General features: G+C 59.3%; 49 protein-coding genes and 5 pseudogenes (1 of these 54 cut by a window edge). 19 read left to right on the top strand and 35 right to left on the bottom strand.

Features of this window, described 5'->3' with window-relative positions; all coding sequences use genetic code 11:
* Together GTP46_RS27390 and GTP46_RS27395 are read right to left on the bottom strand one after the other, a co-directional pair.
* Positions 1–373 (bottom strand): TolC family protein (locus GTP46_RS27390; protein WP_161009806.1); only part of this gene is annotated, 373 nt, incomplete at its 3' end.
* Between the two features lie 70 nt (positions 374–443).
* A complete protein-coding gene (locus GTP46_RS27395) occupies positions 444–788 on the bottom strand; it encodes a DUF2946 family protein (RefSeq protein WP_161009807.1) in 345 nt (114 codons plus the stop codon).
* 143 nt (positions 789–931) lie between these two features.
* Between GTP46_RS27395 and GTP46_RS27400 the strand changes: the two genes are divergently transcribed.
* Together GTP46_RS27400 and GTP46_RS27405 are read left to right on the top strand one after the other, a co-directional pair.
* On the top strand, positions 932–2,875 hold the full coding sequence (locus tag GTP46_RS27400) for a phosphatase PAP2 family protein (RefSeq protein ID WP_161009808.1): 1,944 nt from the start codon (positions 932–934) through the stop codon (positions 2,873–2,875).
* A gap of 64 nt (positions 2,876–2,939) precedes the next feature.
* On the top strand, positions 2,940–3,527 hold the full coding sequence (locus tag GTP46_RS27405; RefSeq protein ID WP_161009809.1) for a hypothetical protein: 588 nt from the start codon (positions 2,940–2,942) through the stop codon (positions 3,525–3,527).
* Positions 3,528–3,584: 57 nt separating this feature from the next.
* On the opposite strand, the gene GTP46_RS27410 is transcribed toward GTP46_RS27405, so the two are convergent.
* The 7 genes from GTP46_RS27410 to GTP46_RS27440 form a co-directional block, all read right to left on the bottom strand.
* The gene (locus GTP46_RS27410) at positions 3,585–5,483 is read right to left on the bottom strand and encodes a family 2A encapsulin nanocompartment cargo protein cysteine desulfurase (protein WP_229259132.1); all 1,899 of its coding nucleotides are present in this window, start codon (positions 5,481–5,483) and stop codon (positions 3,585–3,587) included.
* A gap of 72 nt (positions 5,484–5,555) precedes the next feature.
* A complete protein-coding gene (locus GTP46_RS27415) occupies positions 5,556–6,488 on the bottom strand; it encodes a family 2A encapsulin nanocompartment shell protein (protein WP_161009810.1) in 933 nt (310 codons plus the stop codon).
* An 86-nt stretch (positions 6,489–6,574) separates the two neighbouring features.
* Positions 6,575–6,844, bottom strand: coding sequence for a helix-turn-helix domain-containing protein (locus tag GTP46_RS27420; RefSeq protein ID WP_371869778.1), 270 nt, complete (start codon positions 6,842–6,844; stop codon positions 6,575–6,577).
* A 14-nt stretch (positions 6,845–6,858) separates the two neighbouring features.
* Positions 6,859–7,788: a serine O-acetyltransferase EpsC gene (gene epsC / locus GTP46_RS27425; RefSeq protein ID WP_161009811.1), complete on the bottom strand. Its 930-nt coding sequence runs from the start codon at positions 7,786–7,788 to the stop codon at positions 6,859–6,861.
* 4 nt (positions 7,789–7,792) lie between these two features.
* The gene (locus GTP46_RS27430; RefSeq protein ID WP_161009812.1) at positions 7,793–8,227 is read right to left on the bottom strand and encodes a rhodanese-like domain-containing protein; all 435 of its coding nucleotides are present in this window, start codon (positions 8,225–8,227) and stop codon (positions 7,793–7,795) included.
* A gap of 206 nt (positions 8,228–8,433) precedes the next feature.
* Positions 8,434–10,569 (bottom strand): S53 family peptidase, encoded by a 2,136-nt coding sequence (locus tag GTP46_RS27435; RefSeq protein ID WP_202414461.1) that lies wholly within the window; start codon positions 10,567–10,569, stop codon positions 8,434–8,436.
* A 135-nt stretch (positions 10,570–10,704) separates the two neighbouring features.
* On the bottom strand, positions 10,705–11,640 hold the full coding sequence (locus GTP46_RS27440; protein ID WP_161009813.1) for a LysR family transcriptional regulator: 936 nt from the start codon (positions 11,638–11,640) through the stop codon (positions 10,705–10,707).
* A gap of 121 nt (positions 11,641–11,761) precedes the next feature.
* Here GTP46_RS27440 and GTP46_RS27445 point away from each other — a divergent pair, with 121 nt between their 5' ends.
* The 5 genes from GTP46_RS27445 (at position 11,762) to GTP46_RS27465 (ending at position 15,011) form a co-directional block, all read left to right on the top strand.
* A complete protein-coding gene (locus GTP46_RS27445) occupies positions 11,762–12,442 on the top strand; it encodes a type 1 glutamine amidotransferase domain-containing protein (RefSeq protein ID WP_161009814.1) in 681 nt (226 codons plus the stop codon).
* Positions 12,439–12,741 (top strand): putative quinol monooxygenase, encoded by a 303-nt coding sequence (locus GTP46_RS27450; protein ID WP_161009815.1) that lies wholly within the window; start codon positions 12,439–12,441, stop codon positions 12,739–12,741. Before GTP46_RS27445 ends, GTP46_RS27450 begins: the two co-directional genes overlap by 4 nt.
* A gap of 42 nt (positions 12,742–12,783) precedes the next feature.
* A complete protein-coding gene (locus GTP46_RS27455; protein ID WP_161009816.1) occupies positions 12,784–13,743 on the top strand; it encodes a GlxA family transcriptional regulator in 960 nt (319 codons plus the stop codon).
* Between the two features lie 75 nt (positions 13,744–13,818).
* On the top strand, positions 13,819–14,778 hold the full coding sequence (locus GTP46_RS27460; protein ID WP_161009817.1) for an SLAC1 anion channel family protein: 960 nt from the start codon (positions 13,819–13,821) through the stop codon (positions 14,776–14,778).
* A gap of 8 nt (positions 14,779–14,786) precedes the next feature.
* The gene (locus GTP46_RS27465; protein WP_161009818.1) at positions 14,787–15,011 is read left to right on the top strand and encodes a DUF2783 domain-containing protein; all 225 of its coding nucleotides are present in this window, start codon (positions 14,787–14,789) and stop codon (positions 15,009–15,011) included.
* Here the strand turns inward: GTP46_RS27465 and GTP46_RS27470 are convergent.
* The 3 genes from GTP46_RS27470 to GTP46_RS27480 all read right to left on the bottom strand — a co-directional run bounded on the left by GTP46_RS27470 (position 15,008) and on the right by GTP46_RS27480 (position 16,515).
* Positions 15,008–15,382, bottom strand: coding sequence for an SdpI family protein (locus tag GTP46_RS27470; protein WP_161009819.1), 375 nt, complete (start codon positions 15,380–15,382; stop codon positions 15,008–15,010). The genes GTP46_RS27465 and GTP46_RS27470 overlap by 4 nt on opposite strands.
* Positions 15,383–15,387: 5 nt before the next feature.
* The gene (locus tag GTP46_RS27475) at positions 15,388–15,651 is read right to left on the bottom strand and encodes an autorepressor SdpR family transcription factor (RefSeq protein WP_161009820.1); all 264 of its coding nucleotides are present in this window, start codon (positions 15,649–15,651) and stop codon (positions 15,388–15,390) included.
* Positions 15,652–15,759: 108 nt separating this feature from the next.
* The gene (locus GTP46_RS27480) at positions 15,760–16,515 is read right to left on the bottom strand and encodes an SDR family NAD(P)-dependent oxidoreductase (protein WP_161009821.1); all 756 of its coding nucleotides are present in this window, start codon (positions 16,513–16,515) and stop codon (positions 15,760–15,762) included.
* A 159-nt stretch (positions 16,516–16,674) separates the two neighbouring features.
* Between GTP46_RS27480 and GTP46_RS27485 the strand changes: the two genes are divergently transcribed.
* The gene (locus GTP46_RS27485; protein ID WP_161009822.1) at positions 16,675–17,631 is read left to right on the top strand and encodes a LysR family transcriptional regulator; all 957 of its coding nucleotides are present in this window, start codon (positions 16,675–16,677) and stop codon (positions 17,629–17,631) included.
* Positions 17,632–17,670: 39 nt separating this feature from the next.
* On the opposite strand, the gene ssb is transcribed toward GTP46_RS27485, so the two are convergent.
* Positions 17,671–18,192 carry a single-stranded DNA-binding protein gene (ssb, locus tag GTP46_RS27490; RefSeq protein WP_161009823.1) on the bottom strand — a complete coding sequence of 174 codons (522 nt, stop codon included), beginning with the start codon at positions 18,190–18,192 and terminating at the stop codon, positions 17,671–17,673.
* 213 nt (positions 18,193–18,405) lie between these two features.
* On the opposite strand from ssb, the gene uvrA reads away from it, so the two are divergent.
* The 3 genes from uvrA to GTP46_RS27505 are packed head-to-tail and all read left to right on the top strand — an operon-like array spanning position 18,406 to position 23,056.
* On the top strand, positions 18,406–21,252 hold the full coding sequence (gene uvrA, locus GTP46_RS27495) for an excinuclease ABC subunit UvrA (RefSeq protein ID WP_161009824.1): 2,847 nt from the start codon (positions 18,406–18,408) through the stop codon (positions 21,250–21,252).
* 23 nt (positions 21,253–21,275) lie between these two features.
* A complete protein-coding gene (locus tag GTP46_RS27500) occupies positions 21,276–22,172 on the top strand; it encodes an AraC family transcriptional regulator (protein ID WP_161009825.1) in 897 nt (298 codons plus the stop codon).
* Positions 22,169–23,056 (top strand): hypothetical protein, encoded by an 888-nt coding sequence (locus tag GTP46_RS27505; protein WP_161009826.1) that lies wholly within the window; start codon positions 22,169–22,171, stop codon positions 23,054–23,056. The genes GTP46_RS27500 and GTP46_RS27505 overlap by 4 nt, the downstream gene beginning before the upstream one ends.
* On the opposite strand, the gene GTP46_RS27510 is transcribed toward GTP46_RS27505, so the two are convergent.
* On the bottom strand, positions 23,004–24,806 hold the full coding sequence (locus GTP46_RS27510) for a DUF885 domain-containing protein (RefSeq protein ID WP_161009827.1): 1,803 nt from the start codon (positions 24,804–24,806) through the stop codon (positions 23,004–23,006). The two genes, GTP46_RS27505 and GTP46_RS27510, sit on opposite strands and share 53 nt — an antisense overlap.
* Before the next feature lie 192 nt (positions 24,807–24,998).
* Here GTP46_RS27510 and GTP46_RS27515 point away from each other — a divergent pair, with 192 nt between their 5' ends.
* Positions 24,999–26,435 carry an aldehyde dehydrogenase family protein gene (locus GTP46_RS27515; protein WP_161009828.1) on the top strand — a complete coding sequence of 479 codons (1,437 nt, stop codon included), beginning with the start codon at positions 24,999–25,001 and terminating at the stop codon, positions 26,433–26,435.
* A 209-nt stretch (positions 26,436–26,644) separates the two neighbouring features.
* Here the strand turns inward: GTP46_RS27515 and GTP46_RS27520 are convergent, their stop codons facing one another.
* Positions 26,645–27,250: a TetR/AcrR family transcriptional regulator gene (locus GTP46_RS27520; RefSeq protein WP_161009829.1), complete on the bottom strand. Its 606-nt coding sequence runs from the start codon at positions 27,248–27,250 to the stop codon at positions 26,645–26,647.
* Positions 27,251–27,346: 96 nt separating this feature from the next.
* Positions 27,347–29,212, bottom strand: coding sequence for a phosphoenolpyruvate carboxykinase (GTP) (locus GTP46_RS27525; RefSeq protein ID WP_161009830.1), 1,866 nt, complete (start codon positions 29,210–29,212; stop codon positions 27,347–27,349).
* A gap of 281 nt (positions 29,213–29,493) precedes the next feature.
* On the opposite strand from GTP46_RS27525, the gene GTP46_RS27530 reads away from it, so the two are divergent.
* Positions 29,494–30,492: a D-2-hydroxyacid dehydrogenase family protein gene (locus GTP46_RS27530; protein WP_161009831.1), complete on the top strand. Its 999-nt coding sequence runs from the start codon at positions 29,494–29,496 to the stop codon at positions 30,490–30,492.
* Here the strand turns inward: GTP46_RS27530 and GTP46_RS27535 are convergent.
* Positions 30,489–31,274, bottom strand: a complete 786-nt coding sequence (locus tag GTP46_RS27535; protein ID WP_161009832.1) for an L-asparaginase — start codon at positions 31,272–31,274, stop codon at positions 30,489–30,491. The genes GTP46_RS27530 and GTP46_RS27535 overlap by 4 nt on opposite strands.
* Before the next feature lie 107 nt (positions 31,275–31,381).
* On the opposite strand from GTP46_RS27535, the gene GTP46_RS27540 reads away from it, so the two are divergent.
* Entirely contained in the window at positions 31,382–31,867 is a 486-nt protein-coding gene (locus GTP46_RS27540) for an asparaginase domain-containing protein (protein WP_161009833.1), read from the top strand.
* 66 nt (positions 31,868–31,933) lie between these two features.
* Here the strand turns inward: GTP46_RS27540 and GTP46_RS27545 are convergent, their stop codons facing one another.
* The 5 genes and pseudogenes from GTP46_RS27545 to GTP46_RS27565 all read right to left on the bottom strand — a co-directional run.
* Positions 31,934–38,650, bottom strand: coding sequence for an SPM autocatalytic domain-containing protein (locus tag GTP46_RS27545; protein ID WP_161009834.1), 6,717 nt, complete (start codon positions 38,648–38,650; stop codon positions 31,934–31,936).
* Between the two features lie 155 nt (positions 38,651–38,805).
* Complete coding sequence (locus GTP46_RS27550; RefSeq protein WP_161009835.1) at positions 38,806–39,702, bottom strand: recombination-associated protein RdgC; 897 nt, start codon at positions 39,700–39,702, stop codon at positions 38,806–38,808.
* Between the two features lie 55 nt (positions 39,703–39,757).
* Entirely contained in the window at positions 39,758–41,287 is a 1,530-nt protein-coding gene (locus GTP46_RS27555) for a sensor histidine kinase (protein ID WP_161009836.1), read from the bottom strand.
* A gap of 46 nt (positions 41,288–41,333) precedes the next feature.
* Positions 41,334–42,098 (bottom strand): annotated as a pseudogene (locus GTP46_RS27560) (Y-family DNA polymerase); the annotation flags it as partial.
* Positions 42,099–42,252: 154 nt separating this feature from the next.
* Positions 42,253–42,393 (bottom strand): annotated as a pseudogene (locus GTP46_RS27565) (transposase domain-containing protein); the annotation flags it as partial.
* A gap of 319 nt (positions 42,394–42,712) precedes the next feature.
* On the opposite strand from GTP46_RS27565, the gene GTP46_RS27570 reads away from it, so the two are divergent.
* The gene (locus tag GTP46_RS27570) at positions 42,713–43,123 is read left to right on the top strand and encodes a hypothetical protein (protein ID WP_161009837.1); all 411 of its coding nucleotides are present in this window, start codon (positions 42,713–42,715) and stop codon (positions 43,121–43,123) included.
* A 26-nt stretch (positions 43,124–43,149) separates the two neighbouring features.
* Positions 43,150–43,590, top strand: a complete 441-nt coding sequence (locus GTP46_RS27575; RefSeq protein WP_161009838.1) for an HTH domain-containing protein — start codon at positions 43,150–43,152, stop codon at positions 43,588–43,590.
* Positions 43,591–43,679: 89 nt separating this feature from the next.
* On the opposite strand, the gene GTP46_RS29995 is transcribed toward GTP46_RS27575, so the two are convergent.
* A complete protein-coding gene (locus GTP46_RS29995; protein ID WP_161009839.1) occupies positions 43,680–43,925 on the bottom strand; it encodes a helix-turn-helix domain-containing protein in 246 nt (81 codons plus the stop codon).
* A gap of 403 nt (positions 43,926–44,328) precedes the next feature.
* On the opposite strand from GTP46_RS29995, the gene GTP46_RS27585 reads away from it, so the two are divergent.
* Positions 44,329–44,562, top strand: a complete 234-nt coding sequence (locus GTP46_RS27585; protein ID WP_161009840.1) for a hypothetical protein — start codon at positions 44,329–44,331, stop codon at positions 44,560–44,562.
* Positions 44,563–44,600: 38 nt separating this feature from the next.
* Here GTP46_RS27585 and GTP46_RS27590 read toward each other — a convergent pair whose 3' ends face one another.
* Positions 44,601–44,903: a hypothetical protein gene (locus GTP46_RS27590; RefSeq protein WP_161009841.1), complete on the bottom strand. Its 303-nt coding sequence runs from the start codon at positions 44,901–44,903 to the stop codon at positions 44,601–44,603.
* 26 nt (positions 44,904–44,929) lie between these two features.
* Entirely contained in the window at positions 44,930–45,196 is a 267-nt protein-coding gene (locus tag GTP46_RS27595; protein WP_161009842.1) for a hypothetical protein, read from the bottom strand.
* 157 nt (positions 45,197–45,353) lie between these two features.
* Here GTP46_RS27595 and GTP46_RS30130 point away from each other — a divergent pair.
* Positions 45,354–45,679, top strand: a pseudogene (locus GTP46_RS30130) (integrase core domain-containing protein); the annotation flags it as partial.
* Positions 45,680–45,693: 14 nt separating this feature from the next.
* Here the strand turns inward: GTP46_RS30130 and GTP46_RS27605 are convergent.
* From GTP46_RS27605 to GTP46_RS27640, 8 genes and pseudogenes are all read right to left on the bottom strand, one after another.
* Positions 45,694–46,697, bottom strand: a pseudogene (locus GTP46_RS27605) (IS110 family RNA-guided transposase).
* A 112-nt stretch (positions 46,698–46,809) separates the two neighbouring features.
* Positions 46,810–47,436 (bottom strand): hypothetical protein, encoded by a 627-nt coding sequence (locus GTP46_RS27610; RefSeq protein WP_161009843.1) that lies wholly within the window; start codon positions 47,434–47,436, stop codon positions 46,810–46,812.
* 24 nt (positions 47,437–47,460) lie between these two features.
* Entirely contained in the window at positions 47,461–47,901 is a 441-nt protein-coding gene (locus GTP46_RS27615) for an NUDIX domain-containing protein (RefSeq protein WP_161009844.1), read from the bottom strand.
* An 86-nt stretch (positions 47,902–47,987) separates the two neighbouring features.
* Entirely contained in the window at positions 47,988–49,478 is a 1,491-nt protein-coding gene (locus GTP46_RS27620) for a sensor domain-containing diguanylate cyclase (RefSeq protein WP_161009845.1), read from the bottom strand.
* A gap of 435 nt (positions 49,479–49,913) precedes the next feature.
* A complete protein-coding gene (locus GTP46_RS27625; RefSeq protein WP_503826658.1) occupies positions 49,914–53,777 on the bottom strand; it encodes an ATP-binding protein in 3,864 nt (1,287 codons plus the stop codon).
* An 89-nt stretch (positions 53,778–53,866) separates the two neighbouring features.
* Positions 53,867–54,109 (bottom strand): annotated as a pseudogene (locus GTP46_RS30000) (hypothetical protein); the annotation flags it as partial.
* Positions 54,110–54,241: 132 nt separating this feature from the next.
* Entirely contained in the window at positions 54,242–54,490 is a 249-nt protein-coding gene (locus GTP46_RS27635; protein WP_161009847.1) for a hypothetical protein, read from the bottom strand.
* A 404-nt stretch (positions 54,491–54,894) separates the two neighbouring features.
* Complete coding sequence (locus GTP46_RS27640) at positions 54,895–55,236, bottom strand: hypothetical protein (protein WP_161009848.1); 342 nt, start codon at positions 55,234–55,236, stop codon at positions 54,895–54,897.
* A gap of 82 nt (positions 55,237–55,318) precedes the next feature.
* Between GTP46_RS27640 and GTP46_RS27645 the strand changes: the two genes are divergently transcribed.
* Positions 55,319–55,630, top strand: a complete 312-nt coding sequence (locus GTP46_RS27645) for a hypothetical protein (protein WP_161009849.1) — start codon at positions 55,319–55,321, stop codon at positions 55,628–55,630.
* 443 nt (positions 55,631–56,073) lie between these two features.
* On the opposite strand, the gene GTP46_RS27650 is transcribed toward GTP46_RS27645, so the two are convergent.
* Positions 56,074–56,940 (bottom strand): MHFG family PEP-CTERM protein, encoded by an 867-nt coding sequence (locus GTP46_RS27650; protein WP_161009850.1) that lies wholly within the window; start codon positions 56,938–56,940, stop codon positions 56,074–56,076.
* A gap of 107 nt (positions 56,941–57,047) precedes the next feature.
* A protein-coding gene (locus GTP46_RS27655; RefSeq protein ID WP_161009851.1) for a choice-of-anchor E domain-containing protein crosses the window boundary here: on the bottom strand, positions 57,048–57,298 show its end. Its footprint extends 439 nt past the window's final position; 251 of the gene's 690 nt are visible here — the last part of the coding sequence; its start codon lies off the right edge, out of view; its stop codon occupies positions 57,048–57,050.

Below are 57,298 nucleotides of genomic sequence, written 5' to 3' on the forward strand. Positions count from 1 at the left end.
TCTCGGCGCGCAACTCGGCGCGTCGCTGCGCCAGCAACGCCACTGCACCATCACGCCCGCGCTGCGCCGCCTGCACGCGCGCCGCGCGCTGGCCGCCCAGCTCCAGCGGCTGGCTTAGTAACACCGTGGTTTCGCGGCTGGCGCGCCGCGTATCGACACGCTCCACCGACAGAGAAGGATTGGGCAATACGCCGGCCTGCTGTACCGCGCCGTCCAGCGCCAGCACCTCATGCCGCGCCGCCGCCAGGGCGGGATTGCCCTCATCCGCCAGCGCCAGCGCTGCGGGCAGCGTCAAGGGCACGGACGGTTCAACACCGGCCTGCGCGCACGCAGGCCATGCCGCTATCCATAGCGGCAGAATAAATTTGTACATCGAATACTCCAGTGAAGTGGATATTCGACGAGACGTGACAGGGGAAAAAGCGTATCAGGCCTCGCCGCGCTCAGGCGCGGCGGGACCAGTTGGGCCGAGGCGGCCCGTCGGCAATGTAGGAGTGATAGTGCAGCGCGCCCGGCGGCGCATACACGGCAACCGGCGTAGCCGCCAGCACGGCGTCGCCCACCGGCACCGAGGCTTGCACCGCATGGTGGCAGACCTCGCAATCGCCATGCTTGGCTTGCTTGCTCTTGGTGGTGCCGTCGTCGTCCGACTGCGCCTGGTGCGCATGGCCATGGTGGCCAAAGTGGGTGACCTTGCTCGGCTCATGCTGGCAATAGACGGCCGCCATCGACCAGGAATACTGGATCGGCAAGATCGTCAACAACAGAATGAGCAGGAGTTTTTTCACGCACCTATTGTAGCAGCCATATTGTTTTGACATACCGGCATACTATTTTCGACTGGAAGCGTTGCCAGCGATTTTGCGTAATCAACATGTCATACGACCTCTTTACCCTTGGGCATTTTTTCAACTACCCACGGTAAACCACCATGTATCCATTGCGTCCCCACCTGCTGGCCCTGAGCGTTGCACTGGCCCTGAGCGCCTGCGGCTCGAATACTGAAGACCAGGCCGTCGTGATCCCGGCCGCGCCGGCCGACCAGGGCGCGGCCGACACCGCCGCCGTACCAAGCGCCACCGCCTTTGTCGACACCGTCGCCACCAACCAGCGCGGCGACGCCCGCTACGCCACGCTGGACACCAATGCCGCCGTGCGTCTCCTGGGCGGCTTCCTCAACGTCTGGAAACCGCTGACGCAAATCGTCGACGCCGGCGTGACCGCGCCTGCCAATGGCAGCTTCCCGGCCGTGGTCGCATCGACCTGGACCGGCGTACCGGGCGACGGCAGCCCGGACGGCACCGTGGTCAACGCCGCCGTGCACCAGGCCAATATCGACTACGTGGTGAAAGCCACCAGCGGCCGCACGGCCGACCAAGCCGTGCAAGCGTACCTGGACGACCGCCGTGGCAAGGGCTACAGCATCACCGACGGTATGGGCCCGTTGACCGCCGCGTGGCGCAGCGCCGCCCAGCAAACCACCACCATCACCAGCGTGGCGGCCGACGCTACCACGGTGCTGTACAACGACGGCGGCAACAACACCGGCGTCGGCGGCACGGCCAACGCCAACTTCGGCAGCGTGGTCGACCTGGTCAACCTGGTCGGCAACAACGCCTCCACCGAACCGGCCAAGCGCTTCTACAAATACGCCCGTCCGTACCGCTGGAGCAGCAGCGTGGTACTGCTGCCGGCGCTGGTGCCGGCCAAGAGCACGACCCCGGCCACCGATGGCGGCTACACCAGCGGCCACACGGCCGAAGCCGTGCGCGACGCCGTGGCCATGGCCTACGCGGTACCGGAACGGTTCCAGGAAATGCTGAGCCGCGGCCTGGAGCTGGGCGAATCGCGCATCCTGGCCGGCATGCACTCGCCGCTGGACGTGGTCAGCGGCCGCATGCTGGGCACCGCCAGCGCCGCCGCCAACCTGGCCGACGCCGCCAACGCGGCCAAGAAAGCCGCCGCCGTCACGCAGGCGCACAGCGCGCTGATGGCCGCCACCGGCACCACTGCCGACACCTTTGCCACCTACGCGCAATCGGGCACGGTGGCCAACGACCGCTTTGCCGACTACGCCACCAACAAGGCCAACTACCTGCGCCGCAGCACCTTCGGCTTCGCCCAGATTGCGGCCACCAACGCTGCCGCCGCCGTGCCGAAAGGCGCCGAAGTGCTGCTGGAAACGCGCCAGCCTTACCTGAGCGACGCCCAGCGCCGCGTGGTACTGAAAACCACCGCGCTGGCGTCCGGCTATCCGGTGATGGACGACGCCGAGGGCTGGGGCCGACTGAACCTGTTTGCCGCTGCCGACGGCTACGGCGCCTTCACGGGCAACGTCACCATCGCCATGGACGCCAGCAAGGGCGGCTTCAACGCGGTCGACCGCTGGCGCAACGACATCAGCGGCGCGGGCAAGCTGGTCAAGCAAGGCACGGGCACGCTGAAACTGGCCGGCGCCAACAGCTGGACCGGCGGCACCGAGCTGACCGCCGGCACCCTGCAAGGCGACTCGGTGTCGGCGTTTGGCGCGGGCGACGTCTACAACAGCGGCGGCACCCTGGTAGCCAACGCTCCGGCCGCGCTCAAGCTGGCCGGCAAGTACACCCAGCTGAGTGGTAGCACCATCCTGGAACTGGACCTGGGCGGCGCTGCAGCCGGCAGCGCCGGTAGCCTGACGGTGACGGGCGTGGCCACCATCGGCGGCGGCACGCTGCGCATCAAGTTCGCCAACGGCTACAAGCCGAAAGCGGGCGAGGTGCTGAACGTGATCACGGCGGGCAGCCTGAAGGGCAAGTTCAACAGCATCACGGTGGATGGCTTCAGCACGGTGACGCCAGCCTACAGCAGCACCGGCCTGACGCTGACGCTGGGCTAAGCAGGTGATGCAAGCGCGGCGGCACGCGGTATGATGGCGACATCGTTCCCTTGCCGACCGCGCCATGAACCAGCCTGAACTCGATCTCTTCAACGACAAGCTCGACGCGCACGCGCGCGAGGTCGAGCGTTTTCACGGCGAAGTGGCCAACGTCACGCGCCAGATCGCCAACTGCGACAAGCTGGTACGGCTGGCCAATGCCGGCCTGAGCCAGATCGACAGCAAGATTGCGGAAGCCGTACGGCTCGGCGCCGAAGCGCAGCTGCAGACCGATGCGGCCGGCGCCCAAGCGGCGCAAGCAGCCACCGTCGCCACGCAGGCGGCAGTCAGTGAAATGGTAGGAAGCGTGAAGGAAGCCACGGCGGCAGCGCGCCAGACCAGCCTGTCGCTCAACCTGCTGCAATTCAAGACCGGCAGCTGGATCGCCATCTACACCGTGCTAGTGTTGCTGTGCTGCCTGGCGACCGGTTTCATCACCAGCTGGGCGCTGCGCGGCAATGCGCTGACGCCGGAGCAAGCCCAGTACATCGAGCTGGGCAAAGCGCACGAAGCCCTGCTGGCCAACGCCAGCGACAAAGAACTCAAACAAATCACCGCCATCCGCAATCGACCCGGGGTCAGTTCTGCCAATCGCACACGAACGCAGCCGTAGCGGCTGCTACGGTCGCGCCCGTGTCTGAATGGCAGAACTGACCCCGGGTTTTAGCGCTCAGACTGTGCTACGCTGTGCCGCCAACTTGCGTACCACGGCAATCATGCGGTCGATTTCGTCGTAGGTGTTGTAGAACGCCAGCGACGGCCGTACCGTGGTTTCGACGCCAAAGCGGCGCAGGATCGGTTGCGCGCAATGGTGGCCGGTGCGCACGGCGATGCCTTCTTCGTTGAGCGCCTTGCCGACTTCCTCGGTACTGTAGCCCGCCAGCACGAAGGACATCACGCTGGCCTTGTCGGCCGCCGTGCCGATCAGGCGCACGCCTTTGATCTGCTTGAGCTGCGCCGTGCCATACACCAGCAACTCATGCTCGTAGCGCGCGATGTTTTCGATGCCGATGCGGTTGACGTAGTCGATCGCCGCGCCCAAGCCGACCGCATCGGCAATATTGCCGGTGCCAGCTTCGAACTTGTTGGGAATCGGCTGGAACACGGTTTTTTCAAACGTGACGTCGGCAATCATATTACCGCCGCCCTGCCATGGCGGCATGTCTTCCAGCACTTCGCGCTTGCCCCACACCACGCCGATGCCGGTCGGACCGAACACTTTGTGGCCGGAGAAAACGAAGAAGTCGGCACCCAGCTCCTGCACGTCGGTGCGCATGTGCGAGACCGATTGCGCGCCATCGACCAGCGTTTTGGCGCCGGCACGGTGCGCCAGTTCGACGATCTCCTTGATCGGCGTGACCGTGCCCAGTGCGTTCGAGACTTGCGTCACGGCGACGATCTTGGTGCGGTCGTTGAGCAGCTTGCGGTATTCATCCAGCAGGATCTGGCCACTATCATCGACCGGAATCACGCGCAGCTTGGCGCCCTTGGCGGCCGCCAATTGCTGCCACGGTACGATGTTGGCGTGGTGCTCCAGATTCGAGACGATGATCTCGTCACCCTCGCCCACGTGCTGCCCGCCCCAGCTCTTGGCCACCAGGTTGATAGCTTCGGTGGTGCCGCGCACGAAGATGACTTCGTTCACATCCGGCGCATTGATGAAGCGCTTGACGCGTTCGCGTGCGCCTTCATAGGCATCGGTGGCGCGCGCCGCCAGTTCGTGCGCGGCGCGGTGGATGTTGGAGTTCTCGTGCGCGTAGAAGTAGCTGATGCGGTCGATCACCGACTGCGGTTTATGCGTGGTGGCGGCATTGTCGAACCACACCAGCTGGCGGCCGTTGACGCGCTCCTGCAAGATCGGAAAGTCGCGCCGCACGGCATTGACGTCGAACGCTGGATGGCGGTCGCCGCCGGCCAGCGGCACGGTGGCATGCGGCTGCGGCTTGGCTGGCGTGACGTAGCCGCTTGGCAGTACCACGGCGTCGACAAAGTAGTACTGTGGATTGCTAGCCGGCGCGGCTGGCGCCGGGGATGCCGGTGCCGAAGCACCGCCCGGAATGCCAGTGGCGACCGGCGCACTCAGCCCCGGCGCTGCCGCAGACGGCACGGCGGACGGCAACAGGCTGGCTTCCGGTACGCGCAGTTCCGAGCTTGGCAAACCGGCGCCAGGCTGGCCATAGCGCTCGCTGAGGAAGTAGTAGGGACCAGCATCGGCTGACGGCGCCGAGGCGCCTGCTGCTTCTGGCACGCCCAGCACGGCGCTGCCGCTGCGCGGCTCGTAAGCCGGCGCGCTGCTGTACAGTTTATCGGGCACGCCATTGCCCGCTTGCGCAGCCGGCGCCAGCGCTGGCGCGCGGTTGCCCAGCGATAGCACCTGGGTCGGCGAGGCCGGGATCAAATTGGTGCCCGGCAGCTGCCCTTGCGGGATCGGCGTACCCGGCACACCGGGGCCGATACCGGCCGGGCTGGCCAGCGGCGAACCAGCTGGCGCGATATTGCCCGGCGCTTGCACGCCGTGCACGCCCAAGGGCGTACTGAACGGCGCAGCGCTGAACAACTCATTGGCCAGCCGCGCCAGCGCCGCCGTGTCGAACGGCGCGCCGTCCGGCAAAGTTGGAGAAGGAAGGCTCACGGCGCGTCCTTATTTGTAGGTGTCAGGATAGTCGTGGTATTTGCCGATTTCGACATCGTCCAGCACCGCCAGCGCGTCCGGGGTCAGCACGGCCAGCGAGCAGTACAACGAAATCAGGTAGGACGAAATCGCGTGGTTGTTGATGCCCATGAAACGCACCGACAGGCCCGGGCTCTGCTCGCCTGGCAGGCCAGGCTGGAACAGGCCGACCACGCCCTGGCGCTTGTCGCCCACGCGCAGCAGGATGATCTTGGATTTGCCATCGGCCACCGGCACTTTGTCCGACGGGATCAACGGGATGCCGCGCCAGGTGATGAACTGCGAACCGAACAGGCTGATGGTTGGCGGCGGCGTGCCGCGGCGGGTGGCTTCGCGGCCGAAGGCGGCGATTGCCAGCGGGTGGGTCAGGAAGAAGGCAGGCTCTTTCCACACCTTGGTCAGCAGTTCGTCGAGATCGTCCGGCGTCGGCGCACCGGTCAGCGGGAAGATGCGCTGCTCATCGGTTACTTGCGCCAGCAGGCCGTAATCCGGGTTGTTGATCAGCTCGGATTCCTGGTTTTCCTTGATGGTCTCGATGGTCAGGCGCAGCTGTTCCTTGATCTGGTCGTGCGGGCTGCTGTACAGGTCGGATACGCGGGTGTGGACGTCCAGGATGGTCGAGACGGCGTTCAGGAAAAACTCGCGCGGATTTTCTTCGTAATCAACGAAGGTGCGCGGCAGCTGGTTTTCTTCTTCGCGGGCGGTGCAAGTGACCTTGATCGATTCCGGGTTCTTTACCTGATTGAGACGGTAAATACCGGCTTCCACCGGCACCCATTGCAGCAAATGGGTCAGCCAACGCGGGCTGATGGTCGAGAGCTGCGGTGCAGTCTTGGTTGCGTTTGCTAATTGCCGTGCGGCGTTATCGCCCAGCGCGGTGGTACCACCTACAGTTGCCGACATCGTGACTCCAATCCAGTTTGGTTAAGAAGAAAATCGCATAAGCTAGTTTGCAGAATGCATAACGTTTATTCAACAGGCTATAGCCATCAAGCGGGCGGGACCGGCGCAGTGGCGCGCTGCGCTTCGCCGTGGGTCAGCAGCGCGGACGGCGTCAGCTGCAAGGCGGCGGCCAGTTTTTCCACTGTCACCAGCGAGGCAATCACCACGCCGCGCTCGATCTCGCCGATGTAGGAGCGGTTCAGGTTGGAATGCTCGGCCAGCCGCTCTTGCGACCAGCCTTGCGCCTCGCGCAGCTGGCGCACGCCGAGGCCGAAGCCCTGCACCAGCGTGCCCGGCACGCCTGATATGGCTGGCACAACCGGCGCCGCGTTCACGAAGCACCTATGCCGTTGGCCAGCGCACCTTCGCGCGACTCGGCTTGCGCCACCCGGCCGCCGGCCGGCACATCGTGCGTGAGCCAGACATTGCCGCCGATGACGGCGCCCTTGCCCAAGGTGATGCGGCCGAGGATGGTGGCGCCGGCGTAGATCACCACGTCGTCTTCCACCACCGGATGGCGCGGCCAGCCTTTTTGCAGATTGCCCTCGGCGTCGGTGGGGAAGCGCTTGGCGCCCAGTGTGACGGCCTGGTAAACGCGCACCCGTTCGCCGATGACGGCGGTCTCACCGATCACCACGCCGGTGCCATGGTCGATGAAGAAGCCAGCGCCGATGGTCGCGCCGGGATGGATGTCGATGCCGGTGGCGCTGTGCGCCAGCTCGGCGACAATGCGCGCCAGCAGCGGCAGGCCCAGCACGTAAAGCTGGTGCGCCAGGCGGTAGTGAATCATGGCCAACACGCCCGGATAGCAGAGCAGCACTTCATCGACACTGCGTGCGGCCGGGTCGCCTTGATAGGCGGCCAGCACGTCGCTGTCGAGCAGGGAGCGGATCTCGGGCAGGGCGGCGGCAAAGCGGCGCACGGCGGCCAGCGCTTCTTCCTCGACCGGGCGGCCGACTTCGCTTTGCAATGAGGCGTTGTAGGCCAGCTCGCGCTTCACCTGGTGCAGCAAGGCGTGCAGGGCGGCGTCGAGCGCGTGGGCGACGTGGAAGTTTTCGCTTTCCTGGCGCAGGTCGGGCGGGCCGAGACGCATCGGGAACAGCACCCCTTTGAGGCTGTCGATGATGGAGGCCAGCGCATCGCGCGAAGGGAATTCGCGGTTGCCCGCTTCGCTGTTGCGGCGCTGGCTTTGGGCTTGGCGCCAGTGGTGGCGCGCGTCGTGCAGGGCTTGCACGACACCGGTGATATCGAAGGTCGCCATGGGCTTAGTCCTGGACCCAAGGCAAGCCGCGGAAACGCCAGCCGTCGTCCTTGCCGCGCTGCTGTTGCGCGTCGATCTCGCCTTCGAAACCTTCCAGCACATTGAATACGTTGACCAGACCGGCCTTGGCAGCCGCTTCCGCCGCCAGCAGCGAGCGCTTGCCGCTGCGGCACAGCAGCAGGGCGACGGCTTCCTTGCCGCCGATCTTGGCTTCGAGTTCGCGGGCGAAACGGGGATTGCGGGTCAGGGCGGTGCCGGTGGCCCAAGGCACGTGCAGGCTGTCGGGGACATGGCCGACGAATTTGCGTTCCTCGGCGGTGCGCACATCGACCAGCAGCGCCTGGCCGCTGGTGAATAATTCCCACGCCACGGCAGGCGGCACGCCGCCAGCATGGGCGTCTGCCAGTTGCGGCGGTAGATCAAGGACTGCTTCCGACATGGTGCACCTTTGTGAGTTGATGGCGATAGACGCCAGCATACGTTTCGTCAAACTTAAACAAAACGAATAAAAACAACTTCACAAAGGTGGAAACCGTATATGCAACTCCGGGGTCAGGTCCCCCATTTCTACACGGTCTCAACCGTAGCCTGCTTCAAGGCTGAGAGCGTGTAGAAATGGGGGACCTGACCCCTGACCCCGGATTTTTAGCGGGCGGTGATGGTGACTGGAATGCTGGCGGCGCTGCTGGCGCCGCTGCTGTCGGTGGCGGTCAGTTTCAGCGTGTAGCTGCCAGTCACCGGCGCGGCCCACGTCACCACCACATTCATACCGCTGACGGTGAACATCATGCCCAGCGGCGCGCCGCTGATGCTGAGCGTGACGTTGCCGCTGGTGCTGACCTTGACGCCGATGGCGCCCACCAGCGGACGGCCGGCCACGCCGGTCAGCGCGGTAGCGGTGATGACTGGCGGCGTGCTGCTGGTTTTGGTGGTGGTTGTGGTGGTACTGCCGGCGGCAATCACCACGCTGTACACGCCTTGCCCGCTCAGGCCGTTGACGCTGTCCTTGGCGGTGACGGCGACGCTGTAAGTGCCGGCCACCGGCGTCGCCCAGCTGACCACGCCGGCGCTGCTGATGCTCATGCCAGACGGCGCGCCCGACAGGCTGTAGCTCACCGCATTGCTGGCCGTGACCGAGACGGTGAAGCTGAGCGCAGTGCCCACTTTGCCGCTGACGGTGGCGGCGCTGACCACTGGCGCGGTCTGCACAGTCAGGCCAGACAGGGTCGACAGCAACGAGGCGCTGTTCGGCGTGCCGAGGCCGGTGGCCTGGTCGTAGCCGACCTCGCCACTGCAAGCGCTGCAGCTGCCGTGGCTGCCTTTGGTGATGTCGGCAAATGCGCTGGCATAGGTGCCGGCCACGGTGGAGATGTTGGTGTACAGCGCGGCGTGTGGCGCGGCCAGCGCGGCCTTGCCGTTGACGGCACGCAGCGCGTTGGCCACGGCCACCAGGCCGGCCCACTGCGGCGTCGCCAGGCTGGTGCCGCCGACGCTGGTCCATTTGACGGTGCTGCTGCCGGAGGCGATCACGGCCACGTACTGGCCGCTGTTCGGATCGGCGTTGAAGGCAACGTCGGCCACGGTACGGCGCACTGCTGTGCCCATGCCCGGTACGGCCGTGCTCTGGTAGCTCGGGGTTGCCACGTACTGGCTGACGCCGCCGCCCGTGCTAGACCACACCACTTCCGAACGCGCGCCGGAACCGCTGTAGGTCAGCGTGGTGCCGCCCACTGCCAGCACCTTGGCCGAAGACGACGGCCACGACACGCCGGCGCCGGAGTCGCCGGTGGCGGCCAGGTAGCTCATGTTGGCCACGCCGAACACGCTGTCGGCGCTGCTCAGGCTGCTGGTCTCGCTACCGCCAAAGCTCATCGAGACGATGCCGGGGCCGAGGTTGTTGGCCAGGCGCACACCGCCCAGCAGGTTGTCGTAACTGGCGCTGGCCGTTTCAATCAGCACGATGCGCGCCAGCGGTGCGGTGGCGTGCGCCCATTGCACGTCCAGCGCGATTTCGGTGGCCCAGCCGGAGTCATACGATGGCGCCGAGCTGGTCATGCCGCCGGACGAGGTGCTGTAGACGATGGACAATTCGCAAGCGCTCGACGAAGCGGTCGCCAGCGGCAGGCTGGCGGTGGTGGCGATGGTCTTGGTGGTGCAGGTCGGCAGGCTGAACTTGCTGTTGAAGGCGGCCAGTTCTGCGGCCACGTTCGGGTTGTGCTGGGCGTCGACGATGTAGATGGTCTGGCCCGCCCCCAGCTGCGCCGCTTGCGCGATGCTCAGGCCGGTGAAGCTGGCCGGCAGGGTCGGCAAGCCGTAGGCAGCGCGGATTTGCGCCGGGGTGTAGGTGACCACGGTGCTGGTGGTGGCCAGCGGCGTGGCCGACGAGGTGTCGGCATCAGCATCGGTGCTGGCAACGCGGTTGGCTTGCACCGAGCGCAGCGCATCGACCGTCAGACGGCGCGTCTCAAGGCGGCGAAATTGCGAGGGCACGGTTTGGGTGTGCACGGTGGCCGATGGTGCGGCACCGGCAACGGCATCGGCCGGCGCTTCCAGCAGCACCGGCGCCATGTGGTAGGACGGCTGCGCGTATTGCTGCGCTTCGGCCGCCGGCAGCGCGCCGTCGTCCAGTTGCAGGATGGTGCTGGCGGTGGCCAGCGGCGCCGCCAGCGTGGTGCTGGCCGTGCTGGCCGTTTCAGTGCTGCCACCGCAGGCGCTCAGCAGCGCGGCGATGCAAGTCAGTGGTAATGCCAGGAGGCGGCCGGAGCGGGAAAAGTATTGCATGGCAATCTTTCGGGGAATTGGGGAAGAGGCCAATAGATACTAACAAATTTCCACACGGAAATGTATTACGAATCGGTCAGGGACGCCGGAAATCACGTAAAAACAGGTAAAGAAAAACTGGAACCGTTTCGATCATTAATCTTCGGGAATTGTTTCTGGACGAGACTGCAATATTGCCTCGGCCTGCGCGTGCTCGAGCAGGAAATCGCGCAACAAACGGGCGCTCGGTCCGATACGTTGCGAGTGCACCAGGAAAATTTCCAGCGGCGCCGTTTCAGCCTGCGGCAGCACGCGCACCAGTTCGCCCGCCGCCAGCAATGACGCCGCATCGTAGGCTGGCAGGCGGGCGATGCCGTCGCCGGCCAGCACGAAGGCCAGCCGCGCGGCGGCGCTATCGGTAGCGACGTCGCCTTTCACCGGCACTTGCAGCTCCTTGCCGTCAATGCGCACGGTGGCGGCGCGCTGGGTCGGCGGATACAGCACCCAGCGGTGCTGCGCCAGTTCCTCAATCGAAGCCGGCGCACGGTGCCGCCGCAGGTAGGCCGGCGCCGCGCACAGCATGGTCGGCTCGCGCACCAGCCGCCGCGCTACCAGCGAGGAATCGGCCAGCGGCCCGGCGCGCACCGCCAGCTCGATGCCGTGCTGCACCAGGTCGACATTGGCGTCATTCATCGCCACGTGCAGGCGAATGGCCGGGTAGCGGCGGCGGAACGCCAGCAGTGCCGGCATGATGCGCTTGCTGCCGAAGTGGTGCGAGCAAGTGATGCGCACTTCGCCGCGCGGCTCGGCGCGCAGCAGCTCCATGCCGCGTATGCCGTCGTTGGCCTCGTCCAGCAAGCGCTCGCAGTGCACGCGGAAAGCTTCGCCGGCCGGCGTCAGGCTGAAGCTGCGCGTGCTGCGCTGGGCCAGCGGCACGCCCAGCTTGGCTTCCAGGGCGCGGATGTGGTGGCTGACCACGGCACGCGTCAGGCCCAGCGCGCGGGCGGCGGCGGCGAAACTGCCGCTGCGTACCACGGTGGCAAACACCGCCATCGCGCGCAGTTCATCGAGGATGGGAGACGGATCGCTCATGATTGTATTAATTTGTTTGACATTGAGTCATGTTAGCAGCATCTACTGGTGTGCGATTTAACGGCCTATATTGAGCACATGCCCGGTACGAAAGGGCCCACTCAAAAATCAGGAGCTAGCCATGAACACCAAACATGTACTGTTTATTTTGACAAACGCAGCCGAGATCGGCCCAAACAAACGCGCCACCGGCTATTTCTTCCCTGAAGTCGCCCACCCGGTTGAAGTGTTCGACCACGCCGGCATCGCGGTGGAATACGCCTCGCCGCTGGGTGGCGCGATTCCGGAAGATGGCTACGACGCCAACGACCCAGCCCAGCTGGCGTTCCGCAACAGCGCCGCGCTGCGCCGCCTGAACCACAGCCGCAAGCTGTCGGAAGTGGATGTGCGCGACTACGACGCCATTTTCTTCCCCGGCGGCCTGGGCCCGATGGTGGACATCGCGGTTGATCCTGATGTGAAGCGCGCCGTGCTGGCGGCATGGGAAGCGGGCAAGATTGTGGCCGCCGTCTGCCATGGCCCGGCCGCCTTCCTCGGCGTCAAACTGGAAGACGGCACGCCGCTGGTGCATGGCCGCAAGCTGACCTCCTTCTCCAATGACGAAGAAGCCGGCTACGCCCAGGCCGACGTGCCGTTCGCACTGGAAACCGCGCTGCGCGCTGAAGGCGCCGAGTATGCCTCGGCCGATGTGTGGCAGGAAAAAGTGGTGGTCGACGGCCGTTTGATGACCGGCCAGAACCCGGCCTCGGGCGGCCCGCTGGCAAAAGAAATCGTCAAGGCGCTGCAAGGGGAAGCAGCATGAGCGCCGCCGCTGATGTAATCACCGTGGTGGCACGCTGGCGCCCGGCTGAAGGCAAGCTGGGCGACGTGCTGGCCATCCTGGCGGAAATGCGGCCGCAGACCCTGGCCGAACCGGGCTGCCTCGGCTACGAGGTCTACCGGGGCGTCGACCAGCCGCACCAGTTACTACTGCTGGAGCACTACGCCGGCGAAGCCGCACTGGAAGCCCACCGCCAGTCCGCGCACTACCAGTCGCTGGTCGTGGGCTGCGCCGTGCCGCTGCTGGCCGAGCGTCAGGTGGCGCTACTGCAAGCACGCTGAGTATGCTACTTTGTTGCCCTGAGATACAGAGACAGGCAAACAATGAAGCTCACCTTGGTGGTACTGGATGGGGTGCAGGCGCTGGACGTGGCCGGCCCCCTCGACGTGTTCGCGGAAGCCAACCGCTTCCTGCCCAAGCAGGATCACTACGAGATCACGCTGGTCGGCGGACGCGCTGACGGCGTGATGTGCTCCAGCGGCATGGAATTCAAGGTGCACCACGATTATCTGAACTACGCGGTCGACGGCGAACTGCTGCTGGTAGCCGGCGGCCCGCGCTATCCGGAGTACCGGCCGGAACCGGCCTTCTCCCAATGGCTCAGCCAGCGCGCATATGGCGCGCGCCGCGTTGGCGCAGTCTGCAATGGCGTGTTCCTGCTCGGTCACGCCGGCTTGCTGGTTGGCCGTGAAATCACCACCCACTGGGACCATGCGCAACGCCTGTCCGAGCAGTTCCCCGGCACGCATGTGCGGCCCGACAAAATCTTCGTCCGCGACGGCAACCTGTTCACCTGCGGCGGCGTCACCGCCGGCATCGACCTGTGCCTGGCGCTGATTGCCGAGGACTGGGGCCATGACCTGGCGATGAAGGTGGCCAAGCAGCTGATCGTCTACATCCGCCGCGATGGCGGCCAGTCGCAATATAGTCCCTACCTGGCGGTGGGCCCGGATGAAGACTCGCTGGTGGCGCGCGTGCTGAAATACGTGACCGACCACATCAGCGACGACCTCAGCATCGAAGAGATTGCCGACGCGGTCGGCATCAGCCGCCGCACTTTTTCACGTGCGTTTGCCAAGCATGCACAGGTGACGCCGTCGGTGTTTGTCGATCAGGTGCGGATTGATTTTGCCCGCAAGCTGCTGGAAGAAACCGATGTCCCCCTGAAAACCGTGGCCTTCCGCTGCGGCTTTCACAACGCCACGCGGATGCGCATGATCTTCTCGCGCCAGCTGCACACCACGCCGAAACAGTACCGCGAGCGGTTTCGGGACAAGCAGTAGCGGTTTTGGGTCACGCCGCGCACGGCAGCAAACTACTGCGGCAGAATTCCTGCATCGACCTTCAAAGGAATCATCATGGAATCTGCCCTCCCTTCGGCCCGCTACCTGCCGGTCAGCCTGTTCGGATCAGTCATGAGCGTGGCCGGCCTGGCGCTCGCATGGCGGCTGGCCAGCAAATATTATGGCGCCGACATCGCAGTATCGAACGGCATAGGCCTCGCTGCGCTGGCGTTGTTTGCGCTGCTGGCCTTGTCCTATCTGGGCAAGCTGCTGCGCTACCCGGAACTGGTGCGGCAGGAATTTACACACCCGGTAATCGGCAGTTTCTTTGGCACGGTGGGCATCAGCATCTTGCTGCTGTCGAGCGTGATCGGCAGCTATAACGCGACCGCGCAGCTGGTGGTGTGGAGCATCGGCACGGTGACCACGCTGGCGCTCAGCGTGATCATGATTTCGCGCCTGCTCAACGGCAGCGCGGCGCCGGCCAGCGTGGTGCCGGCCTGGCTGATTGCCGGTGTCGGCAGCCTCGATATCGTGGTCACCGGCGGCGCGCTGAAAACCGAATGGACGCATGAGGTCAACCTGCTGGCGGCAGCGGTCGGCGGCGTCAGTGCCATTGTGTTTTTTGTGCTGATTTTCTCGCGCCTGATTCATCACGAACCATTGGCTGCGCCGATGCGGCCATCCAAGATGATCCTGGTGGCGCCGTTTGCGGTGGGCTTCATCGCCTACGTCAACCTGGTACAAAAAGTGGATATGTTTGCAGCGCTGCTGTTCTACTTCGGGCTGTTCCTGTTCGTGATTGTCGCGTGGCGGCTGGCGACACAACCGGCGCCGTTCTCGCCGGCGTGGTGGGCGATCGGCTTTCCGCTGGCAGCGCTGGCCAACTCCGCGCTGATCTACGCCGATGCGGTGGGCGGCGTGGTGCTGGGCCTAATCGCCTTCCTGCTGCTGGTGCTGCTGACCGTGGCGATTCTCGGCCTGGCCCTGCGCACGCTGTACGCCCTGTGCACCGGCCGCTTCCTGACCGCATGAGGCGGCGCATGAATACCCAACTTTATCTGCACCAGAATCTCGACGACTTCGACGATTTCTACGACATGCTGACCGACTCGCACCACGACCTCGACGAAGCCCAGAGCAAAATGCTGGACGCGCAACTGGTGCTACTGCTGGCCAACCATATCGGCGACCTCAACGTCCTGCGCCAGGCTTTCGCGCGGGCGCGGGTGACGGTAGAGCAGGCCATGCCCACGCCCGGTGCTTAAGCAGCGTTGGCCTTGGTGCGCAGCAGGAAGCAATAGCCTATCGTCAGCGCGATGCCGGTGATGATGGCGGCACAACCGCCCGTCACCGCCACCGGGATGGGCGCGAAAGCCCATAAGCCGGCGTAGATCAAACCGCTCAACGCCATCGACCAACCACCCACGCGCCGCACCTTGCGCGCCCATGCGTACGGCACAAAAGCCTTGGGCATGCGGTTGCCGAACCAGGCCACCATCAGGCCGATCATGCTGGTGACCAGCCGCGTCACCGTGTCGGGGTCCAGATAGCCGTGTTCACGCGCGTACCGGCCGCACAGCGCCACCACCAGAATGCCAACGCCCCAGCCGAGGCTGCCTACGACTTCCTTGTTCATCGCGGTTACTCCTTTTCAGCAAACGATTGGACGAAGCCCAGCAGCGCGTCTTCCAGCACCGTCAGCTTCAGGTGATACATCACGGACTTGCCGGCCTTCTCGGCGTGCACCAAGTCGGCCTCTTTCAGGATGGCGAAATGCGCCGACATGGTCGGCTTGGAAACGTTGAACTGATCACTGAGCTCGCCCGCACTCATCGGCCCTGCGCGCAGCAGTTGCAACACCCGGCGACGGGTCGGATCGGACAGGGCTTTGAATACTTGGCTCATGATGTGATAATTAGCTAAATATCGAAATGTGTCAAGTAAAACACGATAATGATGCTCCTGTTGGATAGGAGGAGTGGCCCGTGCGGCCACTCCAGTTGATGGTGCGGATTACACTTGCGCCATGCCGCCATCCACGCTGAGATCGATGCCGGCAACGAAGCTGCTCTCATCCGACGCGAGGAACAAGGCAGCAGCGGCGACTTCTTCTGGACGCCCCATGCGGCCGAGCGGGATCATGGTCGAGAACAGGCTGCGCAACTGATCGGCGCCGGCCTTGTCGCTGGCCTGGCTGTCGATGATCGGCGTGTCGACCGGGCCGGGACTCAGCGTGTTGACGCGGATGCCACGTTCCTTCAGTTCCACCGTCCAGGTCCGTGCAAACGAGCGCACCGCTGCCTTGCTGGCGCTGTAGGTGCCATAGCCCGGCATTCCCTTGACCGAGGCAATCGACGCTGTCAGCACAATGGAGCCGCCTTTGCCCATCAATGGCAAAGCTTTTTGCACCGTGAACAGCAAGCCCTTGGCATTGATATCGAAGGTCTTGTCGTAGTGCTCGTTTGTGACGTCGGCAATGCCGGTCGGATCAACCACGCCCGAGTTTGCCACCAGAACGTCCACCAGTCCTTTGCTGGCCTTGATCGTGGCGTACAAGTGGTCCAGGTCAGCCAGATTGCTGACATCGCCCTGCACAGCGGTCACGTTGGATCCGATCAGCTCGACGGCCTTGTCCAGCTCGGTCTGACGGCGGCCGGTGATGAAGACATACGCGCCTTCCGCAACGAAACGCTGCGCGGTTGCCAAACCGATGCCGCTGCTGCCCCCCGTAATGACTGCGATTTTACCTTCCAGTTGAAGCTTGCCCATGTTGTGGCTCCTGTTGAATAAATTGATAAAACTGGCGAGCCGGTTTTCCGCTGCACCATGACCAGCAGTATCAAGACCTCGGCAGGGATTGATAAGTCCATCGCGTCGTATAATACTCATTCCTCAAAAGCATGAATTAGCGCATTTTGGAGTGATTTAATGGACCGTTTTCTTTTGATGCATTGCTATGTGCGTGCGGTGGAAACCGGCAGTTTTTCCGCGGTCGCGCGCGAGCTGAGTACGGGCCAGCCCAACATCAGCCGCAACATCGCGGCGCTGGAACAGCATTTGGGCACGCGCTTGCTGCACCGCTCCACTCGCAAGCTGACGCCTACGCCGGAGGGCGAGCGCTATTACGCCGAGGTGCGCCGCGTACTGGATGCGGCCGAGGAAGCGGATGCCAATGCGCGCGGCGAGGGCAAGCCAGGCGGACTGCTGCGGGTCAGTTGTTCAACCTTGCTGGGCCGCGAGCATTTGTTGCCGCACATAGGCGCGTTGCTGGGCCGCTATCCCAGCATTGAACTGGACCTGCAACTTAGCGACCGTTATATCGATCTGGTGGAGGGAGGCGTCGATCTGGCAATACGGATCGGCACACTGGAGGACAGCGCGCTGCGGGCGCGGCGCATCGGCATGTCCGAGCGCGTCTGCGTCGCCAGTAACGCCTATCTGGCGCGGCGCGCGGCGCCACAGACGCCGGCCGACCTGCACCAGCATAACTGCATCGTCTACACCTTGATGAACTCCGGCATCAGCTGGCGTTTCCGTGAAGGCGAAGTGCCAGTACACGGCAGTTTTCGCTCAAATACGCTTGACGGCGTGTACCGTGCCGTCATGGACGGACTGGGTATCGGCTACGGACCACAGTGGATGTTTGAACGCGAAATACTTGATGGCAGCGTGAAGATGCTGATGGCGGAGCACTATCCGCCAGCCGTACCGATTAACATCATTTATTCAACGCATCGCCTGTTGCCTCGGCGTGCCGTTGTGTTCATGGACTTCATCGCAGAGGTTTTCGGCCGCGATCCAACCATGCAGGAAGGCGCATTGGCGCGTTTGAGTGAGCGCTTAACGAAGACGAACAATAAGAAAAAACGCCTTGCAAATCAATAATTTGCAAGGCGTAGTTTACTTCTAATGTCTAACTAGATCTCAAAATGGAATGTCGTCATCCATGTCCGAGAAGTTCGGCGCTGGACGTGGTGCCGGACGTGGTGCTGGTGCCGGTGCCGCCATTTGTGGACGCGGGGCTGGAGCCTGGCGCTGTGGTGGGGCTTCGTAGCCACCGCCGCCGCCGCCGTAGCTGGCGCCGTCATCCATGTTGTCGCCGCCCATGCCAGCGCGACCGCCCAGCATTTGCATGTTTTCAGCGATGATGTCGGTGGCGTATTTCTCGACGCCGTCTTTGTCGGTGTACTTGCGGGTCTGCAGGCGGCCTTCGACGTAGACCGACGAACCTTTTTTCAGATACTGGCCAACGATTTCAGCCAGACGGCCGAAGAAGGAAATACGGTGCCACTCGGTCAGCTCTTTCTGCTCGCCGGTGTTGCGGTCTTTCGATTTGTACGATGTCGCCACAGCAATGTTGGCGATCGCATCACCGCTAGGCATGTAGCGAATTTCCGGATCGCGACCCAGATTGCCGACGATGATAACTTTGTTGACTGATGCCATATGAATAAGACTCCTGAGTAACGACCTCCGCCATCTGTACGGCGGTTTGCGAAATGCTAAACAAGGAATTATAGTCCACGCCAAGTTGAAACGGCGCAAGAAAATACTGGTATTATATACAGTGTCATACCTTGCACATCATGATCTGGCGCAAGGTCGGCGCATATATCCAAACCCGGCTATAGTAACGGGTTGACTCTAAAGGCCAAATCCATGGAACAGATCCGCATCCGCGGCGCACGCACGCACAACCTGAAAAACATCAATCTCGATCTGCCGCGCAACAAGCTGATCGTGATTACCGGCTTGTCCGGCTCCGGCAAATCGTCGCTGGCGTTTGACACGCTGTATGCGGAAGGCCAGCGCCGCTATGTGGAATCGCTGTCGGCCTACGCGCGCCAGTTCCTGCAACTGATGGAGAAGCCGGATGTGGACCTGATCGAAGGCCTGTCGCCGGCCATCTCGATCGAGCAGAAAGCCACTTCGCACAACCCGCGTTCGACCGTCGGCACCGTGACCGAAATCCACGATTATCTGCGTCTGCTGTACGCGCGCGTCGGCACGCCTTACTGCATCAACCACCCGGACCAGGCGCTGGCAGCGCAAACGGTGTCGCAGATGGTGGACGCCGTGCTGGCCCTGCCGCAGGACACCAAGCTGATGATCCTCGCGCCAGTCGTGGCCAACCGCAAGGGCGAGCACGTCGATCTGTTCGAGGCGATGCAGGCGCAGGGCTTCGTGCGCTTCCGCGTACAAAGCGGCACGCATGACGCCAAAATCTACGAAGTAGAAGATCTGCCGAAACTGAAGAAAACCGAGAAGCACACCATCGACGTGGTGATCGACCGCGTCAAAGTCAACGCCGAGATCAAACAGCGCCTGGCCGAGAGCTTTGAAACCGCGCTGCGCCTGGCCGATGGCCGCGCCGTCGCGTACGAGATGGATAGCGGCACACAGCACGTCTACTCCAACAAGTTCGCCTGCAACACCTGCGGCTATTCGCTGCAAGAGCTGGAGCCGCGCCTGTTCTCGTTCAATAACCCGATGGGCGCCTGCCCGGAGTGCGACGGCCTCGGTCACATTGAGTTCTTCGATCCGAAGCGCATCGTCGCCTTCCCTAACCTGTCGCTGGCCTCCGGCGCAGTGAAGGGGTGGGATCGCCGCAACCAGTTCTACTTCCAGATGCTGTCCAACCTGGCGGCCTTCTACGAATTCGACCTGGACCTGCCGTTCGAACAGCTGCCAAAGGCATCGCAGGAAGTGATCCTGCACGGCTCGGGCAAAACTAACATCCCGTTCACCTACATCAATGAGCGCGGCCGCACGGTGGTCAAGGAGCACGCGTTTGAAGGCGTGGTCACCAACCTCGCGCGCCGCTACCGCGAAACCGATTCGATGGCGGTGAAAGAGGAACTGGCGAAGTTCATCAACGAGAAGAAGTGCCCGTCGTGCGAAGGCGCGCGCCTGCGCGTGGAAGCGCGTTACGTGAAGGTCGGCAGCGGCAAGCAGGAACGCGCTATCTACGAGATCGCCGAGAAGCCGCTGCGCGAGACGCTGTCCTTCTTCGAGCAACTGAAACTCAAAGGCGCGAAAAAAGAAATCGCCGACCGCGTGGTGAAAGAGATCATCTCGCGCCTGCAGTTCCTGAACAACGTCGGTCTTGATTACCTGTCGCTGGACCGCAGCGCCGACACCTTGTCCGGCGGCGAAGCGCAGCGTATCCGTTTGGCCTCGCAAATCGGCTCCGGCCTGACCGGCGTGATGTACGTGCTGGATGAACCGTCGATCGGCCTGCACCAGCGCGACAACGACCGCCTGATCGAAACACTGAAGCACCTGCGCGATATCGGCAACAGCGTGCTGGTCGTGGAGCACGATGAAGACGCGATCCGCACCGCCGACTACATCGTCGACATGGGCCAGGGCGCGGGTGTGCATGGCGGCGACGTGATCGCGGCCGGCTCGCTGAAGGACATCCTGAAGAATAAAAAATCGCTGACCGCGCAGTACCTCAACGGCTCGCTGAAAATCGAAGTGCCGAAGAAGCGCCACGTGGCCGATCCGGACAAGCAGCTGGTGATCACCGGCGCCACCGGCAATAACCTGAAGAAGGTCAACCTCAAGCTGCCGGTCGGCCTGATGACCTGCGTGACCGGCGTTTCCGGTTCCGGCAAATCGACACTGATTAACGACACGCTGTACCCGGCCCTGTCGCGCCACCTGTATGGATCGCAGACCGAGCCTGCGCCGCACGACACCATCAGCGGCCTGGAACACTTCGACAAGGTGATTTCAGTCGACCAGGCGCCGATCGGCCGCACGCCGCGTTCGAATCCTGCGACCTACACCGGTTTGTTCACGCCGATCCGCGATTTGTTTGCCACCGTGCCAACCGCGAAAGAGCGCGGCTACAGTGCCGGCCGATTCTCGTTCAACGTCAAGGGCGGCCGCTGCGAGGCTTGCCAGGGCGATGGCGTGATCAAGGTCGAGATGCACTTCCTGCCGGACGTCTACGTGCCGTGCGACGTTTGCCACGGCAAGCGCTATAACCGCGAGACGCTGGAAGTGCAGTACAAGGGCAAGAACATCACCGAGATCCTCGACATGACGGTGGAAGACGCGCACGAGTTCTTCAAGCCGGTGCCGCTGATCGCACGCAAGCTGCATACGCTGTTAGACGTGGGCCTCGGCTACATCAAGCTGGGTCAGAGCGCGACTACGCTGTCGGGCGGCGAGGCGCAGCGCGTCAAGCTGTCGCTGGAACTGTCCAAGCGCGACACCGGCCGCACGCTGTACATCCTGGACGAGCCGACTACCGGTCTGCACTTCCACGATATCGACCTGCTGCTGAAAGTGATCCACCGCCTGCGCGACCAAGGCAACACGCTGGTCATCATTGAGCACAATCTCGATGTGATCAAGACTGCCGACTGGATCGTCGACCTGGGTCCGGAAGGCGGTGCTGGCGGCGGCAAGATCATCGCCAGCGGCTCGCCGGAGGAAGTGGCGGCTAACGCGGCCAGCGTCACCGGCAAATACCTGGTGCCGCTGCTGAAGTAATCATGAAGCGGGATAGCGGAATAATGCGCGCCCTCACCCACATCGATCACATGATCGATATCGTCCAGCAGCATGCGCTGGACGAGCAGCGGGTGGGAACGAGTATCCCCTTCCTGTCGCTGCTGCGTTCTTCCCATCCCACGCCCGTGACCAAGGGCGTGCTCAAACCTTCGTGCTGCGTGATCCTGCAAGGCCACAAGCGCGTGCACCTCGCCGACGAAGTGCTCGACTACGGCCCCGGTGAATATCTTGTGGTATCGGTCGACATGCCAGCCTCCGGCCACATCGTCCGCGCCACCGCCGACAAGCCCTACCTGCTGCTCAACATCGAACTCGATCCGCAAGAAATCGCGGCCATTGTGATGGAGGCGCAAGTCGCCATCGATACTCAAGAGCCGGTGCGCGGCGACTATGTCGGCCAGACTGACGACGCTTTGCAGGAGACCTTATACCAGCTGGTGCGCTTGCTACAGGCGCCGCCGGCGGAAGCAGCCTTCCTCGCTGTCGGCCTGAAACGCGAAATCATCTACCGCATGCTGACCGGCGCCTATGGCCGCCAGCTGTACCAGAACATTGTGCTCGACCAGCAGGACCGCGGCATCAGCAAAGCCATCGCTTGGCTCAAGGAACGCTACGACCAGACGGTGAAAGTAGAAGACCTTGCGCACGCCACCAACATGAGCGTCTCCAGCCTGCACCACCGTTTCAAGGCGGTGACCACGATGGGGCCGATGCAGTATCAAAAGCAGTTGCGGCTGCAGCAAGCGCGCGCCCTGCTGCTGGGCGGCGAGATAGACGCCACCACGGCCGCCTACCAAGTTGGCTACGAAAGCGCCTCGCAATTCAGCCGCGAATACCGCCGCCTGTTCGGCGCACCGCCGATGCAGGACATCAAAAAACTTCGACCCACGCCACCATGAAAATCGAGAAGAAACGCTTGCTGCCATTGGGTATCGTACTGTTCGTGCTGGCCATCGCCGCACTGATGGCGGATAAGTCGTGGTCGGAGAAACAGCAGCAGCTGGAGTTGATCACCAGCTTCTACAAAGATCATCTGGCGCGGCCGGAGACGCGGCAAGCGAGCCAGCTGCCGGCTGGTTCCTTCTATTCCACCGAACTGGAAGCGCTGGTCGATGCCAACCTGCAGCTGTGCGACAGCTTGTCGCGCGGCGACGATATCTGCGGCTATGGCGCCGATGGCGACGTGTTCCTCGATACGCAGGAAGTATCGCCGACGCTGGACTTCGAGCGTTCGCATTTCAACGTGGTGCGTTCGGGCGAGAACACGGTGGAAGCCAGTTTCAACATCTATCCGGACATGGGCTCCGCGTACGATCGCCACATCCGCTACGTGCTGGTGCAAGAAGACAGCGGCTGGCGCGTGGATGACATGCTGTACGCCGATGGACGTTCAATGCGGCAGGAACTCCAGCGCGAAAACGAAGCTGTACTGGCGCGCGCACGCGACCTGTCCGATGCGGCAGGCTGGGTGTTCAACTATTTGGGGAATGAGGACATGCTGGACCGCGCGGTGCGCTTCATTGCCTTCCCGGTGCAGGTGTGCGACCAGTACGGCGCATGCGCCGCCATGAAGCGCGACGATCAGCGCCTGTTGCAGGCGCTGGGTGCTCTGGCCGATAGCGGCGCCGGCACGGCCGTGCTACCCAAACCGGGCGAAGTCACGGCCAGTGAAGGCAAGGCCGTTGCAGTCAACGCCCTCGACTTCACTTTCCAAAACAAGGCCTGGTGGATTACGAAGATTGACTTGCGACGCGCTTCTTCTCCGACGCCACCCAATCCTTGATATGCGTCTCCAGCACGTCCATCGGCAACGCGCCTGCGCCTAATACCTGGTCGTGGAATTTGCGGATGTCGAAGCCGGCGCCCAGTTCCTTGCGGGCGTAGTCACGCAGTTCGAGAATCTTCAGCTGGCCGATCTTGTAGCCCAGCGCCTGGCCAGGCCAGACGATGTAGCGGTCAGTCTCGCTCTGCACTTCTACTTCTTCGGTGCCCGAGTGATCGTGGAAGAAGTCCACTACCTGCTGGCGGTTCCACTTCTTGTAATGCAGGCCGGTATCCACCACCAGGCGGATCGCGCGCAGCATCTCATCCTGCAAATGGCCGTAGTAACTGTATGGGTCTTTGTAGAAGCCCAGCTCCTCGCCGAGGCGTTCCGAGTACAGCGCCCAGCCTTCCACATACGCCGTGTAGCCGCCTTGCTGGCGGAAGTCCGGCAGGCCCTGGATCTCCTGCGCGATGGTCAGCTGCATGTGGTGACCCGGCACGCCTTCATGCAGCGCGGTGGTTTCGATGCTGATGGTGGAGCGGTGTTCGAAGTCGCCAGTATTCACCTGCACGCGGCCAGGGCGCTTGCCATCTGCGGAACCTGGCATGTAAGCCGCACCGGACGCGCCCTTCTCGGCGAATTCTTCGACCGGCTTGATCTCCAGCTTATTCTTCGGCAGCACGCCGAATTGGTTCGGCAGCTGCGGGTACATCTGGTCGGTGTACTTCTGATAGAGATCGAGGATCTCCTGGCGTGATTTCGGATGCAGCGCCGGGTTGTCGGCCACCGCTTTGTTGAACGATTTCAGGTCGCTGTAGCCCAGCTTTTTCGCAGTCTCCAGCATCTGGACTTCGATGCGCGCCACTTCAGACAGGCCCAGTTGGTGGATCTGCTCCGGCGTCATGTCGGTGGTGGTGGACGACTTGACCTTAAAGGTGTAGCGCGCACCGCCATCCGGCAGCGACCACATACCCACGTCCTTGCGGCCGTAAGGCTGGTACTTGGTCTTGGCGTAGACGGCCAGTTTTTTGTAGGCCGGATTGACGTCGTTCTTGACTGCCGCCAGGATCTCCTTGCTCAGGCGCGCCTTGTCGGCCGCCGAGAAGTCTTTCGGGAAGCGTTTAAGCGGCTCGGCGAATGGCGAATCGGCCGGTTTCATCGCCGCCACGTCGTCGCACTGTTTGACGATTTTCGGAATCAGGAACTGCGGCGGCATCAGCTTGTCCTTGACGCCGTTTTCCATTTGCACGCGGGTCTGGTCGAACAGTTTCGGCAGCGTGTGCAGGCGCTTGATGTAGTCCTCGTAATCCTTCACCGTTTCAAATGGCAGCAGCGGCACGATTTGCGGGGTGTCGAGGTGCACGCCGGAGTTCTGCGCCAGCGGCATCTCCCATTCCTTGAAGCGAGCGCCGTCCACGCTCTGGTGCAGCTGGCGCAGCATCAATTCCCGGTTCAGCTGCTCCTGCAGCGGGAAGCCGGTGGTGTCCACCGCTTCGAAGCGCTTGAGGAAATCGGCGCTGGCCTTGATGTCGGCGTCGATGCCGGCTTGCGAGAAGTCGGACCATTGGTCGTTGTAGCGCTTATCGCCCAGCAGCGAGGCCCATTCCGGGCTGCTGCGCATTGTGTAGTCCCACTGCTCTTTAATCAGCTGGTTCAGGGTCGCACGGCGCGCTTCCAGGTCGGGAGCGGCGGTGTCGGCATGGGCCACGCCCAGGATCAGGGTGAACAACAAGGCGCTAGCAGCGCCGATACGGGTAGTCGTTGTCATGATGGCCTATCGTTATAAAAATGTTGAGGCTGCACTGTAGCGCCGCGCAACGCAAGGCGCGGCGGAAATGTGACGAAATGCTAAAACTTCGGCATGGATTGCAGAATCAGGCAACTCTGCGGCAGGAATCGCACTGATGCGCCGGCGCGCCGATTTCTAGAATGGCTCCATCAACCTACCAAGGAGCCTGTCATGCACACCATCGAGCACATCTACATCAATGGCCAGTTCGTCACCCCGCACGGCGAGGAGATGTTCGACCTGATCAATCCAACCACCGGCCAGCGCGACGGCCAGGTGCGCCTCGGCGACGCCGAAGACGTCCAACGCGCAGTCGCCGCCGCCAAAGCCGCCTTCCCGGCGTTCTCGCGCAGCAGCCTGGCTGAGCGCGGCGCAATCTTGCAACGTTTGCATGACGCGGTGCTGGCCCGCGCCGACGACGCGGCTGCCGCATTGGTCGACGAATACGGCGGCCCATTGCCTACCAGCATAGGCCGCTCGCGCTACACGGCCAAGATGTTTTTAGATGTTAAAAAGGTAATGGATGCGCATGCGTTTGTGAAAACCGTGAACACAGCCACGGTGGTGCTGGAGCCAGTGGGCGTGGTCGGCATCATCACGCCGTGGAATTCCAGCGCCTGGTTTATCGCCAACAAAGTCGCCACCGCGATTGCGGCCGGCTGCACGGTGGTGGTCAAACCGAGCGAGCTGAGCGCGCGCCAAAACCAGATTCTGACCGAATGTTTCCATGCGGCACAGTTGCCGCCGGGCGTGGTAAACATCGTCAACGGCCGCGGTGAGGTGGTGGGAGCGGCGCTGAGCACGCATCAGGACATTAACAAAATTTCATTCACCGGCTCCACCCCAGTCGGCAAGAGTATCGCCCGCCTCGGCGTCGATACCATGAAACGGATAACGCTGGAATTAGGCGGCAAAAGCGCCAATGTTATTCTCGACGATGCAGATTTTGAAAAAGCCATTCCAACCGCGATTCAAGCAGCATTTATGAATAATGGTCAGGCTTGTATTGTCGGTTCGCGCCTGCTGGTGCCGGAGCATAAACTGGCATTGGTAAAACAATTGGCCAAAGCTGCCGTGGAATCGATCGTCGTGGGCGATCCACACCGCGCTGAAGTTTCTATCGGCCCGCTGGTTAATCAAAAACAATTTGAACGCGTGCAGAAATATATTCAAATTGGAATGGATGAAGGTGCGGAATTGCTGGCCGGTGGGATTGGAAAACCATTCGGATTGGAGTCTGGTTATTTCGTGAAGCCGACAGTATTTATTAACGTCACCAACGATATGACGATTGCGCGTGAAGAGATATTCGGACCGGTGCTTTCGATCATCACGTATAAAACCGAGGAAGAAGCGATTCAGATTGCCAACGATACGCCATATGGTTTGCAAGCGTATATCAGCTCCACTAATCTTGATCGCGCCAACCGGATCGCCCGTGAGTTACTCGCCGGCCGGGTGCATATTAATGGCATTCACGACGACCTGGTAGCTCCCTTTGGCGGCTTCAAGCAATCCGGTATCGGTCGGGAGTTTGGCCCGTACGGACTGGACAGCTACCTCGAACCGAAGGCTGTTTTGGGCGTGGAAGCGCAATATCCCCGCTAAGTTATGCCAAGAATTAGCATGTAAAGGCCAAATTCCGGCATGACGCGCCTCAGTAGTAGGTCAGATCCTCATTCGAGGCGGGAAGCGAGCGCAGCAGGCTCCAGAGCTTGCTGCGTGTAACCAGATAAGCGGCCACAGGCACGATCAATATTAAGGCTAGCATTTTCTTCTCCGTTTTCGCACGTGCGTGCGAAATTTTATTAAATAAATCAAAAAACCTTGTACGATGCGATTAAACGTTCAAAAGCCTTTTGCATGTAGCGACCGGAAAGCTCTTCACGCAAGAAACGGGTATCGTGAATTAACCCGATAATTAAACTGTAAATCTCGTACACCAACTGGCCGGGATCAGTATCTGGACGCAATTGGCCTAATTCCATTGCCTGTAAAATTGTTTTACGCAATGATGCACGCCACGCTTCCACACCTTGCTGCAAACGGTCCCGCAGCGGGCCATTTAAATCGTCATATTCAAAAGCACCGGCACTGTATAAGCAGGAGTTACGCAAGCCTTCATTCGCCGTGCGGCGCGACCAGGCATTAATCTGTTCAATTAACCGCGGCAAACCTTTTGGAAATTGCAGCGACGGCAGAAATATCTCAGCCGAAAAGCGCCGGTCATATTCATCTAATACTGCCGACTGCAAAGCCTCCAGCGAACCGACGCGGGAAAATACTCCGCTTTTACTGATGCCAGTGCGCTTGGCCAGCTCGCCCAGCGACAATTTGCCGATGCCTTCCGCCGCCGCCATCTCCAGCGCAGCCTCGATGATGGTGGCGTAAGTAGCCTCGCTTTTTGCAGTCAACGTATCCATGTGCAGAACTTTAGCACACCCGTGCGAAATTACAAATAAAAAAAACGGCGCGCAGCGTTTGACCGCTACGCGCCGTTGCTGTCTCCTCCGGCCGGCTTATCGCGCCAGGCGCTTCTCGAGGTCGGCTTTCACTGCCTTCAGTTCTTCAGGCAGGTGGTAGGCCAGCTTGCTGAACAATTCTTCGTGCAGCTTCAATTCTTCGCGCCATGCATCCTTGTCGATCGAGGTGATGGTTTCGAACTCTTCCGGCGAGAATGGAATGCCGTCCCAGTTCAGATCACCGAAGCGCGGGGTGGTACCGAAGATGTTTTCGATACCGCCGGCCGTGCCTTCGATGCGTTCCAGCATCCATTTCAGCACGCGCATATTGTCGCCGAAGCCAGGCCAGACGAAATGACCTTGCTCGTCGGTACGGAACCAGTTGACGCAGTAGATCTTCGGCAGCTCGGCGCCTTCGATCTTGCCAACTTTCTCGCCCAGGCTCAACCAGTGCTGGAAGTAGTCACTCATGTTGTAGCCGATGAACGGCAGCATGGCGAACGGGTCGCGGCGCACGATGCCCATCTGGCCGGCAGCAGCGGCGGTGGTTTCCGAACCCATGGTCGCGGCCATGTAGACGCCTTCTACCCAGTTACGGGCTTCGGTGACCAGCGGCACGGTGGTGGAACGGCGGCCGCCGAAGATGAAGGCCGAGATTGGCACACCTGCTGGATCGTCCCAGGCTGGGTCGATGACCGGGTTTTGGGTTGCGGGCACGGTGAACCGGGCGTTCGGGTGCGCGGCTTTCGAGGTCGATTCCGGCGTCCAATCGTTGCCTTGCCAGTCAATCAGGTGCTGCGGAGCCGGCTTGCTCAGGCCTTCCCACCATACGTCGCCGTCATCGGTCAGCGCCACGTTGGTGAAGATGGTGTTCTCGCGCAGCGAGGCCATGCAGTTGTAGTTGGTCTTTTCGTTGGTGCCTGGCGCTACGCCGAAGTAGCCGGCTTCCGGGTTGATGGCGTACAGACGGCCGTCGGCGCCCGGCTTGATCCATGCAATATCGTCGCCGATAGTGGTGATTTTCCAGCCTTTGAACGAAGTTGGCGGAATCAGCATGGCGAAGTTGGTTTTGCCGCATGCCGATGGGAAAGCCGCTGCGATGTAGTGTTTCTTGCCTTCTGGCGATTCCACGCCCAGGATCAGCATGTGCTCAGCCAGCCAACCCGTGCCGCCAGCTTGCGCGTCCTGATGACCCATGTTCGATGCGATACGCAGTGCGAAGCATTTCTTGCCCAGCAGCGCATTGCCACCGTAGCCGGAACCGAAGGACCAAATTTCACGGGTTTCAGGGTAATGCACGATGTACTTGGTGGAATTGCATGGCCATGCCACGTCTTTCTGGCCGGCTTTCAGCGGCGCGCCAACGGTGTGTACGCACGGCACGAATTCGCCGTCAGTGCCCAGCACGTCGTAGACGGCTTTGCCCATGCGGGTCATGGTGCGCATATTGACTGCCACGTATGGCGAGTCCGACAGCTCCACGCCGATGTGGGCGATCGGCGAACCCAGCGGGCCCATCGAGAACGGCACCACATACATGGTGCGGCCGGTCATACAGCCGTCGAACAGTGGATGCAGGGTGGCACGCATTTCGGCCGGGTCCATCCAGTTATTGGTCGGGCCAGCTTCTTCCTTGGTGGCCGAGCAAATGAAGGTGCGGTCTTCCACCCGAGCGACGTCGGTTGGATCCGAGCAAGCCAGGTAGGAGTTAGGACGCTTTTCCTGATTCAGCTTTTTCATGGTGCCAGCGGCAACCATTTCAGCGCACAGACGGTCATACTCTTCCTGCGAGCCATCGCACCAATAAATACGGTCTGGTTTGGTCAGGGCGGCGATCTCGGCGACCCAATTGATGAGCTTTTGCTGTTTGATGTAAGCTGGGGCGTTCAATGGTGCGACGCCACCCATTACAGGTTGGTTCATGGTACTTCTCCAATGCTAATTAAAATTCTGTGGTGGCAGGATCGTCGTCAGCTTATGGCTTGCGCTCAGAGGTCCATTCGAAATGGATCGGCGGGTGTACGGCGGTCGTGCGCGGCCCGGATCTGGTCGTCGGGCCTTGGTTTTCGGCCGATTGTACACCCCTCAACAGACGTTCCATACAAAAATGTAGGAGAATTGACCGAGTAAAGTAGTAAGCTATTCGGCTTATCTCGTAAGCTGTTATTTCCCTACGAAATTAACCAAAACATCGTTTATCTTTCATGAAAATCGCAATTCTTGATGATTACCAGAATGCAACTCAAAGTTTGAAATGCTTTGAGTTGTTGGCAAACCACGAAGTAAAAGTGTTCAACAGCACTACTCGGGGGGTTGGCCAGTTGGCGATACGGCTGGCGCCTTTTGATGCGCTGGTGTTGATACGCGAGCGCACCCATTTCAACCGGGCATTGCTTTCCAAGCTGCCGAATCTGAAGCTCATTTCGCAGACAGGCAAGCTGGCCGGCCATGTGGATGTGGCAGCGGCAACGGAATTGGGGATTGCGATTGCCGAAGGCGTCGGTTCGCCAACCGCGCCGGCGGAGCTGACTTGGGCGCTGATCATGGCGGCTGCGCGCAAGATCGTGCCATATGCGAACAATTTGAGGGATGGGCTATGGCAGACGGCGTCCATCAACCCGCAGCTGAACGGGCTGGGCTTTGTGCTCAAGGGGCGCACGCTGGGGATTTGGGGCTATGGCAAAATCGGCCAGATGGTGGCCGGTTTTGGCCGTGCATTCGGCATGCAGGTGATGGTTTGGGGCAGTGAAGCCAGTCGCGCCAAGGCGGTGGCGGATGGCTGCACGGCGGCGGTTTCGCGCGAAGCGTTTTTTGAACAGGCTGATGTGCTGAGTCTGCACTTGCGGCTGAACGACGCCACGCGCGGCATCGTTACCGCTGAAGACCTGGCGCGCATGCCGCCGAGCGCGCTGTTTGTGAATACCAGCCGTGCCGAGCTGGTACAGACGGATGCGCTGGAGCAGGCGCTGACCAAGGGCCGGCCGGGACATGCGGCGCTGGATGTCTACAATTCCGAGCCGTTAGCAGCAGATTCGCCGATTTTAAAGATACCGACCGTGCTGGCGACGCCACACTTGGGCTACGTCGAGCAGGATAGCTACGAGTTGTATTTCAGCCATGCCTTCCAGAACGTGGTGGACTTTGCCAACGGCAAGCCGGCCAATATCAACAATCCGGCTTACGCCGCCAAGGCGCGTGGCTAGTCAGCCTCGTCGGCGGAGTCGGCCTGCGCCGGCACTTCCGGCACGCCAGTGAAATTGACGCGCGGGGCCGGCATCACATGCACCTTGCTCCACAGCCCAGCCCAGCCGGGCGGCCAGCCGATCTCTGGTCCGGAATACGGCGCCAGCGTGGCGCGCACCGGGATCACCGGCACCGCCGGCATCTCGGTCAGCGGGGCGCCTTCGGGACGCTGCATGTCCAGGCTGTACATATAGCCCGGCAGCAAGGCATCGCACACGCTGGCAAACCAGGCCGTGTGATCCTCATCGCGCCCCAGTGCCTGCGCCAGCCCTTGCGGATCGAATTTGGCCAGCGCGTGGATCAGTTCCTCGGTGCTGGCGCCGGGCAAGTCGCCCCAGCCCATCACAGGATTACTGTTGTAATCGGCGCCCGAGCCATACCAGCCCTCGCGCCACGACCGCTGCATCCAGTCGCGCGGACCGGTGAACAAATGCCAGCGCCAGTGCAGACCAGACGGTTTCGGCCAAGAATACAGATAGAGTTTTTGATAACCGGCCTTGTGCAGCTCGCGCACCACGGCCATCAGGCGCGCATGCGGCATGCGGTCGGGCGGGGCGCGGCGGAACAGGATGGCTTCGCCGTCGGCAAACTGCACCTCGTCGGTGGACAAATTCAGGTCGAGCGTGCGTGACTCGCTACCGAAGCGGGCGGAAATCCAGCCGGTCAACAAATTGACCGTCGTGATGACGCCATAGCCACGGTGGCGGTGGAAAATAACGGTGCCGGGAGCGAGCGCTTTCATAGTCAACCAACGAACAAAGAAACCAGTGTAGACATAGTACGCCCAAGTTTCCAGTCCCGGTGTTTAGGTTATGATGCACATCATTTCTTCCAGCCCGAGCTTTCATCATGACTTTGCGCATCCTCGCCACCGGCGGCACCTTCGACAAACACTACAACGAACTAAACGGCACCCTCGGTTTTGCCGACAGCCATGTGCCGGACCTGCTCAAGCGCTGCCGCCTGACTATCGATGTGGCGCTGGAGCAGCTGCCGCTGATGGATTCGCTGGACATGGTGGATGCCGACCGCGAGCGCATCCTGGCCTCGTGCAGCGCGGCCAGCGAAAAAGCCATCGTCATCATCCACGGCACCGACACCATGCCGCAGACCGCGCAAGTGCTGGGCCCGGCCAACCTGGGCAAGACCATCGTGCTGACCGGCGCCATGATTCCCTACGAAATCGCCAACTCCGACGCCATGTTCAACCTCGGCTTCGCAGCCGGCGTAGCGCAGACCCTGCCGCCGGGCGTGTACGTCGCCATGAACGGCAAAATCTTCGCCTGGGACAACGTCCAAAAGAACAAAGCCGCCGGCGTATTCCAGCCGCTGTAAAAAACCGGGGTCAGTTCTGCCATTGGTACATGAACCCGTGTGCGATTGGCAGAACTGACCCCGGGTTTAGCGCGGCGCAACTAGCACGCCTTGCTGCGCACAAGCTTGCAAGGCTTTCTGGCGCAAGCTGTCCAGGTCGGTATGCGTTGAGCCGCTGAGCGGCGTGGCTGCGCTGTATTGCTGCAGCGCTGACGCCAGCTGGCCGGCGCTGCTGCCCGGCCCTTGTGCAAACCAAACGTCCGCTGCGGCGTGCAACTGGCCGTCATCCGTGGTGTAGGTTGAGGTCAGGCCGATCAGGTTGCCGTGGTCGGTGGCGTCGCTGTGCTGTACGTCCAGGTTCAGGCTGGCGATGTGCAGTTGGGACAAGCTCTTCAACTCACCCGGCTGGCTGATGCCGTCCGCATCCGCATCGATCCATACGCGTAACGCGCTGTACAGCGAGTCCTTCGCATCGATTTTGCCGTCGCCATTCTCGTCCAGCGCAGCCAAGGCTTCATAGCCATTCTTCGCCGTGCTGCCGTCGGCCAGCTTAGTCGCCGAGCCGAACAATTCGCTGCCGTCGTTGATCACGCCATCGCCATTGCGGTCCAGCGCCAGCAAGCCATCGCCTGAACCAACCCAGCCGGTGGTACGCTTGCTGCCGCTAGCGGCAAGGTCGAACTGCACGCCAGCGGCCAGTCCCAGCGTACGCACGCCGTTGCCATCCAGGTCCAGCACCAGCGGCGTGACGAAGGTCATGGCCGCTTTCTGGTCGGCGCTGAATACCGACTGCTGCGACGCCGTCAAACCATAGTATTGCGCCGAACTCATCACATGAGTTTGCACCATGGTCAGCTGCGCCAGCTGGGCATTGGTCAGCGACGACAGCTGGAACGGCGTCAGCGCGCGGATTTGCTGCGTGCCGAGGCTGGCGATGTCGGCCACTTCGATCGCCCGCAAATTCGCCTGGCTCAAGTCGGCAATCATGGCCGTGCTCAGCGCGGCTAGTTGCAGGCCGGAGAAGGCCGCCATCTGCGCTGCCGTGAACTGGCTGGCGCTGTCGCTCGGCCGCAGCGCCGCCATTTGCGACAGGGTGAACACCGAGACTTGCTGCGCCGTCAGCGCCAGCAATTGTTCATCGCTCAGTGCACGGATCACCCCGGTGCTGAGCGCGGCGACGTCCTCCACATCCAGGGCCGCCAGCGAGGCCGGGCGCAGGCGCGCCACGGCCGCCGAGTTCAACGCGGCCACTTGCGCTGCGCTCAGCGCCTGCAATTGCGCCGTGTTCATGGCCGCCAGCAGGTTGCCATCCCTGGCCGCCGCGTTCAGCAGCACCGGGCTGATCACCGCGATGTCGTCGAGCGACAGGTAAGCCACTTGCGCCGCCGACAGGGTCGTCAGCTGGGCGCTACCCAGCACCGCCACCTGGTCCGCGCTGAGGGCCGCGATCTGGCTGCCTTTCAGCGCCAGCAGCTGCTGCGTTTTCAGCGCCGCCACGGTCGACAGTTTCAAGGCCGCGATGTCCTGCGCTTCCATTGCGCCGAGCACGGTCAGCGGCAAGGCCGCGATCTGGCCGGCGCTCAGGGCCGCGACCTGGCTCACCGTCAGCGCCACCATTTGCTGCGTGCTCAGGCTGCTGAAGGCCTTGGTGCTGAGGGCGGCGATCTGTGCTGTACCCAGCACTGCCACGCCCAGGCCTTTGCCGCCGAGCACGTTCAACTGCTCGGCCGTCAGGCCGGCCATCGCCGCTACGCTGACCGCCGGCAATGCATCGAGGCTAAGCGCGCCGATGTCGACGGCCGACAAACTGCCGAACTGGGTCGCAGTCAAGGCATGCACCTGGTCGGCATTCAGGGTGGCAAATTGGCTGGTGCTCAGGCCGCTCAACTGCAAGGTGCTGAGCGCCGCCACCTGTGCCGTGCCGAGGCCGCTCATCTGCACCGCGCTCAGGATGTGCAGGAAGCTCGGCGACAGCGCGTTGACTTGCTTGAGGCTGAGCGCTGCAATCTGCTCGCTGCCAAAAGCCCTGATCTGCGCCCCGCCTAGGTATTGCAGCGCGGTGGTGTTGATGGCGGCAATTTGCGCCGTGCCCAACAAATTGAAATTCACCGCCGCACCGGCCAGGTTGACCCCCAGCGCGGCGATTTGCGAGCCGGTCAGAGCCGCCACCGCCTGCGTGCTCAGCACGGCGATGTCGGTGTCCAGCGCGGTCAGTGCGGCCTGCGACAGGCCGGCGATCTGGCGCGAGCCCAGCACGCTCACCTGATCGGTGTTCAGCGCGTTGATCTGCAGGCTGTTCAAGGCCGCGATCTGGGTCGAGGCCAGCGTAACGATCTGGCGCGTGGTCAGGCTTTGCAGCTGGTCTGCACTCAGGCGCGACAGCACGCCTTTGCTCAGCGCGGCAATCGCTTGCGTGTTCAGCGCCGCCAGGTTGTCGCCGCTGAAGGCGGCAAGCTTGCTGTCGCCGAGAGCATTGATCTGACGGCTGTTCAGCACCGAGACCTGGGCGGTGGTCAGCGCCGCCAGCTGGCCCGCGCTCAGCACACCCATCTGCGCTGAGCTCAGGCCGACAATGGCGCGCGTCTGCAGCACCGCCACCTCTTCCCCTGCCAAGCTGGCCAGCGCGCCTGGCGCCAGCGCAGCGAGCTGGCTGCTGGTCATCACGGCGGCCTGATCGCTGCTGAGGGCCACCGCTTGCGCCGCCGTCAGACCGGTCAGTGCCGCGCTCCCCAACACGGCAAACTGAGCCGTAGACAGGATGCCGAACTGGTCGGCGGTCAGGGCCGCCAGCTGCGACGACGACAAGCCCTTGATGGTGGTGATTTTCAGCGCGGCGATGTCTTCCAGGTCCAGCACCCGTATATCGGCGTCCGGCAGCGCCGCCAGCTGGGCGCTGGTGAGGGCGGCCACCTGGTCGGAGGTCAGCGCTTGCGCCTGCTGCGGACGCAGGCCAGCCAGTGCTGCGGTGCGCAGCGCCACGATCTGCGCCGTGCTCAGGGCCCAGATGGCGGTGTCGCCGCTACCGTAAGGATCGTTGCCCAGCACGCCCAGCTGTGCGGCGTTGAGGGCGGCAATCACGGCCGGCTTCAGCACGGCCAGATTGTCGGTGCTGATGGCGGCAATTTCATTCGGCGACAAGCCAGCCACTTGCGCCGAGCTCAGCGCGGCGATCTGCGCCGATCGCAGGTTGAGCATCTGGTCGCTGCTCAGCGCGTTCAATTGCTTGGTGCCCAGCGCGGCGATCTGGCGCGTGCTGAAGCCGGCCAGCTGGTCGGTGGTGAGCGCCGCCACGGTGCGTGTCGACAGGCCGGCAATCACGCCGGTGTTGAGCACCGCGATATCGTTCAGGTGCAGCCCCAGCAGGCCGTCCGCGCTGAGCGCGGAGAATTGCGCCGCCGTCAACGTGGCCAGTTGGGCGCTGGTTAACGCCGCCACCTGGTCGCTGCTGAACACCGCCACCTGGCGCGTGTTCAGCGCCGCCAGCGCTGCCGGACGCAGTGCCGCCAGGTCGGCGGTTTCCAGCGCCGCAATGTCGCTGGTGTTGAATGCGCCCAGCTGGGTACTGGTCAGGATCGATGCCTGCGCGGTCGTCAGCGCCACCACCTGGTCGGAGCTCAGCGCGGCGATGGCGCGCGTGCCCAGCACGCTGATCTGGGTGGTCGTCAATGTGCCGAACAGGCTGCCTGCCGGGTCGGCGCCCAGCGCCGCCAGCTGCGCCGTGTTGAGCGCCAGCAGCATAGCCGTGCCCAGTGCGCGCATGCCATTGCTGCCGATGGCGGCAATGTCGTCGCTGCTCAGCCCCGGCAGGTTGCGCGTGTTCAGGCCGATGATCTGGCGGGTGCCCAGCGTGACCACCTGGTCCGGCGTCAGCGCCGCCAGCTGCCGGCTGCTGAGGATGGCAAATTGCTGCGACCCCAGGCTGTTCAACTGGTCCGAACTCAGCGCCGCGATCATCTCCGGCGCCAGCGCGGCGAGGAAGGCCGGGCCCAGCGCCGCCAGGCTGCTGCTGGAGAAGCCGGCCACCGCATCGCTCGGCAACGCCCCCAACTGGCGCGTGCTGAGGGCGTTGAATTGGGCCGGGGTCATGGCGGCCAGCTGGTCGCTGGTCAGCGCCGCCAGTTGCTGCGTGCTCAGCGCGGCGATGGCGGCGGTACGCAGGGCGGCAAAGTCGACCGCTTCCATTGCCGCCAGGGTCTCGCTGCGCAAGGCGCGCGCCTGGTCGCTGCTGAAGGCGGCCACCTGGCTGGTGCTGAGTGCGATCACTTCGTCGCTGCTCAGGCCGGCCAGCGTGCTGGTGCGCAGGGCGGCGATCTGGCGCGTGCTCAGCGCTTGTACATCCATGTCCAGCGCCGCCAGTTGGGCCGAGCTCAGCGCGGCGATGGCGGCGGTGTTCAGCGCGGCGACACCGGCGCTGCTGATGGCGGCCACGGCGTCGGTGCCGAGGCCGGCGATCTGGCGCGAGCTCAGCGCGCCGATTTGCGCCGAGCGCAGGTTGACGATCTGGTCGCTGGTCAGCGCATTCAGCTGATCCGCGCTGAGCGCACTCATCTGGCGCGTGGCCAGCCCCACCAACTGGTCGGTGGTCAGCGCGCTGAGCGTACCGGTGGCGATGGCGGCGATGGTGCTGGTGGACAGCGCGCCGACATCCTGGCTTTGCAAGCCCATCAGCGCCGGATAGCTCAGTGCGGCGAACTGCTTGCTGTTCAACACGCTCGCCTGCTGCGTGGTCAGCGCCGCCACCTGGCTGGCGTCAAGCTGCGCCAGTTGTGCCGTGCCCAAGCTGGCAATGACGCTGGTGTTGAGCGCCGCGAGGTCGGCCGTTTCCAGGGCCGGTACCAGCGTGCCCGCCATGGCGGCAACCTGGCTGCTGTTCAGCACGGCGGCCTGCGCCGTGGTCAGTGCGACGATCTGGTCACTAGTGATGGCGGTCAGCGCGCGCGTGGTCAAGGCAGCGATTTGCGTGGTGCTCAGCACGCCCAGCAGGCTGGCGCCGGCGCCCTCGCCCAGCAGCGGCAGCTGGGTCGAACTGAGCGCGGCAATCGCGCTGGTGCCGAGCGCGCGCAGGGCGGCACTGCCCAGCGCGCTGATACTGTCGCTGCCCAGCGCGGCCGCTTGCAGCGCGCCGAGGCCGACGATTTGTCTGGTACTCAGCGCGGCGATCTGGGTGGCGCTGAAGGCAGCGATTTGGGCGCTGCTCATCACGGCAAAATGGCGCGCGCCGAGGCCGGCCAATTGCGTGGTACTCAACGCCGCCAGCAACTGGGCGCTCAGCAGCGGCACGGCGCTGGTGGTCAGCGCCGCCAGGTCGCCGCTCGACAGGCCGGCCAGGGTGTCGCTGTTCAGCGCGCCCAGCTGGCGGCTGTTCAACACCGCGAACTGGGTGGTGGTGAATGCGGCCAACTGCTGGCTGGTCAGCGCTGCCATTTGCCGGGTTGACAGGGCGGCGATGGCGGCGGTTTTCAAGGCGCCGATGTCGGCGTCTGGCAAGGCTTGCACGGCCGTGCTGGACAGCGCGGCGATTTGCGCGCTGCTGAGGGCGGCGGCCTGGCTGCTGGTCAGCAGCGCCGCCTGGTCAGCATCCAAGGCCGCCAGCGTGGTGGCGCGCAGAGCGGCGATCTGGGCCGTGGTGAGGGTGGCAATCGCCCCCAGCGCGCTGAACTGCGCCGAGCTCAGGGCGGCGATTGCGGCCGTGTTCAGGTAAGGCAAGTCGCCGCCGTCGAGCGCGAGGATGTCCGCAGTCGACAAGCCCGCCATCTGGCGCGAACTCAACGTGTTCAGCTGCGCCGTGCGCAGGTTGGTGATCTGGTCGCTGTTCATGGCGGCCAGCTGGGCGCTGCTGAGGGCGCTGATCTGCTGGGTGGTCAGGGCGCGGACCTGGTCGGTGTTGAACTGCGCCAGCACGGCCGTGGCCAGCAGCGCGACCGCGCCAGTGCTCAGTGCGGCGAGGTCAGCGGTGGGCAAGCCGATCAGGGTGCCGCTGCCCAGGGCCGCGACCTGGCGCGTGTCCAGCGCAGCAAACTGGGCGGAGGTGAAGCCGGCCAGCTGGCTGGCCGACAGCCAGGCAATCTGGCGCGTCGACAGGCCGGCAATGGTGGCGGTTGCCATGGCGCCGAGGTCTTGCGACTCCAGCAGCATGAAGTTGTTCGAGCCCAGCGCGGCCAGCTGCGCCGAACTCAAGGCGGCGGCCTGACGCGTGGTCAGGGCCACGGTCTGGTCGCCGGTGAGGGCGGCAATCTGCTTGCTGGCCAGCCCGGCAATCACTTGCGTGCTGAGGGCGGCAAAGCCGTTGCTGCTGATGGCCTGGATGTCGGCAGTGGACAAGGCGGCGACCTGGCGCGACGCCAGCGCAGCAAACTGCTGGGTCCGCATGCTGCTGATGTCGGATGGATCGAGCGCGGCGATGACGGCGGTGCTGAGCGCCGCCACGTCGGCCGTTTCAAACACGGCGATGGAACCGGGCGTGAGGCCGGCAAAGGCGCTACTGCCCAGCGCGGCCACCTGGGCCGTGGTCAGGGCGATGATCTGGTCGGAAGTGAGCGCGCCCATCAGCGCGGGCGCGGCGGCGCCGGCGGCATTCAGCACGGCTGGCTTGAGCGCGGCCACGTCCTGCGTAGTCATGACCGTCATGTTGAGCGGGGCCAGCGCGGCCAGCTGCTTGCTGCTGAGTGCAGCCACCTGGTCGGTGCGCAAGGCGGCCACTTGCTGGGTGAGCAAGTCAAGAATGTCAGCAGTGGTCCATGCCGCCACCGTCGCAACGGGCAAGGCGGCAATATCCTGGGTGCTCAAACCGGTCGGCCCGCTCATAGACAATTCCTGTTTTGCTAAGACTTTTCACTATAGCAGAGATTGCCTGAATTTCCACATGGCAATTGCTAATTTTTCTTGCATCAGCCACAAAAAAATGCCGCGAAATCAACGACTTCGCGGCATTTTTACCTAAACGGCAAGGGCGAGGGAAATTACGCTTTCGCTTCGCCGCCCAGTGCTGCGACCACGTCGGCCATCAGCTTGGCCAGTTCGCCGGTCATCAGCATAAAATCGCCATCGAAACGCTCGTCGTCGTTGCGCACGCCGGCGTCTTTTTCATCCAGCACGTCCAGTGGCTTGATGCCCTTGATGGCCAGCTGTTCGGTCAGCACGAAGGAAATCTTGCTGTCCCAGGTCATGGCCAGGCGGGTGCACTGCTTGCCGGCGGCGATGTGGCGGCGCACTTCTTCCGGATCCAGCGAGTGCTTGACGTAGCGCACAGCCGCCTTGCTCTCGCCGGTGGCGCGCAGCTCGGTGTCCATGTCGACCGTGAAACCAGCCGGGGCTTCGTCGGTTTGCAGCCACTCGGTCATCACGCCGACCGGCGAGCGCTGCACGCGCAGGCTTTCCAGCGGCAGCTTGTCGACCGCCTTCAGCAGCAGCTTGATGACGTCGTCCGCCTTGGCCGGGCTGGCCGCATCGACCACCAGCCAACCGTTGACCGGGTCGATCCAGGTCCAGACGTTGGAACGGATCGAGAAGGCGCGCGGCAGCAGCTCGTCGGCCACGCGTTCCTTCAATTCCTTCATGGCTTTCTTGCCCGGCGCGAAGCCCTGGGCCTCTTCCATCTCGGCGGCGCGGGCCTTGGCAACCTGGTTGATCACACTGGTTGGCAGCAGCTTTTTCTCGGTGCCCAGCACGATCAACATTTGCTTGTTGACCACGTGGACCAGGCCGCCGTTTGGACGCGGCTTGTCCCAGCCCTGGCGCAGCAATTCATTGCTGCTAGCCGGGGTGAAGGCGGCGCTGGTGAGCGCTTCTTCCAGTTGTTCGGGAGTGTAGGCCCAAGGGGCCGGCAGACGGTAAATCTGTAGATTCTTGAACCACATAAAGTTGATAGGCCTTGTTTCGAAAATGGCAAAGGAGCGCCATTTTACACGCTAATCAAGGCGCAACCAGCGGGATGGTGACGTCAAACCGCGCGCCATTCCCCGCCGAGCTGGTCAGCTCCAAGCTACCGCCCAAAATTTGATACACAATGTTGTGGACAATATGCAACCCGAGCCCGCTGCCGCCCTGTCCCAGCCGGGTGGTGTAGAACGGTTCGAACACGTGGCTGTGCAACTCGGCGGCGATGCCCTTGCCGTGATCGGCCACCGAAATCGTCACGTGCTGCTCACCCGAACGCCACGCGCTGAGCGTGATCACGCCGCCATCTTCCAGCCCGTGCTTGACGGCGTTTTCGATCAGGTTGGTCATCACCTGCCCCAGCGGACCGGGGAAGCTGTCCAGCTGCAGCCCGCCCGGCACGTCCACCATCACCTGGCAGTTGGCGCGCTTGAGCATGGGGTGCAAGGTCATCTGCGTTTCGTGCACCACCTGGTGCAGCTGGAAGCGGCGCCGCTGCGAACTGGCACGGTCCGCCGCCACTTGCTTGAAGCTGGTCATCAGGTCGGCCGCGCGCTGCAGGTTGCGCATCGCGAGGTCGGCCCCCACTTCCACCGAGTGCAGGAATTCATCCAGGACCGAGCGCTTAATCCCCTCATGCATCTTGCCGCGGAAGGTGCGCAAGTCTTCACTCAGAGTGCTGACTGCCATCAGGCCGTTGCCCACCGGCGTGTTGAGCTCGTGCGACACACCCGCCACCAGCGAGCCCAGCGCCGCCATCTTTTCCGCTTTGACGATTTCCGCCTGCGTGTTCTTGACGATGTCACGGATCGCCTGCAGCAGCCGGCCCGCTTCGCCGCGCGCATCGGCGCGGATGTGCTGGCTCCAGTCGCCGCCAGCCACGCGCTGGGTGATTTTCAGGGCGTCGAGGATGGGCTCGGCGATACTGCGGCGCACGGTGTTGAAGATCAGGAGGAACACACCGACGATCAGCGCAAACACCAGGCCCAGCGACCACGCCATCTCCTGTATCCGCTCGCGCGCGGCGCGTTCATCGTCGGCATTGCGCTGGCGTGCCAGCGCCACCACTTCTTCGATCACCTCGCGCTGCTGTTCGTAGATCGGCCCCAGCCGCGCCAGCGCACGCCGCGCCATCAGTTCGTCACCGGCCTGCAGCGCCGGTACCATTGCGCCAAACGCAGTAATGTAGAAGGACTCGGCCAACGCATGCGACTGGTGCAGGAACTTGGCCTCCAGTTCGCCGCTCAGGCCTTGCGTCTGCCAGTAGCGGTAGCGCTCCTCATAATTTTTCTGCGCCGCTTGCAAGCGCAGCAGTAGTGGCGGCAGATGCCCGGCATCGGCCTCGGCCAGTTGCAGCGCGATCAGGTAGGACTCGACCAGGTACGCCGGCGGCGGCAGAATGTCCGCCACCAGATCCTGTCCCTGCATGATGCGCTCGTAAATGGGGCCGTTGACGCGGATCTCGTCCAGCGTACGGTAGACAATCGCCCCGCACATGGCAAAGCAGGCAAGCGAAACCACCAGCAGCAGGCGGAAGCGTTGTTGAATACTGAGATGCTCCAGCATATCTGTGGCTCCTGGCAAACGATGCTGATAGCAATATACAACGGATTCAGGCGAATAAATCCCCTTGTACCGGCAGCCGTCGCGCGACTGTTGCGCCGGGCGCTTCCAGCGTGCTGGCGCGCACCCCGAGCAGACGCAGCTTGCGTTGCAGCGGCACCCGCTTCAGGCACTCGCGCGCCGCCTGCAAGATGCCGTCGGCATCGGCTATCGGCAGCGGCAAGGTAACGTTGCGGCTGACGATCTGGAAATCGTCGTAGCGCAGCTTGATGCTGATGGTGCGGCTGACATAGCCTTTGCGCTGGAGGTCGTCCGCCAGCCGCGCGCACAGCGTGGTCAGGATGGCGGACAAAGTCTCGCGGTCCTGCCGCGCATGCAGGTCGCGTTCGAACGTGGTTTCGCGCGAGATGGATTTGCTTTCCGAGCTGGTGGAAATTTCGCGCTCATCGATGCCGCGCGCAGCGCGCGCCAGCCACGCCGCGTAATGCGCGCCGAAGTAATCCTGGAGCAGGCCAGCATCCGCCTGCGCCAACTGGCCGATGGTCTCGATGCCGAGCGAAGCCAGCTTCTCGGTGGCCTTGGGACCGATGCCGTTAATCTTGCGCACACCCAACGGCCAGATGCGCGACGGGATGTCTTCAAAACCCAGCACGGTCAAGCCGTTGGGCTTTTCAAGGTCGGAACAGATTTTGGAGAGCAGCTTGTTGGGCGTGACGCCAATCGAACAAGTCAACCCGGTGGCCTCGTGCACCGCCTGCTTGATGCGCATGGCCAGCGCGCGCGTCTCGCCCTCCACGCGGCTGAGGTCGATGTACCAATCGTATGGCGATAAAATAGTCTGTAGAAACCGCGCATGACTGACTCAACACACAGTCATTTCTTATATAGTCACAAGTAATGGCATACAAAAAAATACAAAATACATGTGACACGTATCCTAATAGCCGTTTTTTGACATCTGGCGGGTATTAAAATACATTTTTGAGAAACACTGTATCAATTTGACTAACGGGATGATCGGCGATATGCGTCAGCACGTGACGCAACCAAGCTTCGGGGGCGGCACCGTTCAGCTTGGCCGTGCCGATCAACGAGTAAATCGCCGCAGCTGTCGGCGCCGGCGAAAAAGTAGAGGGCTTAGCGCAGTGCATATCTCCTGGCGTGGCATATCAAGCTTGCAGGTCAATGGCAGGCGACTGCAGGACAACTTAATTCGTATCCTTGACAGTGGGCGGCTAATGAGTGACCCACTTCACTCTCCAGCAACGCCCCTAGTTTTTGACAGGCAGCAAATGGGGCTTTTAAAAATGCACCGTTTAAGTCACAATTACTCACCTTTCAACAAACTCCGCTGTCCGCAGAACCCCTGCTTTCGGTGACCATACTATGCTAAACCAATACCTAGTTGCCCACGAGGATTCCGTCACTATGTGGGATCCGGCCTTTGTCACCTCCACATCTCCAACCGCAGCGATACGCGAGTATTTGCGCCAGGTTTATTCCAAAGATGCGGTGTTCCGCGAGCACGTTCAAGATTTGCGTTCCTCCGACGCATTTGTTTGTGGCCTCGTATACAACACGGTGGACGAAATAACGGCGTTGTTTAATGGTCACCGCAACGAGGCGCCGGAGCAGGTGCATAAACGGGTTCAGGATTTTTTTTCTGATTGCCCAGAGCATGGTGACGTTTTCTGGAAGTACGTGGAAACAGAAGACGTTAGTCTCATTAGCGAAGCGATTTACGAATATATTGCTGAGCGTAACACCGACGGGATCGTGGCGATTGAGGCATCTAAGATTCCCACCCTTATGCAACGCGACACAACCCAGTTTTGTTAGAGTGAGACTTGGGCATGGAGGCCATCGTGAGCAAAGTCGAAATGGGCATTGCCCGCAACCTGACTCCTGAACCAAATATGGCATTTCTGACTCAGTTCGCAAAAAAAGAGAGGGCCTCTCTTCTGCGCCTGGCAGCTACCGGAGATCTAGTCAATGCCCAGCAGCTGGCTGAGCGCCTAGACGTGCCCCCTCAAGCTATCTATAAGGCCGTGCGCGATCTGCGGATGTTTTCATTGGACGTCGGCGGCCGTACCAAGCTATACCCTGCTTTTTTTGCCGACCAGCGACTGGATCGTATACAGCTGGAAACCATATGTAAGGAACTCGATCGGCTGTCTGGGACGAGCAAATGGCAATTCTTTGCAAATCCGCGCTTATCGCTGAGCAAAAAGAATCCGCTCGATGCTTTGCGCAAAGGGAAGTTTGACGCTGTCATAGCCGCAGCTAAAGCGTTCAAGGCGGGCTAATTGGCAGCGCATCACATCCTTGGGCTCAAATGTTAAAGGCAGTGATTTGAAAATAGTTGCGTCAAATTTTGAAACTGTAAACGTGCAGGCTAAGTGGACTTGAGAAGTTGATATGGCTCAACTCCTAGGGCGGTTGCGATCTTTTCGATATTATCGATCGAGATATTTCTTGCTTGCCGTTCGACGTGAGCAATAAAAGTGCGATGCAATCCGCACTCGAATCCAAGCATCTCTTGCGACCATTCTTTCTGCTCCCGAAGCATGACAATGTTCGTAGCCAATATGGCGCGAACGGTGAAGCCAGCGGACTGTGGAGAAGAAATGACGTTTCGCATTCTATACAGTCTTGCAAAATGCCGCTTTTACGTCAGCCGCCTTTAAGTCACAATTCAAATTCGATATCAAGTTACCCTGACCCACTAAATCGGAAGGTAACGCACCGGCTGAGGCCGTCGCGGACCACAAGTTAGGCGCCGCTCTGCATCTCACCGGAGAGAGGGGACGCATTTGTGCCATATTCGACGACGCGGACAGTTTATGTTCGGCAACCTGCTCACTAGAGGCATTCCCTTTGCTTGGCCGACGGCTGTTGCCCCAACTCGGACCGTCGCATTTATTATCGAATTCGCCTCCATCTTGGGCTTCATTGCGGTCGTTAATGAGTTATGCGCACGGCGCCGGCTGGTACGGTAGGTCAGTGGAGCGCTCTACGCGGACCATCCCGGGTAAGCTGCAAGCATGACACGACGAATTGACTACGGCATGGCCGAAAAGGTTTCTGTTGCCCTGCTCACGCGCGCAGCGTTCGGAGCTGAGGCTGGCATGCGCACGGCGTTGCGAATGGGCACGCCAAGTAAGGTCATCAGCACGGTTTTCAGTCGCTTCCCCATAGATATCCGCATTGACATTGTCGGCGCCGCCGGCAGCATTGACCGGCGTCTGCGCACGCGACCAGATTCTTCATCAGAGTGAGGTGTAACCGAAACCCGAGTAACCAATAGGCCCGTCCATTAACGCAGCATAGCTGGAACAAGAACCCAATCATTCCAGCCGTCGCCAGAATCCCACCGCGTGCGTCGGTAGCATAAGGAGCCGCCTAGTACAACGCCATCGGTGCTGCACTTGTACTTGATGGCGTTGCTAATCTCGGTAATGATAATTAGCTGGTCGGACGTTGCCTCGTCCTCAATCACATACGCGCTCAGGTAGCCAAGCGCCAAGCCGCGCGGATCATAGAATGCGGACGAGGTCCCTGATTCGTGGTGCAGGTAGAGCGCCATAATCTGATCTTGGGTCAGCGTCGGCTCGGGCATATCGCCACCTCCTCGTGAACGCCGCGTCAAGCAAGCCCGCAGCCAACTTTGAGGCGATTGACTTCTTGCATCAATCCTGCCTCGCTACGGCCGCATAAGCGCGTTCTGGCGGCGCTCATAACCTGAGCCTTGCATTCGTCGACGAAGTAAACGGCAAACGCCACCCCGTGGGTCTTGCAGAGTGCGCGGTAGGTTTCGGCCAGCGCGGCCTGCTGAAAGCTGAACGAGGCATCGAGCTGGATAGGCTGAGACATGACTGCGGCCTTTGCGTTTTTGAGTTGGCGGTGCTGCATGCTGGCGATCCTATGCGATACTGCCTGCATAGCTTACCTTCTTCCCGACGGCCATGCGTATTCTTTTTGTAGACGACAATCCGAACACATGACTCTCGTTTCAGGAGCACTTTGTCCTGCGCAATTACGAGTTGCGCCACGGCATGCAGCGCAAGGGAAGCGCTTACTGGCAGATGCGATGTTGGATAACGCGGCGCTGAAGGATGTTGTTGGCCGAAAGTGGTAAGCCCGCAAGCAAAGCGGCTCGCTGTGACGCATTTAATGACTATCCATGCGTGGGCCGAGAAGCGAGGTTTGCCAATGTCAGTGACCGTTGATAATGGGCCGGAGTTTGCTGGCAAAACGTTGGATAAATGGGCTTACGGGAGGCAGTTGCAGCTGAAGTTTATCGAGCCAGGCAAGCCGCAGCAGAACGCCTACATCGAAAGCTTCAATGGCAAGTTCAGTGATGAGTGCTTGTCCACCCCACTTGCTGGCTCGTCGGCCGTTGCCAAACATTATGTGAAGCATCGCTCCACAGAAAACTTCTCGCCAGTCTTCAGCATGTGGAAGCAAGCTTGTGAGCAACCGCTTTGATGGCCACGATGCCGTTTCGCTTGGCCTTCTTCCGCTGATAAAATTTGCGGGCGGCTTCGCAGTAACGTATCGCAAAATTCGCAGCCTCGACATACGCCCATGCGAGAAAGCGGTTGCCGTTCTTGGTATTGCCTTCGCCTTTCTTCTTCCCGTTGGACATGTGCACGCTTCCGACGCAGCGGCAATACGACGCGTAATTTCCAACGTCAGCAAATCGACCGATGTCGCCAGTTTCCAGCAAAATGACAGTTGCCAAGATCGGTCCGATGCCTGCTACGGAGCACAGCAGCCGGTAATCCTTATCGCGCCGGCAGTACTTTGACAACGTCGCTTCGATTCCATCTATTTGGACTTGGAGCGCTTGCATAACCGCGAGGTTTGCTTTCATTCCAAGCGCCTCCGTCGGTCCAATCGGCATCGCATCAATATCATCGGCGGCCAACTCCTTGACGGCATTGCCAGAAATTGTGGCGCCTATGTGCTGAGCCATACTCGTCTCAATCGAAACGATCTGGGAAGTGCGTTGCCCAACTAACTGCATGCGGCGGCGCGCAAGGTCTCGAAACGCACGATCGGCTTGGGGCATGATGTGGCCCTCCGGCAGCAGGCCAAGGCGGAGAACGTGCGCCAGATGACGAGCATCGGACTCGTCGCCGCGATGCTTGAGACCATCATATTGTTTTATCGCAGTGGTGTTCGCCAGGTGGAGCGAATATCCAGCTGCCACCAAACCATCAACCAGCCAGTACCAGTTGTACGTGGACTCCACGACTACGCCGAATAGCTCTTGCTGATACGGACTGAGCGCTGTGCAGATGGTTGCCAGATCGTTGGGTAACCGCTTGGAATACACAACTTTGTCGTTGTCGTTGGAGACTACGACAAGACAGTTGTTGTAATGAAGATCAATGCCACAAAATAACATGACGTCCTCCTCGATAAAGTTCGGATTCGTACCGTGACTTTATTCCTCGGCTCGGCCGAAGGGAGGACGGCTAGATGATTATCAGATTTCCGCGAAAATCAAAATCAATATTTCAACTTCCAATCCTTCGAGCATAGTTGAAAATTTTATCCGCATGAGATTCCAGTACTCCAGCAGCGCCTACGCATTCATTTGCCATATATGAATTTTCTTTCACCAAATCCTCCATCTCCATAAGTGACTGTTTAATATTGTCTAAATCAGCTTGACCAAGCGCAGTATTACATTTTAAAAGTGAAGCCTGCTTCCTAAGGTTGCCAAAATGAAGGAGAATAGATCGCAGATTTATTTCATGGCGGTAATTTTTAGGCAAAGCGGCGGTTAAAAAATCAGAATTGAAGCCTATAATTTCCCTCAAATAACTCATTATTTGTTCACTTTGTTTCTTCGTATCGCAAACCAATATTTCTATATCGTCAAACGTTGTATTGTCGCAAATGGAGATTGTTTTTTTCCTTCCATTATTCAACAACTTGGAAAAAAAATGTATGCGCTCTGATGTTTTCGTAAGCAAATCTGCCATCCCACTAGCAAGATGAACAACGTGAGATAAGATCTCGCCGCTTAGTTGTACTAATTCGCACGCTACGTTAGCTAGTTTGCATGCCGTTTCTAAATCTCCATCGCCATTGGAAGAGAGAAGAACATCGTTAGAATTTTCATTTTTTCCATTATTCAATCGAATCTCCTCAATGAAATAATTTTATTCCAATGCTGCGCTCCAAGAAAACCCTAAGAGTCGCCGCGCAACCCAAGGAGTGCAAAATTCATTTACGTCACTTTCTTTTACCCATCGAATTCCGTCGATAAATTCGAGTTGACCTTCAGCGAGAATATTTGGAACATAGTTTACAGTCAAAATATGATTGGCTAAATCAACGAAATCGTTAGGCGCGCGAAGAACATGAAGAATTAATTTGCTTGTACTACCAAAACCTATATCGCCGAAAAAATTAAAAGATTTTTCATCAACCAATATTCCAACATGCTCATACAATGACCGTCGAGCCGCAAGTAAGGCTGACTCTCCTCGTTTTCGAAATCCCATTGGAATATCCCAACTATCATTCCCACTGATATGGCAAATTAATAGCTCACCCCGCTTGCTATAGACAAGAGTCCCACACGCCGTTAGTATTTCCATACGTTCGCCAAATTAATCGAATAAACGAATAAATAGAAAAAATCCTGATGCAATTTATATAAAACCATCATCGATGGTTTTTATAATTAATTAATTTTCAGCGCATCAATTGAAGTTGATGTTTCCGTGTTTTCCCGTCTACTAGATTTTACTCGATACATATCCTCATCTGCATACAGCAATAAGGTTTGGCTATCTGTGCATCCCGACGGAAAGCTTGAAACTCCAATACTTGCAGATGCTGATATTAACTGATTTCCAAGGTAATAACTGTCCTCCAAATTTGCGGACAGCTTGATCGCTACTAGTTTGGCATTTTCGTTATCTGCATCAATCAAAACGATCGCAAATTCATCCCCGCCTAGTCTCGCTGCGATATCAGATTTCCTCAAAACAGACTTTAATCTATTAGATACAGCTATTAGGAGTTCATCACCCGTTGCGTGACCATGGGTGTCATTAACCTTTTTAAAGTTGTCAATATCAACATAAAGAAGGGAGAGCGATGATTGATTTCGAGTACATATTTCCATCTGTTGTTCTAAAAATTCGCAAAATAGTGCCCGATTTGCCAACCCAGTAAGTGAATCATGCCGCGCCTGATACCTAGCTGACTGAAGCATTTTTGAAGTGTTAAACAACGCTTGCCAAACCTCGTTTGCCTCCTGAATAGAAAAAACCTTATGAGGAATTACTTTTTCTCCACCAATTTCGAGTGCAGGAGTAACGAGCTCACGAATAGCCTGGCTTATATTATTTCCAATATGAAGTGAAAATATCAATCCTACCCCCATCAATACAGTAGAGGAAAAAATTAAAAACCAAAATTTCCTATTCAACTCAGAGCGCAAATACTCTTGCGGGATACCTATAGCGACAAACCATCCCGATTTACCCGATGAGGCTGTCACAGCGACCATAGGTACACCGTCAATCGACGTTAATTCAACTGCTTCCTCCGGGCTGTTCCGAATAGCCGCAAGCGTATTAGGTGGCACCTTCTTTCCTACGAAACGCGACATATCATGCGATCTAGCGACAATTGCCCCGCTGCTGTCAAGTATTGCAACTATCCAATTAAGTTTGAATTTTTGAAGTGATAAGATCTGCTCAAACCGCTTTGGCGTAACACCTGCACTAAGGAAGTATGGATTTTTTCCGGCAGACACCGGAATGCTAACTGCCACAACAAGTTGCCGTGCTATCGGGCCTTGAAATAGATCAGAAACTTGCATTTCTTTCCCTCCTCCTAGTGATATAGGGGATGTGATTTCTCTAGCTAAATAGCGCTCTCTTAAAAATGGCTTTAGAGTATTTAAAATCTGCCTTCCCGTCGAGTCTTCCAGGACTATATTCAGCACATCTTGTTGGGCCGCGACTTGTATAGCTTGAACTTGGAAAGCCTCAAGGTCTCCATGTGAAATACTTGGAGAAGTGGACAGTGTCATTAGAGCCGACTGAACCACTGAAAATTCTTTATCCAGTTCCATCACAGTCGCATTCGCTATCATCTTAGCGCTACTGAAAAGTTCTTTTCTAGCTAAATAATAGTCGTATGAAATTAATATCACAGCCATGATTGATGCTGGCACGACACAAGCAGTAACCAAGAGTACCAACCTAGATCGTATGGTTGGAGACTTATTGGATTTAGTTGTCATTTTCAACACCCCAATGGTGGGTCAACGCCTCTTTGTAACACTGTGTAACATCCTACACAAGAACCCCAACAATGAACACCAACATCGCCGCAAGTGATGCAAGTTCCCATCGCTATTTGCATATTTTTATATAAAAATTTCACAAGATCGACGTTGGTAATTTTTTGCCGCTTTCGCCTAAGACCTCCTGCATGGAGATGCAATAGCAAAAGCGAACTGCTAGCCAGGCTTACCAGACAGTGAAAGCGGGGTAGTTGGAATAAGGTAGTTCTGCGAGCAAACGTATAGCTGTGACTAACAGAACTAAGGCTTCTTAACGCAATGACCAAATCAAGTCTAACCTGCTACGAATTAGGTGTCCTTCGCCCCTGCGCGAGCATGCCGAACTGGTCCCAAAGGGGGCTTCTCGAGCCATACTTCAATTGCGGCGGCAAAGACTTCTAAACAAGGCACAAGCTCGTCCGTATCGATGGCAATATCTCTCTTCAGTTTCATTTGAAGCGCTTGCGCTAATTCGACAAACTCAGACGCTCCAAGCGCGCCAAGTCCACCGCACAAACTATGCAGAAGGCGTCCAGCATACTCGAAGTTATTCTCACTAACTGCATCTTTCACTTTGAGAATATCTTCTCGAGCTTTCGTGATTCCATCTACAACGGTCTGCTTAATTTGATCAAGCATCCCTGGATTTTTACAAAGAATTGCATGCAACATTGGAGATGAAAAAACAACTACTGGGATATCACTACTTACTGAATCACGAGTTTCAACCACGCCTTCTGACGAAGAGAGTTGGGTCGCTACTCGCTCAAGCAATTCATATAGATCATCCATCAATATTGGCTTAGCGATAAAATCACTCATGCCAACAGCCCTGCATCGATCGACATCCTCAGAAAGAACTCCTGCGCTCATTGCAATAATTGGCAAGGTCAATTTCAAATCGTTTCTGATTATTGATGTTGCCGCATAACCATCCATAACCGGCATTTGTACATCCATCAGAATCAAGTCAAAAAAATTGCCGGCCGTGCGTAAGATATCAACCGCCTCTTTTCCATTATTTGCAATTCTCAACTCTTTAATATGATTTGCGAGCATTGCCTTTGCAATAAGCTGATTTATATCGTTGTCCTCAACTAACAAAATCCTAAGTTGAGCCATATGGGCGTGTGCTAGCTCTCTAGGTATAAAATCAGTCTGTAATTTATTAACAATTTTCCGCAAAAGCTTAGGAGTCAGAGGTTTTCGTAGAATATCCGCATAAGTCCCCCCAATCAGTGGCGACTCATCCCTAAACGAAGAGCTTATAAGATGCAATGAGGAACAACTAGGCACTCCACTCAAGAAAAGCTGTTTTTTCACAACTTCCAGTCTTGGTTCAATATTTGATGGCAGCAACACGTGGGTAATTTGTTCAAATCTTAGTAAATCATACTGTGCCGCTGAACACGCTTCAGCAACCGAGGAAAAGGCAAAGGCTGTGTATCCGCAATAAGCAGCTGTACGAACGAACAGGTCCCGAGAATGGTTACTTTCATCAATTAATAGAAATACAGCTTCGGAGGTTTCCTGCAAAACGTTAGGATCTTCCCTCTCAAAGGGGAACTTAAAGACAAACCTAGTTCCCTCTGACGGCGCACTCGTGAGCGAAATTGTTCCCCCCATCATTACAGCAAGCTGCTGAGAGATCGCTAATCCAAGGCCCGTGCCTCCATAATTACGCGTCGTCGAGGAGTCAGCTTGAGCGAACGAATCAAATACTCGTTGCTGCTGTTCTTTCGACATGCCAATTCCAGAGTCATCCACGACTATTTCAAGCACCTCTGGAGATTCCCCTAATCGAATCGATACTGATACATAACCATCGTGGGTGAACTTAACTGCATTGGAAACTAGATTTGTAATAATCTGCTGGATTCGTACTGCATCGCCAACGATAAATCTCGGAACTTCACAACTAATGCCGACCAGCACTTCGATATTTTTGTCCATCGAACTCGCCAACAATATCGCCACTGTGCTTTCGATAAGTGACTCGATGTCAACAAGGATTTTTTCAAACTCCATTTTTCCGGCTTCTATCTTCGATAGGTCGAGCACGTTATTCAAAATAGAAATAAGAGAAATTCCTGATGAGCGAATGATTTCCAGGTATGCCTTCTGTTCGTCTTGAAGAGGCGTTTTCTGTAATAGCTGAGCAACACCTAAAACTGCGTTCATCGGTGTACGAATCTCATGGCTAATATTCGCAACAAATGCGCTTTTAGCACGGTTGGCAGCATCTGCTCTCTGCTCACTAGCGGCCTGTCTTAACTCTGCCCCCTTACGCTCAGAAATATCAGAAACCAATGCATAGAAACCACGACTTTCAGCGGGTCCTTCCAAATCAGGAATGAAATCCGCCATAAAGTGCTTGGTCAAACCCGACGTAGTTTGACTAAATTCAAAATGTACTTTATGGCCTGCATACGCCAACTCCATCCATTCCTGCATTTGCTCGTACACTTCCAGTCCGAGAACATCGACAACCTGGCGCCCAATCATTCCTGCTGGATCAACCCCTAAAACGCGGAGGTAATGGGCATTCGAAAATCGATACCGTCTACTCCGATCAACGTATGCGATTAGAGCAGGCACATTGTCAGCAATCATTTGTAGGCGCCGCTCACCAAGCGCGATGCGATCTTCACGTTCAATCTGAGTAGTGACATCGCGAATGAACGCCAATGTAGAGAGCGTATTCGTGTTTGAAATTCGCGCAACCGATAACTCAATCATAAGAGGCTGTCCATTCTTGCAACGTGCCTCAAGACGTATAGGATTTGATACTGCGCCGCCCCCACGCTGGCTAGAGAAATTTAACAAACCCATAATTTGAGCTATACCAGGCTCATCAGGCAAGATCAACTGGACGATGTTCTTGCTGATAGCGTCTTCGCGCCCCCACCCAAACATCGCCTCAGCGCGAATGTTCCAATCCTGTATTTCCCCTTTAGCATTAGTCAGTATGACGGCGTCCGGCGCACCAGCGAGCAATGATCGTACAAATACTTCCTGCTCATTGGCTTTTTCCGCATGCTGATCCTTAGCAAGAACAAGCCGATAAAATTGATTACTTAGATCACCGATTTCATCATTCCGGGAAGTTCGCAATGCCTCTCTATCAAGAATACCGTCTTCTAATTGGCCTACACTCTGCCTAAGTAATACTAGCGGTTTTAAGAAACTATATGCCAGGAAAAATCCTAGAACCCCAGCTGCCACTACAATCATGATGACAACCACTAATACCCTTTGACGAACGGATTCGAGGGCGGAAAACTCAGTCTGATATGGATAGCTGCCAACTACTATCCAATCAGCACTACTCAGCTTAACTTCACTAAAGACAGTAGCTACCCCGTGTTCATTTTTAGCTAGCCACCAACCATCGCCTTTTCGATCAGCGTATGCATATGAGTTTTCGTAGTTGAAAACTTTCTCTTTTGGCTGCATCACGAATTCAGGGTTCGGATGACTAATTAAAATGCCAGCGCCACTTACGAGCATCAACTCCCCAGCACTTTTATCGGAGCCGGCATAAAGCGCTGCAGTCAGTTGCTGACTGTCAAGATCAATTCCGCCAGCCACAAGCAATCGCACTTGCTTATCTACGATCATCGGTACAATTACGACCGCGATTGCCTTACCTGAAACGGCCCCCCGCAAGGGCTCCGAAATCACCGGCTTACCGGTGCGAAGCGCTAGCTGAAAATACTTTCTGTCGGAGATATTAAACTTTCGCCCTCCAACTCCGCGTAGATTAGTGAGGACATCTCCGTTAGCATCGATCAAACCCACATTCCAAAACTGCCGAGAGAGCGTAGGCAGAGCCGCCATCCTATCCTTTAGGAGCGACCGACTACCATCTCCCGCTGCGAGGATAGCCTCTCCGATAGCACGCAATTCATCAGTCCTATGCGCTAATTCTAGGTCGATTCGCCGGGCAACGCCCACCATTAGTAGGTGATGCTGAGCTCCAATAGCTGGCTCCATCCGAGACTGAACGAAACCACTAGCCAAATCAGCTACTAATAAACACGCGATTAAGAAAAAACACACAACGCTAGCTACAATGCGAGTCTTAATCGAGCGTAATCCGAAGGGTAGCAAAAGAGTAGTTATACTGGACTGATGTTTGCGCATATCACGTATCCTTAGTATTTGGACCATCAGGTCCAGGCCGAATGCGTAAACCTGATGAAGAAATACAAATCACTCGCATTCCCCCAGCAGCATGGATAAGTCCTGCTAGGCGCATTTTAGGTTTTCAAATTGTACGGGCTGATGTAGCCTAGCGTTGAACGCTGGCGTATAGGATTGTAGAACCGTTCTATGTAATCGAACACCTCTGCCCGAAGCTCATCATTCGACTACGCGGCGAGAAAATAGATCGAGTATCACTACAACGAAAAGTCAACCTTTCCCACAGCCCACACATACGTAAAGTCGGCAGCCCATTTCTGATTCGGTACCTTGGCGGCAAGTTGACGATCGAGCAAATTTAACGCGATAGAGTGCACCGTATCTGGAACTTGACCTCAACGGCCCTCTTTGATGTGCCATGAAATACCTCCGATAGTGACATCATACCTATCGGAAGTGTCCGCTAAATTGCAAATTAACAACGCACTCAATCATTGTATGCGCCGATTGGAAATCATTACTTTCCTAAGCACTGTATCTACAGCCTCGAATGCCAAGCTGATCGCGAGTTGCTCTGCTAATTCTTCGCTAGGTACCGTCTGAGTTTGACCATGGCCCACTACAGTGTTGTCGGAATCGACTATTTGATAACCCGCCGAAAATTTATCCGTAGGGAATGATCGGCTGAAACTTATCTTCACTTGGTAGCCGCGATATTTGTGCACTTTCAAGCTGAACATTTGATCCTCCCCGCCAACATTTGAACAAGAACGTCGAGCAAAGACATAGGATATCAACTTGTGCGATAGGGGAAAATCACAAAACTTCACACCCGATGCGAAAGGCAACTACTGGTTGCTAGCGCCCATGCTGGAAATTTTTCATAAAGACATCCTTCTGTTCTCTGACGGAAGCCAGTACTTGGCGAGTACGGAGATGCGCATCTAACTCTTGGTCTGTTGGATTGTCTGTGCTCGTCCCATTTGCAATAGCATGATACTTGGCTTGAATAATTAACCAGGTAGCCTTCTCAGCGTCATTTGCCTTTATGTATTCCGCGCAAAGCACTTCCCATTTCGAGTTGGAAGACATATGGATATTACTTTGCAAAACGTAACAGACCGTTATCGGCCGGATGCAGAAATCATGCCTTTTCTTCGTATGCATCAGCAAGGCCCTGTAAGTACTCTCTTTCATCAGCTGAAATCAGACTTCCCTGGTCGATCAAAACTGCGTTGATGACATAGTATTCTGTATTACTTTTGATAAATCCACGCTCGGCGATACGCTTAGCAGTCGCGCGCGCAGCCGGAATTTCCCGCCGCTCAGTTTGCGATGGATCGAAAGGAGTAAAACGCACACATGCATAAAGCGCCAGGGAGCAAACGCCACTGCCGACAGCTCCGAGCACCCGCCTCAACCGCATGCCGCATGCCGCATGACGCGACGTGGACGTTCGATGCGCGCCTGAATCGACGGTCTGCACGCGAGCGCCCCGCCGCTATCCAAGGGATGGGATGAGGCGCTGCCAGTGAAAGATATTGCGCCGCCCAAGGCTGAACCGTACCATGCACAGCATCGGGAAGCCGACCAGCCGCCTGAGCCGTCGCATCCAAAACAACTATAACAAAGGAGAACTCACCACAATGCACCGACACCTTTCAGGCACTCGTCTGATCATCCAAGGTCCCGCCTCTAATCAGGATTATACCTCGCCCGTGACGCAGGAGGTTGAGGCCCAGAAAGGCCAAGTCCTGCAAATCTTTACCAACGCCTGCGGAGAGGAGGTTGTCGTTGCCCACTTCCCCACCGACGACCAGGAGACACTTTTCAGACTCAGCCTCGCCAAGGAATACCGCTACCAGCCCGCGCAGCCCTAAATCCCTCGGCAGCGTACGCGGCAACACGCAATGCCGCCCTGCCGCCGGCGCAAAGCGCCGAGCAGGCGCTCCCCAGTAACCGCTCGCGCACCGCCGTCAGCGCCTTTTAGTGCTTGGCTCGCGCCTGCTCGATCTGACGCTGCGTGGCCGCCGGCACGGGCTCGTGGACTGCCTCAAGACTTGACGATGAAGTGTAACCTTGTCGGAGATAGCAGTTCCATATTGCTACGGATGAATCTGACGTCGATGTGTTTTTCTAGGATTCGTTCCCAAGAAGAAATCATCTGTTCGATAAACTCCGGTGTAGCCTTGCCCATCCAAAAATGTCGTAGGGTCTGTAAAAATGTATTGCGCAAACGCAGTGGCGCAGAGATTAAACGAAAACGGGTTATGCGGACCATCTGCCACCTGTGGCTGGTCTTGTTCTGCTTTGAAGCGGCCATCTATTTCCGGCTGCGCCGGGTCAGACGCCGGACGATTGCCAGCACGGCCAGTCCCATGGCCAGCATGGCGCCGCCGGAAGGTTCGGGGATGGCTGAAGGGATGTTGCCCCCACCGCCACCGCCGTTACTGCCACCATCGGGCACGATGGAGTCATACCAGCCGTTATTTGCACCAGGCCAGAACTCCGTTGCTCGTCCGGGCAGACGGTTGCGCAGCGCGTCATCGCTCTGTGCTTGTGCCTCTGGCGCCGGCGTATCAGCTTGCGGCATACCTAACTCGGGCAGCTCGTGGGCAGGCGCTGTGCTCGGTTCCGGTTGTAGAGCTGAACGCAATGGCGCCGCTGGGGACGGTACTGCTTGCGTGGCGGCAGCGGGTGCATGGCGTTGCGCTGTCGTTGCGCCTTGCGGCGTTACGCCCGCAGGTGCGCCGTAGTAGTTCGCAGCGTTTCTGGAAGGCGCTTGCAAACGGGTGACTCGGCTGATATTGCCGCAGATACGAGGCACTAGTATGCAGACCGTGCCCACGCAGTACACCTTAGCCGGCTCCTGCCGGCTGGGAGACCAGCCGTCGCGGGTCACGCTGGCGCACACGGAGGCAGTCCCGAAATGCATGGCGCGTATGTGCGCGGAGTATTGTTCGCGCCCCGTGATGGCGTCACGCGTGATGGTGACCTGGTCGTCCGGCTGGTCTTCCGCCATTCGGCGCTTGAGGGTGCTGGCGACGGCTGGAGGAATATCGGTATAGTGGTCTATAGCTGCAACAATGCTGCCTCGATAGGGGTTACGTCCAGGATGATCCCAGGAGCAGGATGGTTCGGGCACCGCAGCAGTAACGCTGGCAAGCGCTAGCGCAAGAGTTAAGGGCATGGCTGGGTTGCTACTGAATGAGTGCCTATAACCCGGACTGGGAAGCGCGGGTCATAGGTTTTAAGTTTGAATGAGCAGCCGCATGGGGCGCCCGTAAAACCAGATTCTCAGGCGGTTTTTTTGGCTGCGCGGCGACGAATCAGACCCAGCAGGCCCAAACCGCCAATTAGCATGGCATAGGTTTCTGGTTCGGGTACTGGCGCCGGTACGGTGTAGTCGTAGGTTACTTTAACGCTGCCAGCAGCCGAAGTATTGAACTGCGACAGCAGGTTACCAGCGCCACTACCGTTGGATAGGCCGGTTGCACCCAGTTTCAGACTGATGTTGCCGCCACCGGCTTGCGAGAACAGCGCGAAGT

The organism is Duganella flavida, assembly GCF_009857445.1.
Lineage (GTDB): Bacteria > Pseudomonadota > Gammaproteobacteria > Burkholderiales > Burkholderiaceae_D > Rugamonas > Rugamonas flavida.

Excerpts from the sequence above, each read along its gene's own strand:
- GTP46_RS27400 (WP_161009808.1), top strand. The coding sequence starts at position 932 with ATGTATCCATTGCGTCCCCACCTGCTGGCCCTGAGCGTTGCACTGGCC.
- GTP46_RS27405 (WP_161009809.1), top strand. The coding sequence starts at position 2,940 with ATGAACCAGCCTGAACTCGATCTCTTCAACGACAAGCTCGACGCGCAC.
- GTP46_RS27415 (WP_161009810.1), bottom strand. The coding sequence starts at position 6,488 with ATGTCGGCAACTGTAGGTGGTACCACCGCGCTGGGCGATAACGCCGCA.
- epsC (WP_161009811.1), bottom strand. The coding sequence starts at position 7,788 with ATGGCGACCTTCGATATCACCGGTGTCGTGCAAGCCCTGCACGACGCG.
- GTP46_RS27430 (WP_161009812.1), bottom strand. The coding sequence starts at position 8,227 with ATGTCGGAAGCAGTCCTTGATCTACCGCCGCAACTGGCAGACGCCCAT.
- GTP46_RS27435 (WP_202414461.1), bottom strand. The coding sequence starts at position 10,569 with ATGCAATACTTTTCCCGCTCCGGCCGCCTCCTGGCATTACCACTGACT.
- GTP46_RS27440 (WP_161009813.1), bottom strand. The coding sequence starts at position 11,640 with ATGAGCGATCCGTCTCCCATCCTCGATGAACTGCGCGCGATGGCGGTG.
- GTP46_RS27445 (WP_161009814.1), top strand. The coding sequence starts at position 11,762 with ATGAACACCAAACATGTACTGTTTATTTTGACAAACGCAGCCGAGATC.
- GTP46_RS27450 (WP_161009815.1), top strand. The coding sequence starts at position 12,439 with ATGAGCGCCGCCGCTGATGTAATCACCGTGGTGGCACGCTGGCGCCCG.
- GTP46_RS27455 (WP_161009816.1), top strand. The coding sequence starts at position 12,784 with ATGAAGCTCACCTTGGTGGTACTGGATGGGGTGCAGGCGCTGGACGTG.
- GTP46_RS27460 (WP_161009817.1), top strand. The coding sequence starts at position 13,819 with ATGGAATCTGCCCTCCCTTCGGCCCGCTACCTGCCGGTCAGCCTGTTC.
- GTP46_RS27465 (WP_161009818.1), top strand. The coding sequence starts at position 14,787 with ATGAATACCCAACTTTATCTGCACCAGAATCTCGACGACTTCGACGAT.
- GTP46_RS27470 (WP_161009819.1), bottom strand. The coding sequence starts at position 15,382 with ATGAACAAGGAAGTCGTAGGCAGCCTCGGCTGGGGCGTTGGCATTCTG.
- GTP46_RS27475 (WP_161009820.1), bottom strand. The coding sequence starts at position 15,651 with ATGAGCCAAGTATTCAAAGCCCTGTCCGATCCGACCCGTCGCCGGGTG.
- GTP46_RS27480 (WP_161009821.1), bottom strand. The coding sequence starts at position 16,515 with ATGGGCAAGCTTCAACTGGAAGGTAAAATCGCAGTCATTACGGGGGGC.
- GTP46_RS27485 (WP_161009822.1), top strand. The coding sequence starts at position 16,675 with ATGGACCGTTTTCTTTTGATGCATTGCTATGTGCGTGCGGTGGAAACC.
- ssb (WP_161009823.1), bottom strand. The coding sequence starts at position 18,192 with ATGGCATCAGTCAACAAAGTTATCATCGTCGGCAATCTGGGTCGCGAT.
- uvrA (WP_161009824.1), top strand. The coding sequence starts at position 18,406 with ATGGAACAGATCCGCATCCGCGGCGCACGCACGCACAACCTGAAAAAC.
- GTP46_RS27500 (WP_161009825.1), top strand. The coding sequence starts at position 21,276 with ATGCGCGCCCTCACCCACATCGATCACATGATCGATATCGTCCAGCAG.
- GTP46_RS27505 (WP_161009826.1), top strand. The coding sequence starts at position 22,169 with ATGAAAATCGAGAAGAAACGCTTGCTGCCATTGGGTATCGTACTGTTC.
- GTP46_RS27510 (WP_161009827.1), bottom strand. The coding sequence starts at position 24,806 with ATGACAACGACTACCCGTATCGGCGCTGCTAGCGCCTTGTTGTTCACC.
- GTP46_RS27515 (WP_161009828.1), top strand. The coding sequence starts at position 24,999 with ATGCACACCATCGAGCACATCTACATCAATGGCCAGTTCGTCACCCCG.
- GTP46_RS27520 (WP_161009829.1), bottom strand. The coding sequence starts at position 27,250 with ATGGATACGTTGACTGCAAAAAGCGAGGCTACTTACGCCACCATCATC.
- GTP46_RS27525 (WP_161009830.1), bottom strand. The coding sequence starts at position 29,212 with ATGAACCAACCTGTAATGGGTGGCGTCGCACCATTGAACGCCCCAGCT.
- GTP46_RS27530 (WP_161009831.1), top strand. The coding sequence starts at position 29,494 with ATGAAAATCGCAATTCTTGATGATTACCAGAATGCAACTCAAAGTTTG.
- GTP46_RS27535 (WP_161009832.1), bottom strand. The coding sequence starts at position 31,274 with ATGAAAGCGCTCGCTCCCGGCACCGTTATTTTCCACCGCCACCGTGGC.
- GTP46_RS27540 (WP_161009833.1), top strand. The coding sequence starts at position 31,382 with ATGACTTTGCGCATCCTCGCCACCGGCGGCACCTTCGACAAACACTAC.
- GTP46_RS27545 (WP_161009834.1), bottom strand. The coding sequence starts at position 38,650 with ATGAGCGGGCCGACCGGTTTGAGCACCCAGGATATTGCCGCCTTGCCC.
- GTP46_RS27550 (WP_161009835.1), bottom strand. The coding sequence starts at position 39,702 with ATGTGGTTCAAGAATCTACAGATTTACCGTCTGCCGGCCCCTTGGGCC.
- GTP46_RS27555 (WP_161009836.1), bottom strand. The coding sequence starts at position 41,287 with ATGCTGGAGCATCTCAGTATTCAACAACGCTTCCGCCTGCTGCTGGTG.
- GTP46_RS27570 (WP_161009837.1), top strand. The coding sequence starts at position 42,713 with ATGTGGGATCCGGCCTTTGTCACCTCCACATCTCCAACCGCAGCGATA.
- GTP46_RS29995 (WP_161009839.1), bottom strand. The coding sequence starts at position 43,925 with ATGCGAAACGTCATTTCTTCTCCACAGTCCGCTGGCTTCACCGTTCGC.
- GTP46_RS27585 (WP_161009840.1), top strand. The coding sequence starts at position 44,329 with ATGACACGACGAATTGACTACGGCATGGCCGAAAAGGTTTCTGTTGCC.
- GTP46_RS27590 (WP_161009841.1), bottom strand. The coding sequence starts at position 44,903 with ATGCCCGAGCCGACGCTGACCCAAGATCAGATTATGGCGCTCTACCTG.
- GTP46_RS27595 (WP_161009842.1), bottom strand. The coding sequence starts at position 45,196 with ATGCAGCACCGCCAACTCAAAAACGCAAAGGCCGCAGTCATGTCTCAG.
- GTP46_RS27615 (WP_161009844.1), bottom strand. The coding sequence starts at position 47,901 with ATGGAAATACTAACGGCGTGTGGGACTCTTGTCTATAGCAAGCGGGGT.
- GTP46_RS27620 (WP_161009845.1), bottom strand. The coding sequence starts at position 49,478 with ATGGCTGTGATATTAATTTCATACGACTATTATTTAGCTAGAAAAGAA.
- GTP46_RS27625 (WP_503826658.1), bottom strand. The coding sequence starts at position 53,777 with ATGGTCCAAATACTAAGGATACGTGATATGCGCAAACATCAGTCCAGT.
- GTP46_RS27635 (WP_161009847.1), bottom strand. The coding sequence starts at position 54,490 with ATGTTCAGCTTGAAAGTGCACAAATATCGCGGCTACCAAGTGAAGATA.
- GTP46_RS27645 (WP_161009849.1), top strand. The coding sequence starts at position 55,319 with ATGCACAGCATCGGGAAGCCGACCAGCCGCCTGAGCCGTCGCATCCAA.
- GTP46_RS27650 (WP_161009850.1), bottom strand. The coding sequence starts at position 56,940 with ATGCCCTTAACTCTTGCGCTAGCGCTTGCCAGCGTTACTGCTGCGGTG.